At 70.0% G+C, this 57671-nt stretch carries 45 protein-coding genes (2 of these 45 running past the window's edge); 26 read left to right on the plus strand and 19 right to left on the minus strand.

What is annotated here, in order from left to right:
* The 4 genes from AC16DP_RS30860 to AC16DP_RS30875 form a co-directional block, all read left to right on the plus strand.
* Positions 1-275: the final stretch of a M1 family aminopeptidase gene (locus tag AC16DP_RS30860; protein WP_329729722.1), read on the plus strand. It extends 3298 nt beyond the left edge of the window; only the last 275 of its 3573 coding nucleotides appear in the window; its start codon lies beyond the left edge, outside the window; it ends in the stop codon at positions 273-275.
* 1 nt (position 276) lies between these two features.
* Complete coding sequence (locus tag AC16DP_RS30865; protein ID WP_329729721.1) at positions 277-1197, plus strand: MBL fold metallo-hydrolase; 921 nt, start codon at positions 277-279, stop codon at positions 1195-1197.
* Positions 1198-1352: 155 nt separating this feature from the next.
* A complete protein-coding gene (locus AC16DP_RS30870; protein ID WP_329729720.1) occupies positions 1353-1718 on the plus strand; it encodes a restriction endonuclease in 366 nt (121 codons plus the stop codon).
* Positions 1715-2272, plus strand: a complete 558-nt coding sequence (locus AC16DP_RS30875) for a hypothetical protein (protein ID WP_329729719.1) — start codon at positions 1715-1717, stop codon at positions 2270-2272. The genes AC16DP_RS30870 and AC16DP_RS30875 overlap by 4 nt, the downstream gene beginning before the upstream one ends.
* Positions 2273-2285: 13 nt before the next feature.
* On the opposite strand, the gene AC16DP_RS30880 is transcribed toward AC16DP_RS30875, so the two are convergent.
* Positions 2286-3065, minus strand: a complete 780-nt coding sequence (locus AC16DP_RS30880) for a M50 family metallopeptidase (protein ID WP_329729718.1) — start codon at positions 3063-3065, stop codon at positions 2286-2288.
* 77 nt (positions 3066-3142) lie between these two features.
* Positions 3143-4210 (minus strand): alpha/beta hydrolase family protein, encoded by a 1068-nt coding sequence (locus AC16DP_RS30885; protein WP_329729717.1) that lies wholly within the window; start codon positions 4208-4210, stop codon positions 3143-3145.
* 60 nt (positions 4211-4270) lie between these two features.
* Between AC16DP_RS30885 and AC16DP_RS30890 the strand changes: the two genes are divergently transcribed.
* The 3 genes from AC16DP_RS30890 (at position 4271) to AC16DP_RS30900 (ending at position 8792) form a co-directional block, all read left to right on the plus strand.
* Complete coding sequence (locus AC16DP_RS30890; RefSeq protein ID WP_329729716.1) at positions 4271-6484, plus strand: bifunctional class I SAM-dependent methyltransferase/NUDIX hydrolase; 2214 nt, start codon at positions 4271-4273, stop codon at positions 6482-6484.
* A gap of 332 nt (positions 6485-6816) precedes the next feature.
* The gene (locus AC16DP_RS30895) at positions 6817-8127 is read left to right on the plus strand and encodes a hypothetical protein (RefSeq protein ID WP_329729715.1); all 1311 of its coding nucleotides are present in this window, start codon (positions 6817-6819) and stop codon (positions 8125-8127) included.
* Positions 8128-8255: 128 nt separating this feature from the next.
* Positions 8256-8792 carry a hypothetical protein gene (locus AC16DP_RS30900; RefSeq protein ID WP_329729714.1) on the plus strand — a complete coding sequence of 179 codons (537 nt, stop codon included), beginning with the start codon at positions 8256-8258 and terminating at the stop codon, positions 8790-8792.
* 16 nt (positions 8793-8808) lie between these two features.
* On the opposite strand, the gene AC16DP_RS30905 is transcribed toward AC16DP_RS30900, so the two are convergent.
* Entirely contained in the window at positions 8809-11046 is a 2238-nt protein-coding gene (locus tag AC16DP_RS30905) for an ATP-binding protein (protein ID WP_329729713.1), read from the minus strand.
* 342 nt (positions 11047-11388) lie between these two features.
* Between AC16DP_RS30905 and AC16DP_RS30910 the strand changes: the two genes are divergently transcribed.
* Together AC16DP_RS30910 and agmC are read left to right on the plus strand one after the other, a co-directional pair.
* Positions 11389-13218 carry a thrombospondin type 3 repeat-containing protein gene (locus tag AC16DP_RS30910; protein WP_483956905.1) on the plus strand — a complete coding sequence of 610 codons (1830 nt, stop codon included), beginning with the start codon at positions 11389-11391 and terminating at the stop codon, positions 13216-13218.
* An 18-nt stretch (positions 13219-13236) separates the two neighbouring features.
* Positions 13237-16395, plus strand: a complete 3159-nt coding sequence (gene agmC / locus AC16DP_RS30915; protein ID WP_329729711.1) for an adventurous gliding motility protein AgmC — start codon at positions 13237-13239, stop codon at positions 16393-16395.
* A 72-nt stretch (positions 16396-16467) separates the two neighbouring features.
* Here agmC and AC16DP_RS30920 read toward each other — a convergent pair whose 3' ends face one another.
* Positions 16468-18036 (minus strand): sensor histidine kinase, encoded by a 1569-nt coding sequence (locus AC16DP_RS30920; protein WP_329729710.1) that lies wholly within the window; start codon positions 18034-18036, stop codon positions 16468-16470.
* 120 nt (positions 18037-18156) lie between these two features.
* Between AC16DP_RS30920 and AC16DP_RS30925 the strand changes: the two genes are divergently transcribed.
* A complete protein-coding gene (locus AC16DP_RS30925) occupies positions 18157-18291 on the plus strand; it encodes a YetF domain-containing protein (protein WP_329729709.1) in 135 nt (44 codons plus the stop codon).
* A gap of 1 nt (position 18292) precedes the next feature.
* Here AC16DP_RS30925 and AC16DP_RS30930 read toward each other — a convergent pair whose 3' ends face one another.
* A complete protein-coding gene (locus AC16DP_RS30930; protein ID WP_329729708.1) occupies positions 18293-19282 on the minus strand; it encodes an endonuclease/exonuclease/phosphatase family protein in 990 nt (329 codons plus the stop codon).
* A gap of 163 nt (positions 19283-19445) precedes the next feature.
* On the opposite strand from AC16DP_RS30930, the gene AC16DP_RS30935 reads away from it, so the two are divergent.
* The 5 genes from AC16DP_RS30935 (at position 19446) to AC16DP_RS30955 (ending at position 23590) form a co-directional block, all read left to right on the plus strand.
* A complete protein-coding gene (locus AC16DP_RS30935; protein ID WP_329729707.1) occupies positions 19446-19994 on the plus strand; it encodes a hypothetical protein in 549 nt (182 codons plus the stop codon).
* Positions 19995-20044: 50 nt separating this feature from the next.
* The gene (locus AC16DP_RS30940) at positions 20045-20887 is read left to right on the plus strand and encodes an AAA family ATPase (RefSeq protein WP_329729706.1); all 843 of its coding nucleotides are present in this window, start codon (positions 20045-20047) and stop codon (positions 20885-20887) included.
* A gap of 13 nt (positions 20888-20900) precedes the next feature.
* Positions 20901-22109, plus strand: a complete 1209-nt coding sequence (locus AC16DP_RS30945; protein ID WP_329729705.1) for a vWA domain-containing protein — start codon at positions 20901-20903, stop codon at positions 22107-22109.
* A gap of 69 nt (positions 22110-22178) precedes the next feature.
* A complete protein-coding gene (locus AC16DP_RS30950; RefSeq protein ID WP_329729704.1) occupies positions 22179-23039 on the plus strand; it encodes an SDR family oxidoreductase in 861 nt (286 codons plus the stop codon).
* Positions 23040-23149: 110 nt separating this feature from the next.
* Positions 23150-23590: an organic hydroperoxide resistance protein gene (locus tag AC16DP_RS30955; RefSeq protein WP_329729703.1), complete on the plus strand. Its 441-nt coding sequence runs from the start codon at positions 23150-23152 to the stop codon at positions 23588-23590.
* A 79-nt stretch (positions 23591-23669) separates the two neighbouring features.
* Here the strand turns inward: AC16DP_RS30955 and AC16DP_RS30960 are convergent, their stop codons facing one another.
* The 3 genes from AC16DP_RS30960 to AC16DP_RS30970 all read right to left on the minus strand — a co-directional run bounded on the left by AC16DP_RS30960 (position 23670) and on the right by AC16DP_RS30970 (position 25701).
* Complete coding sequence (locus AC16DP_RS30960; protein WP_329729702.1) at positions 23670-24083, minus strand: immunoglobulin-like domain-containing protein; 414 nt, start codon at positions 24081-24083, stop codon at positions 23670-23672.
* 113 nt (positions 24084-24196) lie between these two features.
* Entirely contained in the window at positions 24197-24520 is a 324-nt protein-coding gene (locus AC16DP_RS30965; protein WP_329729701.1) for a DUF4286 family protein, read from the minus strand.
* Positions 24517-25701 (minus strand): DUF6068 family protein, encoded by a 1185-nt coding sequence (locus AC16DP_RS30970; RefSeq protein ID WP_329729700.1) that lies wholly within the window; start codon positions 25699-25701, stop codon positions 24517-24519. Before AC16DP_RS30970 ends, AC16DP_RS30965 begins: the two co-directional genes overlap by 4 nt.
* On the opposite strand from AC16DP_RS30970, the gene AC16DP_RS30975 reads away from it, so the two are divergent.
* The 3 genes from AC16DP_RS30975 to AC16DP_RS30985 all read left to right on the plus strand — a co-directional run bounded on the left by AC16DP_RS30975 (position 25700) and on the right by AC16DP_RS30985 (position 28795).
* Positions 25700-26275: a hypothetical protein gene (locus AC16DP_RS30975; RefSeq protein ID WP_329729699.1), complete on the plus strand. Its 576-nt coding sequence runs from the start codon at positions 25700-25702 to the stop codon at positions 26273-26275. The genes AC16DP_RS30970 and AC16DP_RS30975 overlap by 2 nt on opposite strands.
* Positions 26276-26366: 91 nt before the next feature.
* On the plus strand, positions 26367-28004 hold the full coding sequence (locus tag AC16DP_RS30980) for a sigma-54 dependent transcriptional regulator (RefSeq protein WP_329729698.1): 1638 nt from the start codon (positions 26367-26369) through the stop codon (positions 28002-28004).
* Between the two features lie 269 nt (positions 28005-28273).
* Positions 28274-28795 (plus strand): hypothetical protein, encoded by a 522-nt coding sequence (locus tag AC16DP_RS30985; protein ID WP_329729697.1) that lies wholly within the window; start codon positions 28274-28276, stop codon positions 28793-28795.
* Between the two features lie 25 nt (positions 28796-28820).
* Here AC16DP_RS30985 and AC16DP_RS30990 read toward each other — a convergent pair whose 3' ends face one another.
* Both AC16DP_RS30990 and AC16DP_RS30995 read right to left on the minus strand, forming a co-directional pair.
* A complete protein-coding gene (locus AC16DP_RS30990; protein WP_414640730.1) occupies positions 28821-32477 on the minus strand; it encodes a protein kinase domain-containing protein in 3657 nt (1218 codons plus the stop codon).
* A 208-nt stretch (positions 32478-32685) separates the two neighbouring features.
* Complete coding sequence (locus AC16DP_RS30995; RefSeq protein WP_329729695.1) at positions 32686-34371, minus strand: amidohydrolase; 1686 nt, start codon at positions 34369-34371, stop codon at positions 32686-32688.
* A 293-nt stretch (positions 34372-34664) separates the two neighbouring features.
* Between AC16DP_RS30995 and AC16DP_RS31000 the strand changes: the two genes are divergently transcribed.
* Positions 34665-36707, plus strand: a complete 2043-nt coding sequence (locus tag AC16DP_RS31000) for a choice-of-anchor D domain-containing protein (protein WP_483956907.1) — start codon at positions 34665-34667, stop codon at positions 36705-36707.
* Positions 36708-36787: 80 nt separating this feature from the next.
* Here AC16DP_RS31000 and AC16DP_RS31005 read toward each other — a convergent pair whose 3' ends face one another.
* From AC16DP_RS31005 to AC16DP_RS31025, 5 genes are all read right to left on the minus strand, one after another.
* Positions 36788-40972 (minus strand): HYR domain-containing protein, encoded by a 4185-nt coding sequence (locus AC16DP_RS31005; protein WP_329729693.1) that lies wholly within the window; start codon positions 40970-40972, stop codon positions 36788-36790.
* Positions 40973-41366: 394 nt separating this feature from the next.
* Entirely contained in the window at positions 41367-43262 is a 1896-nt protein-coding gene (locus AC16DP_RS31010) for a M56 family metallopeptidase (RefSeq protein WP_329729692.1), read from the minus strand.
* Positions 43259-43645, minus strand: a complete 387-nt coding sequence (locus tag AC16DP_RS31015; protein ID WP_329729691.1) for a BlaI/MecI/CopY family transcriptional regulator — start codon at positions 43643-43645, stop codon at positions 43259-43261. The genes AC16DP_RS31010 and AC16DP_RS31015 overlap by 4 nt, the downstream gene beginning before the upstream one ends.
* A gap of 134 nt (positions 43646-43779) precedes the next feature.
* The gene (locus AC16DP_RS31020) at positions 43780-45510 is read right to left on the minus strand and encodes a hypothetical protein (RefSeq protein ID WP_329729690.1); all 1731 of its coding nucleotides are present in this window, start codon (positions 45508-45510) and stop codon (positions 43780-43782) included.
* 166 nt (positions 45511-45676) lie between these two features.
* Positions 45677-46432: a rhomboid family intramembrane serine protease gene (locus AC16DP_RS31025; RefSeq protein ID WP_329729689.1), complete on the minus strand. Its 756-nt coding sequence runs from the start codon at positions 46430-46432 to the stop codon at positions 45677-45679.
* Between the two features lie 127 nt (positions 46433-46559).
* Here AC16DP_RS31025 and AC16DP_RS31030 point away from each other — a divergent pair, with 127 nt between their 5' ends.
* The gene (locus tag AC16DP_RS31030; RefSeq protein ID WP_329729688.1) at positions 46560-47513 is read left to right on the plus strand and encodes an alpha/beta fold hydrolase; all 954 of its coding nucleotides are present in this window, start codon (positions 46560-46562) and stop codon (positions 47511-47513) included.
* Positions 47514-47525: 12 nt separating this feature from the next.
* Here the strand turns inward: AC16DP_RS31030 and AC16DP_RS31035 are convergent, their stop codons facing one another.
* Positions 47526-48047 carry a YkgJ family cysteine cluster protein gene (locus AC16DP_RS31035; RefSeq protein ID WP_329729687.1) on the minus strand — a complete coding sequence of 174 codons (522 nt, stop codon included), beginning with the start codon at positions 48045-48047 and terminating at the stop codon, positions 47526-47528.
* Positions 48048-48232: 185 nt separating this feature from the next.
* On the opposite strand from AC16DP_RS31035, the gene AC16DP_RS31040 reads away from it, so the two are divergent.
* Positions 48233-48748 (plus strand): hypothetical protein, encoded by a 516-nt coding sequence (locus tag AC16DP_RS31040; protein WP_329729686.1) that lies wholly within the window; start codon positions 48233-48235, stop codon positions 48746-48748.
* Positions 48749-48774: 26 nt separating this feature from the next.
* Here AC16DP_RS31040 and rnz read toward each other — a convergent pair whose 3' ends face one another.
* The gene (rnz, locus tag AC16DP_RS31045) at positions 48775-49698 is read right to left on the minus strand and encodes a ribonuclease Z (RefSeq protein WP_329729685.1); all 924 of its coding nucleotides are present in this window, start codon (positions 49696-49698) and stop codon (positions 48775-48777) included.
* Between the two features lie 133 nt (positions 49699-49831).
* Here rnz and AC16DP_RS31050 point away from each other — a divergent pair, with 133 nt between their 5' ends.
* Positions 49832-50524, plus strand: a complete 693-nt coding sequence (locus tag AC16DP_RS31050) for a DUF2293 domain-containing protein (protein WP_329729684.1) — start codon at positions 49832-49834, stop codon at positions 50522-50524.
* A gap of 6 nt (positions 50525-50530) precedes the next feature.
* Here the strand turns inward: AC16DP_RS31050 and AC16DP_RS31055 are convergent, their stop codons facing one another.
* A complete protein-coding gene (locus AC16DP_RS31055; protein ID WP_329729683.1) occupies positions 50531-51013 on the minus strand; it encodes a DUF6714 family protein in 483 nt (160 codons plus the stop codon).
* A 6-nt stretch (positions 51014-51019) separates the two neighbouring features.
* On the minus strand, positions 51020-51412 hold the full coding sequence (locus AC16DP_RS31060; protein WP_329729682.1) for a hypothetical protein: 393 nt from the start codon (positions 51410-51412) through the stop codon (positions 51020-51022).
* 156 nt (positions 51413-51568) lie between these two features.
* Between AC16DP_RS31060 and AC16DP_RS31065 the strand changes: the two genes are divergently transcribed.
* The 4 genes in view from AC16DP_RS31065 to AC16DP_RS31080 are tightly spaced (at most 50 nt apart) and all read left to right on the plus strand, a layout consistent with a single transcriptional unit that may run on beyond the window.
* Positions 51569-52303, plus strand: coding sequence for a TetR/AcrR family transcriptional regulator (locus tag AC16DP_RS31065; RefSeq protein WP_329729681.1), 735 nt, complete (start codon positions 51569-51571; stop codon positions 52301-52303).
* Positions 52300-53406, plus strand: a complete 1107-nt coding sequence (locus AC16DP_RS31070; protein ID WP_329729680.1) for an efflux RND transporter periplasmic adaptor subunit — start codon at positions 52300-52302, stop codon at positions 53404-53406. The genes AC16DP_RS31065 and AC16DP_RS31070 overlap by 4 nt, the downstream gene beginning before the upstream one ends.
* 31 nt (positions 53407-53437) lie before the next feature.
* A complete protein-coding gene (locus AC16DP_RS31075) occupies positions 53438-56554 on the plus strand; it encodes an efflux RND transporter permease subunit (RefSeq protein WP_329729679.1) in 3117 nt (1038 codons plus the stop codon).
* A gap of 50 nt (positions 56555-56604) precedes the next feature.
* A protein-coding gene (locus AC16DP_RS31080; RefSeq protein ID WP_329729678.1) for a TolC family protein crosses the window boundary here: on the plus strand, positions 56605-57671 show its 5' portion. It continues 403 nt past the right edge of the window; the window shows 1067 of its 1470 coding nt (coding positions 1-1067); its start codon is at positions 56605-56607; its stop codon lies beyond the right edge, outside the window.

The raw sequence follows: 57671 nt of genomic DNA on the forward strand, positions 1-57671 counted from the left end.
GGAAGTTCGAGGTGAAGGTGACGGCCAAGGCGCGCAAGCTGGAGGCCAACGGCACGGGCACCGAGTCGGAGCTGAAGCTGGCGGACTGGGTGGACGTGGGCGTGCTCGACAAGGACGGCAAGCCGCTCTACCTGCAGCGGGTGCAGGTGACGAAGGAGGACGTGGAGTTCACCGCGCTGGTGGACCAGCGTCCGGCGAGGGCGGGACTGGATCCGCTCAACAAGCTGATCGACCGCAAGCCGGACGACAACACGGTGGCGGTGGAGAAGCTGTGAAATGAAGAAGCCCGTGCGCCGGGTCTGGAAGGTGTTGCTCGGGGTGGTGGCGATGGTGGTGCTGTTCCTCGCCATCGCGCTCACCGCGGTGCCGGTCCCCGAGCGCACCGGTTTCGGTCCGTCCATCACGGAGCTGAGGGCGCTCGCCACGTCGACGGGCGAGCCGCTGCCCACGGAGTTCCGCCGCATCGTGGTGGGCGAGGGCTCCATGCCGGAGTTCGCCCTGGTGGCGGGGCGGTTCCTCGGGACACGTCAGGCCGTGTACCAGGCGCACCAGATTCTCTACGCCGATGGGCGGAGCGTCATCGTCGATGCCGGGAGTGATGCGGAGACGCTGGCGCGCAACATGCCCGGCTCCCGTGTCCTGGCGGACAACTACGCCCGGCTCCAGGAAGTGATGCGGCGCGCCGACGCCATCGTCCTCACGCACGAGCACTTCGACCACAGCGCGGGCATCGCGCACTCGCCGTTCCTCGATGAAGTGGCTCCACGGGCGATGTTGACGGAAGCCCAGCTCCACGGGAGCGATGCCGAGCGCGCCGGCTTCACCGCGGACGTCGTGGGCCGCTTGAAGCCGCTGCGTTACGAGGGGATGCACCTGTTGCGGCCGGGAGTCGTTCTCATCCGGGCGCCGGGCCACACGCCGGGGACGCAGCTGGTCTACGTGCGGCTGGCGGATGGCCGCGAGTTCCTGCTGGTGGGAGACATCGCGTGGCACCAGGACAACATCCTGCTGCCGCGCATGCACCCGAGGCTGGTGAACTGGCTGCTCGGCGAGGACGGCGAGGCGATGGCGAACCAGCTCCGCTACCTCCACGAGTTGCAGAAGGCCACGCCGGAGCTGAACCTCTTGGTGGCGCATGACGCGGCGCAGATGGCCGGGCTCCTCCAGCGCGGGCGGGTCCTGGACGGACTGCGGTAGGACGCCGCACGTCACCGGACAGGTAGATAAGCCAACTTGACGTGATGGGTTCTCACGGCGGATACTGCCGTGCGAGTCCTATGCACGGCGGGTGTGTGGGCAATGAATGGCGAGTGCGTTGGATCGCAACGCGTGTCAGAGGGGCTCGTTAGCCTTTGAGCAGGATCGGGCGGGGTTGGGGGTCGGGAGGTGGGGCGGTCTACGTCGATGGGCTCTCGTGTCTGGTCGAGTGCAAGCACTGGCGGGAGCCCGTCGACTTCAGCCCGATCGCGAAGTTCAAGGTCCGGGTGGATCGGCGGCCCCCGGCCGCTCTGGGTTTGATGTTCAGCGTGAAGGGGTTCACGGAGCCCGCGCTGCGGGAAGCCTACGCGCAACCCTTGCGCAATGTCCTGCTGTGGGACGGCAGGGATGTGTCTCTGGCTGTGAGGGGCGGCATGCGCGCGGCCCTCGGGGCCAAATGGCGAAAAGCCGTGGAGGAAGCCCAGGTGGATTACGAACTCAAGGCGGAGGACTTTCCATGATTCCGTGTCTCGTCGTGCGCGGGGAGGCGAATGCCCTGGTGCTTCGCAAGCTGCTCGAGCCCGAGTTCGGGCCCGAACTGCGCGTGCTCGGAACGGATGTCTTCTCGGAGAGTGTCTCCCTGGCGAGGTCCGTCCTCAGCAATCGCAAGGCCATCGTGGCCCTGGTCGCGGGGACGCGCTCGACCGAGCTCCAGAAGATTCGAGAGCTGCACCGCTTCCTCGTCTATGCGCTGGTCCAGATTGAGTGTCCGGACCTGTGGAAGGTGGTCCTGGTGGTACCGGACACGGAGGTGATGCTCTTCCAGGACCGGAACGTGCTGCGTCAGGTTCTCGGACGGGAGCCCACGGACGAGGAGCTCACACGCGGTCAGACCGAGCCCGTGCAGGTCCTGGAGGAGGTGTTGGGGCTCAAGAACAACATCCTGCGCGACGAGGAGCTGTGCCGGCGCCTGGAGTCCGTGGACGTGAGCTGTCTGGCCGAGCACCCCGTCGTTCAACAGGTGCGGCGCTTCTTCCGGGACCACCGCGAGGGCCGGTCCACCTTGAGTCTGTGAGCCGCCCCGCGCGCTAGCGCATGGACAGGCGTCCCGCCATCACGGGGCCGCGAGAAGCCGCCAGCCGCCGGCGCCGGACGATGGAGCGCAGTCCCAGCCACATGGCCGCGAGCGACACCGCCATCCACACCGCCGCCCAGAAGGGCGCGGGCAGGTACGTGAGCTGCGCCATGGCGTGCGCGTCGGAGACACCCACCTCCAGGCCGTAGCCGAACAAGCCCTTGATGTCCTGCAGTGCCAGGAGGCACGACAGCGCGGCGATCCACACGATGAGCCCCCGCCGCATCCACACCGGCCCCTTCCAGGCCACCAGTCCCAGCAGCGCTCCCATGCCGGCGATGAAGCCGAGCGTGAAGAGGCCGTCCGAGCGCGAGGAGCCGGTGGCGAGCGCGTGTGCGGCTCCCGGGTCCGGAGGCAGCAGCGGCACCCACAGCACGGCCACGCCCACCATCCAGACCACCAGTCCCCACAGCAGCGCACGTCCGCTGCGCATGCGCCCGGCGGCCACCAGCAGCAGGGCCCCGGCCAGCGAGGAGCCCACGTAACCGCCCGAGGCGATGAGCAGCTCCCTCCAGAGCGAGCCGGTGAGCGAGTGGTAGGTGAGCCCGCCCGTGGCCGGGCTGATGGTGACGCTGCTCACGTGGGAGCCCACCGCCCAGGCCGCCAGGGCGTGCCCGCTCTCGTGCATGAGGGTGACGAGCAGCCGGAAGGGGTACAACCACACCGTCTGCCAGAGGAAGAGGCTGGCCGCGGCGGCGAGCACCAGGCACGCCAGCAGCGCACGGGTGGACATCGGCGGCGGCTCGGGGACGGGACGCATACCCCTAGGACGCTAACACGGGGGGGTTCGTTCCGCCGGGGCGTCCTCTCTCAATGAAACTCCACGGGTCTGCCCCAGCTGTCCGAGAAGAACTGAATCACGTGGGCGTGCTCGAAGACGATTTCCCGGGGTTGCTCCGTGAGGTGGCCGTGCTCGGGGACGATCATCAGCGAGACCTCGCGCTGGTGCGCCCGGGCCTTCCGGACGAACGCGTCCGCGTCCGAGAGCGAGACCTTGGGGTCGCGCCCTCCGAGCATGAGCGCGAGCGGGCCCTGGAGCCTGTCCACGTAGGTGATGGGGGAGATGCTTCGGAGCAGGTCGGGCTCGGTGTCGGGGTCTCCGTACTCGCGTGCCCTGGCCTTGCGCAGGTCCTCCGGTGCGTTCTTGAAGAAGGAATAGAGGTCCGTCTTCGCGGCCAGGGCGAAGCCCGCGTCGTACGCTCCCGCGAACCGGGTCATTCCGACGAGCGCCTGGTTGCCGCCGTAACTCCAGCCGAGGATGCCCACCTTCGGCGTCCTGCCCTCCCGGCTGAACCGCGTCCGGACGTAGTGGCCGCAGGCCTCGATGTCCGTCTGCGCCTCGGGCTTCCGGGGGCCGTTGTCCGCGTCCGCCCACGCCTCGTCACAGCGGTCTCCCCGGATGTGGGGCTCGACGAAGATGAAGCCGGCCCGCAGGAAGAACTCCGGCCTCCAGTGGTAGCGCAGGGGGGCACAGGCTCCATTGAAGAAGACGATGACGGGGCAGAGGGTGTTCTCACAGGGCGGCGGAACGCGGATGACGAGCGGAATCGTCACCTCGCCATGCTGGAAGGACTCCACGCTCCCGGTGGCGCTCCAGCGCAGCGTCTTGCCTCCATCCGCGAGAATCTCCGCCAGCCGGGTGGCGAGCCGCGGGTCGGGCTCCCGCCGGGGGTAGGCCGCATAGAGTTCCTGGGGGGACCGGCTGCCCGTGACGAGCGGTGCCCCCACGTAGTCCGGACTGTTCGCATCGGGATGCGCCCCGAGCACCGGAGCCGGAATCTCCGCTGGCCGTTTCTCCGGATGCGCACAGTCCGTGAGCCACAGGGCCAGCAGGGCACCGAGCCAGGCTGGAATGGTGCGTGTCCTCGCCATCGTCATGAAGGCATCCTGCCATCCCCCCGTACCGCGGGGGTCGGGCCTCGTCATACAGTGGAGGGGATGGCGCCCAAGACGAGCACGGCCAAGACGTACGCCGCCCAGCACCGCGGCGATGCGGACCACTACGCCACCTACTTCGCGGGCATGGATGCGTCCATGCAGCAGAAGGTGGCCCTCACCACCGCGCACTTCCCCACGCGCGGCCGGGTGGCGGACATGGGCAGCGGCTCGGGCCGCGGCACCTATGACCTGGCCTGCCTCTACGGCGGCCTGGAACTGGTGGGCGTGGACATCAACCCCGTGTCCGTGGACATGGCCGCCACCACCTACCAGCGCCCCAACCTGCGCTTCGTGGCGGGCGACATCGCCGACCCCGTCTTCCCTCCCGAGTCCCTGGATGGGGTGCTCGACTCGTCCGTGCTCCACCACGTCACCAGCTTCAACGGCTTCTCGCTCGCCCGCCTGGAGACGTGTCTGGACAACCAGGTGCGCGCGCTGCGCACCGGTGGCGTCATCATCATCCGCGACTTCCTCGTGCCGGACGGGCCCGCGGAGGTGTGGTTGGAGCTGCCCACCACGAATGGCGCCGCCGAGGGTCCCGTCCAGGGCCTGTCCACCGCCGCGCTCTTCGAGCGCTTCGCGCGCGACTTCCGCTGCGGCGTCAACCGGGATGGGCCGGTGCCGTACACGCGGCTGGATTCGCCCCACCCGGGGCACGTGCGCTACCGGCTCGCGCTGCGCGCCGCCAACGAGTTCATCCTCCGCAAGGACTACCGCACCGACTGGGACGTGGAGCTGCTCGAGGAGTACACCTATTACTCGCAGTCCCAGTTCGAGGCCGCCTTCCGGCGCCGGGGGCTGCGCATCGTCAGCTCGATGCCCATCCGCAACCCGTGGATCATCGCCAACCGCTACGAGGGCCACTTCCACCTGTCGGGGCTGGATGGGCAGCCGCTGCCGTACCCGCCCACCAACTACCTCATCGTGGGCGAGAAGGTGCCTCCCGGGGCGGGCGTCGAGCTGCGCGAGGAGCACAGCGAGCCGCTCGCGACGCCGCGCTTCCTGTCGCTCGGTGCGTGGCGCCATGCGGAGACCGGCCGCGTCTGGGAGCTGGTGGAGCGCCCGGGGCGGACGGTGGATGTGCTGCCCTGGTTCCGGCAGGACGGCCAGGTGTTCGTGCTGGCCAAGAAGGGTTTCCCGCGGCCCATCGTCAATGCGTGCGCGGACCATCCGAACCTCGGGGGCGCGGAGCTGTCCGGCTACGTCACCGAGCCGCTGGCCGCCATCACCCATGCCGGTGAGGCCCCGGACAAGGCGATTGCCCGCATCCTCCAGGAGCGTGCCGGGATCGCCGCCGGCAGCATCCGTGGTCTGAGCGAGCCCGCGCACTACTTCACCTCGCCCGGCGGGGTGAGCGAGCGCGTGTCCGCTTACCTGGTGGAGGTGGCTCCCGCGGGCGGTGTGCCGGCGCCCGACTATGCCCCCTTCACGAGCTCGGGCTCGGTGCGGGAACTGGATGCGCGGCAGGTGCTGCGCGCGTGCCACGTGGGCGGCATGGTGGATGCCCGGTTGGAGCTCAACATCCACCGCCTGCTGCGTCACCTGGGCACCTCGCCCGGGCCGTGGATTGGCGCTCCCATCCAGCTCACCGAGCAGTCCGGTGGACCCCGGTGGGCCGACGACGCGCTGACGCCCGCGAAGCGCGCGGTGTTCTCCCTGCACGACGACGGGTCGGTGGGCTACCTGGACCTGCGCACCGGCACCTTCTCCGAGTACGACGCGGAAGGGAAGGTGCTGGCGAGCGTGCCGCGCGAGTACCTCGTGCCGCACGAGGCCAGCCGCAACACCGCGGTGGCGCTCCCGGTGGTGCGGACGAAGGAGGGCATCCGGGTGGGCATCGAGCACCGGGACCTGCCGGCGGTGCAGCACTTCACGGGCAGCGCCAGCCTCGCGGTGACACCGGCCTGGAGGCTGCCGCGGACGCTCGGCGATCTCAGTCAGGTGCCCGCCTTCCTCGCCGAGCGCCTGCGCGAGGAGTTCTCCGTCACGGTGCGACGCACCTGGGAGCTGGGCGGCTCGTATCATGCGACGCCGGGTGTCACCCCCGAGCTGGTCTGGCCGTTCGCCGTGGAGGTCGAGGCGGATGCGGCGTGCGACTCGCGCCTGCGCTGGATGCCGCTGGAGGTGCTGGTGGGCCAGCTGGACGCGGTGCAGGACGCACACCTGCGGGTGGTGGCCTGGCGGCTGGCGCACGCGCTGGGCGTGTTGAGGTGACGGTTCGGCCATCCGCGTGGGTTTGTCTTCTGGCCCTGCTGCTGCAGGCGTGTACGACGGCGGGATCGGCCGGAGGTCTGGGGCGCCAGGATGCGCTTCCAGACGAAGAGGTCGCGGGGGAGCGGCCTCCTCCGTGGGAGACGCGTGGTCGTGTGCAGGACGAAGAAGCACGCCGGGCCGAAGCGACAGCGGCTGCCGCGGGCATGCGAGGCGTGGCCAGTCTCGTGGATGAGGCGGAGGTGGAGCTGACCTTTCGCTTCTGGGCTCAGGATGGCGCGTTGACGCTGCTGTCGTGGAAGCGGGGGCCTGGAGGAACGGGTCGCTCGGAGGGCATGGACTCCTGGGTCCCGGGCCTCGATGCCAGCTTGCCTCTCTACGTGGGAACGCGCATGGGCGAGGTCGTCCTCACCGTGCGCGGCGAGAGACAGGGTTGGCGCCTGAATTCCTTCACCTGGGGGGATGGCGCTAGGCCCCTCGAGGCCAAGACGTTGCCGGTGCGGCGCACGGGCATGTCGGCGGAGACCCTCGCGCAGGCTCATGCAATGGCCTCCCAGTTGAGCCATGTGCGGGTACCCGAGGGCGGGAGGGCCGCTCTCCTGGTCGATGTGCGGCTGGACGACGATCGGCTCCTGGGTGCCGAGACCGTGCGTTACGAGTCCCAGGGTGACTCCTCCATCGGGGTTCCTTCGCCGAGCCTGACTGTCTCCATCACCCAGGCCCTCCTGCCGTTCACCCAGGGGATAGGTCCGCGCACGGTACGGCTTCGGTTGGAGGCGGAACATCGGAGGGCGGATGGCCATGCACGCTGGCGTGTGATGGAGGCCGAAACGCTGCGGCCAGAACTGCCGGGTTCGCCCTCGCTCATCGCCGAGCACTACGCGCTCTACGAGCGGATCCTCCGCGAGTGGCGGGAGGAGACGGCGGCGACCTTCCAACAGGCGGGGATGGCCAGTGCCGAGTTCCTCGCGACGTGGTTCATCGGCAGTCTCGCCCTACGGGGTGGCCTCGCGCTCTTCGAGGCGGTGGCACCCAGGTTGGCACCCATCCTGGCGCGTGGTGGTTCGGAAGCCGTGGCGTGGTTCCGTTCCTTTCTCGCCCGGATACGCCCGAAAGAACGGGAGACGTTCCAGCGCTTGTGGACGAAGGCCCAGACACAGGGGCTCTCGGCGGCGGAGAAGACCCAACTGCGCAAGCTCCTGGCGCGTTTCGAGGAACTCCTCGATACGAAGTTGGATGAGGAAGCGCGCAAGCTCCTGCGACGTCAGGCGAATACGGACTTCTACAAACTGCGTCCGGAGCTCGCGAAGACGTTGGTGGACGCAGCGGGGAGCAAATACCCGGTTCATCACCGGATTCCCCTGGAGCATGCGCACCGGTTTCCCGAGATGAACATCAACGGCTCGGCCAACCTCAATGCGCTGCACTCCACCGTTCATGAGCGGGTCAACAATGTCTGGACTGCATTCAGGCCGGCGAGCAGCAAGGCATCGGGTGGCGAGGTGAGGCAGGTGGCGGATATCGTCGACCGGCATTTCCAGCGTTGGTACGACACTGTCTACGAGCAGGCCTCCGAAACCGCGCTCGAGCAAGCCGAGAAGGCGGCCCTCCGGGAGGTGCGCATGCTGCTGGCTCGCCTTCCGTAACAGAGGTGTTCATGGTCTCCGAAATGCCGTTACCGGGATTCGAGCGGTTGCTGGACGTGTGTCGGAAGCACGATTTCTCCGTGGAATCGTTGCTGCCTGGGCGCTCCATCCCAGGCGCGGGGGAACTCGTGGCGGGCCATCCCCTCGACCCGGTTCTCGCCGCCCTCTACAAGCGGATGGGAGGGCTGCGCATCGCGGGGACGGACGGTGAATTCCTGCTGCATCGTCTGGATGACCAGGTGGATGGGCTCGCTGTCGCCACGAACTCCCGTCGACGGGGCACGCAGGAGCCTTTTCACTCCTCGGTGGCCTTTGGCTGCATCCCGGACCTCGCCTACTACTACGCCGTGGTTCCGGGTCTGGCCGACGAGCGGGGGCTCCAACCGGTCATCTACATCAACGCCTATGAGGAGCGGTACGTCCTGCCCGTGGCCTCGGACGTGGATCGTTTCTTCGACACCCTCTCGCACTACCTCGAAATCCTGGTGGTGGATGAGGGGTATCGTCGCGATGGGATGCGAGGGGTCGACTTCCCCACGGGCGTACCCGAGCTCATCGCTCGAGACCGGCGGCTCGTCGAGATGCTCGTCACCGGGCGCTTCGATTTCATCATGAACCCGGGCAACGAGTATCAGGACTGGCTCGCACGGGTGACGTCGGCCTGAGCGGGGAGGGCTGACCCTACTCCCGCCCCTCTTCCTGGTGCGCGGCGGAGTCCCGGTGGCCGTGCTCCGGTGCCACGGCCGCTGGGAGCCGCACCGTGGCCACCGCGCCACCTCCCTCGCGCGGGCGCAGCGAGATGCGGCCTCCGTGCCGGCGGATGATCTCCCGCGACACGTACAGCCCCACCCCAATCCCCGAGATGCCCGTCAGCTCTCGCCGGTCTCCCCGCTCGAAGCGTCCGAAGAGCTGCTCCTCGTCCTCCACGCGCAGGCCGATGCCCCGGTCCGCCACCACCAGCTCCGCCTCGCCCTCCGGCCCCCTCCGCGTCCACACCTGGATGGTGCCTCCCGCCGGGCTGTACTTGATGGCGTTGGACACCAGGTTGTGCACCACCTCGCTCAGGTCCATCCGCGTGCGCTGCAAGGGCAGCTGCTCCAGCCCCAGCCGCGAGGCGTCCAGCAGCTGGTTCACCAGCCGCGTCACCCGGTCCACCTGCCGGCTCACGTTGTCCAGCCGCTGCGCGTGCTCGTCCCCCAGCTTGCGCCGCAACAGCTGTACCTGCGCCTTGAGCGCCGTGAGCGGCGTCTTCAGCTCGTGCGAGGCGATGGAGAGGAAGGCGTCCTTCTCCCGGCTGGTGCGCTCGATGGCCTCCAGCTGCCGGGACAGCTGCCACGCCATCCGGTCGAACGTCTCCGCCAGCTGGTTCAGCTCGCGCGGTGCGTCCTGGGCCGCCTCGGCGGCGCGGGCCGTGCGCTCTCCCGCCGCCAGCCGCGCCGCCGCATGAGACACCCCCTGCACCGGGGCCACGATGGTGCGTGAGAACGTCACCGCCAGCAGCACCGCCGACACCGTGGCGAGCCCCAGCGTCCCGAGCAGGCCGAAGTAGGCGCGCTCCACGTCCCGCTGCAGCCGCGTGCCCGGCTGCTGCACCACCACCTTCCAGCCCAGCGGCGACACCTCCACCACGCCGAAGTGCTGGAGCGTGCCCATGCGCACCAGCGTCACCGCGTCCGGCTCGCCCTCGTAGGTGCCCGTGCCCCGGGGGCCCGTCCGCTCCAGGGCCCGCGCCAGGGACGTGCTGATGATGCTGCGCAGCTGCCCCGTGTCTTCCTCCGCCGAGTCGAAGACGAGCCCACCCCGCGTGTCGACGACGAGGATGCGCCGCTGCCCCTCTCCAATCTGCGCCTGGGCATGCCGGCGCAGCCGCGGCAGGTCCACCGCCGCCAGCACGTACCCCGCGTACTGCTCGTCCCGGCGGACGGGGGCCAGCGTCACCACCAGCGGCCCCGCAACCCCTCCGCGTCCGAGGAAGACGTCGCTCACCATCGGCCCGCGCGCCTGCCGCACCTCGTGCACATAGGTGCGATCCGAGAAGTCCGTGCCCACCAGCGGACGGCCCGCCGCGTCGGTCCTCGGGGAGAACGCGAGCGCCACCCCCTCCGGACTGCCCACGTAGGCGTTGAGGACCTCGGGCGAGTAGGTGACGAGCGCGTCCAGCTCCCCTTCCAGGAAGTGGCGGCCCGGCAGCGCTCCCTCCGCCGAGAGGCTCGAGGAGAGCGAGCGGGCCAGCCGCGACACGCCATGGCGGGTGTGCGTGAGGCTGCTCTCGATTTCATTGGCCACCACCCGCGCGGCATGCAGGTTGGCCTCGTCCAGCTGCCGCACCTCGGAGGTGTAGCGCTCGCGGCCCTCGGCGCCGCCCAGCACCAGCAGCGGGATGAGGGCCCCCAGCGTGAGCGCCGAGCCGAACACCCGGCCCAGCGACAGGTCCGCCAGCGGCAGCGGCAGCAGGGCTCGCAGGCGTCTGCGCACGGGCGGCAGCAGCAGCACCACCTGGAGGATGAGCGCCGCCAGCAGCCCGTTCACCGCCTGCTTCACTCCCGCCACCAGGATGGCCGAGGTGGGGATGTCCTCCAGCAGGAAGTAGGTGACGAGGAAGTACAGCGGGCTGAGCACCCAATACAGCGCGTCCGCCACCACCGGGGTGACGCGCCGGCGCAGCGCGCCCACCACGAGGCCCTCGAGCGTGAGGTTGAGCCAGCCCCACGGGTGGCCCCACAGCCAGACTGTCCTCACTCCGGACACGGCTCCCGCCAGCGCCCCCGCTACAGGCCCGCACAGCACCCCGGCGGTGAGCACCAGCAGCGTCCCCAGCAGCAGATGCACCCCGGGCAATACCTCGAGGGCCGCCAGGTTCAGCACCCACCCGGCCAGCCCGAGGCCCAGGCCGCGAACGATTCGCCCCAGGACGCTCATCCGTGCCCACGGTGCGCACCTGCTGCCGTCACGGCAACGTTTGTTTGCCCTCGGGACGTACCGGGAGTACGAACCACCGGTTCACTGAAGGACAAAGCAGGCGTGCGCGAGACTTCTCCACCGGGACTGGAAGCCGGAATCGCGGTTCCCCGAAGGACAGGCGGGCGTGCGCCAGACCCTGAACGATCTCTGGACACCCCGCGCCATCTCGGGTCTGTATGCGCCCGGCGTCATCCAGGAGTCGCACGGGGAGTCTTCCTCGCCTCGCTCTTCACCCGGGATGCAGTGCCAGGGGCGGTCCATCCGGAAACGGACTCGCAGGGGCCCCGACACGGAAAAATCATGAGCCACACCAAGCCGTTCCTCCTGTCCGCCATTGCCACCCTTCTGCTCGGCCCGGCCGCGCTCGCGCAGCCCTCGGGCCTGCCGTCCTTCGAGCTGGAGCGCCTGGAGCTCAACCCCAACGGCCGCGGCTCGCTGCTGATGGGCACCGGCGAGCTGCTGCCCAAGGGCGGCTTCCGCCTCTCGCTCGCGGGCCAGTACGAGAATGACCCGCTGGTGATGTACCGCAATGGCAACCGGTTGGGCTCGGTGGTGGGAAACCGGGTGACGGGACACCTGCTGGCCGCCTGGGCGCCCATGCAGTGGCTGGAGTTGGGCCTGCAGCTGCCGCTGGTGGTCTGGCAGAACGGGGATGACCTGAGCGGGCAGAACATTGCCTCCCCGGCCAGCACGGGCCTGTCCACGCCGACGGCGCACGTGCGGCTGGGACTGCTCGCGCAGCGGCGGGAGGCGCCGGTGGACCTGGCGCTCGAGCTGGGCGTGGGCCTGCCCGTGGGCAGCGTGGACACGCTCTCGCGCGACAGCATCGTCCGGCTCTCGCCCAAGCTGATGCTGGGCCGGAACTTCGGCGCGCTGCGCGCGGCCGTGGAGGCTGGTGCGCTGATCCGTCCCGCCGTCGTGCTGGGGGACGTGGGCGAGGTGCAGGACGAGCTGGGCAACGAGGTGCGGCTGGGCGCGGTGGTGGCCACCACGGGCGACGGGCTGCGCGGTGAGCTCAACGTGCGGGGCAGCGTGCCGCTCACCCGCGAGGCGAGCTCCCTGGAGGTGCTGGCGGGCCTGCGGCTGCCCCTGGGCGAGTCGCTCGAGGCCTACGCGCTGGGCGGCCCCGGTTTCGGCAATGCTCCGGGCACGCCCACCTTCCGCGTGCTGCTCGGCGTGGCGGTGGGCGGCGGCGAGCGGGGGGATGCCTCGCGCCGCGATGACGATGGCGATGGGGTGGTGAATGGCGAGGACACGTGCCCCGCCGAGGCGGGCCCGGCCGAGCGCCAGGGCTGCCCCGTGAAGGACACCGACAAGGACGGCATCGAGGACGCGGCGGACACGTGCCCCACGGAGGCGGGTCTGGCCGAGCGTCAGGGCTGCCCGGTGAAGGACGCGGACAAGGACGGCATCGAGGACGCGGCGGACACGTGCCCCACGGAGGCGGGTCTGGCCGAGCGTCAGGGCTGCCCGGTGCGGGACGCGGACCAGGACGGCATCGAGGACGCGGCGGACAAGTGCCCCACGGAGGCGGGCCCGGCCAATCGCCAGGGTTGCCCGGTGCGGGACGCGGACCAGGATGGCATCGAGGACGCGGCGGACAAGTGCCCCACGGAGGCGGGCCTGACGGAGCTGCGCGGCTGCCCGGCGAAGGACTCGGACGGTGACACCGTGGCGGACCACCTGGACAACTGCCCCGCCGAGAAGGGCGTGGTGACCAACGCGGGCTGCCCGGTGCAGCAGAAGCAGATGGTGGCCATCCAGAAGGGCAAGCTGGAGATCAAGGAGCAGGTGTTCTTCGCCACCGCCAAGGCGGTCATCCAGCCGCGGTCCTTCAAGATGCTGGACCAGGTGGCGCGCATCCTCCAGCAGCACCCCGAGGTGGACAAGATGGTCATCGAGGGCCACACCGACGACCGCGGCAACGCGGAGGCCAACCGCAAGCTGTCGCTGGCGCGGGCCGAGGCGGTGAAGGGCTACCTGGTGAGCAAGGGCGTGGAACCGGCGCGCCTGGAGGCGAAGGGCTTCGGTCCGGACCAGCCCATCGCGTCCAACAAGACGGACAAGGGCCGCGCGGCCAACCGGCGCGTGGAGTTCATCATCGTCACCCCCGAGCGCGAGCTGCCGTAACCGAAGGAATCGAAGAACATGAAGAACGGACTCTTCAAGAAGTGGCTCACGGCGGCACTGTGCGTGCTGGCCCTCGGCTCGACGGCGGCGCTGGCCGAGCCGGATACGTTCTACCTGGGCACCGGGCGGACCGGCACGTTCACGGTGGTGGGCTCCAACAACGTCATCAACAGCTACGGCCGGGTGACGAACGCGCCCGCCGCCAAGGAGGACTTCCTCCAGGTGGACTCCGTGTTCTGCTCGGCGCCTCCCTGCTTCGCCGTGGGCGATCTGGTCATGGTGCTGCAGACGACCGGCATCGTGCCCGAGCCGGATTCCGGTGACACGGGTGCCACGAACATCTCCGACAAGCCGGTGGGGCGCTGGGAGCTGGCCCGGTTGAAGACGGTGTCGGGCTCGGGCTCGACGGCGGATCTGACGCTGACCGCGCCGCTGGTCTACTCGTATACGAGCAACGTGACCCAGGTCATCCGGGTGCCGGAGTACATCGACCTCACCATCGATACCGGAGCGACCCTCAAGGCGCAGGCCTGGAATGGCCGTATCGGAGGCGTCCTGGCGTTCCTGGCCCAGGGGAAGGTCATCAACAATGGCACCATCACCGCCAGCGGCGCGGGGTTCCGGGGCGGAGTCTTCGTCAGGGACAGCAGCGGCAAGGCCGGATGCTTCGGCAATGACGAGCCGGCCCAGTCTGGAGCGCAGAGAGGTGAGGGCCTCGCCAGCCTGCGTTATGGCACCGCGCAGACGGGCCGGGGCAATGTCGCCAATGGCGGTGGCGGCGGCGTGTGCGTGCAGTCGGGTGGCGGTGGTGGTGGCAACGGCGGAGCCGGTGGGCAGGGTGGCTTCACCTCCGATATCGACAGCAGCCGGAACGTAGGCGGGCTGGGCGGAACGGTCGTCCTCCGCTCCACCCGTACGGCCGATAGCCTCGCCCTGATCGATCGCCTCATCTTGGGGGGGGGTGGCGGCGCGGGACATGGCACCGACCCTTCGGGCACCGCGGGTGGCTCGGGTGGCGCGGGCGGCGGCATCATCTTCATCCGGGCCGGTGAGCTCCAGAATGCCATCGGGTCCAGCTTCACGGCCGCCGGGGCGGCGGGTGGCGCGGCGACGACGGATGGTGCCGGCGGTGGTGGTGCGGGTGGAGACATCTACCTGCGGGTTGCTCGGAGCATCACGTGCGCGTCCACGACGACGAGGCTCTCCGTCAGTGGTGGCTCGGGTGGCAGCGTCTCGGTGGGTGACTACGTGGGGCCCGGTGGCGGCGGTGGTGCCGGGCGCATCCTGCTGCAGGCCGAGAGCGTCACTTGCGGCACCAGCACCCTGGGTGCTTCGCCTGGTTCCCAGCTGGATCCAGGTGCACCAGGAGGAGCGCCTTATGGTGCAACGGCAGGCGGAGCCAAGGCCGCTGAAATCATCTCCAGCTCCTTCGCACCTCCGGCTCCGCCCACGGTGGTTTCGCCGGCGAACAACTCCTTCACCAACAACGTTCGTCCTCCCATGACCGGCACGGGCGCGCCAGCCTCGTCCAGGGTCTACGTGTACGTCGACGGCATCGAGCTGGGGTGGACGACCTCCGATGCGTCGGGCAACTGGAGCTTCACCCCGACGGCGGACATCCCGGCCGGGGCGCACCAGGTGCGGGCGGTGGCGGAAGCCCTGGGCGTGCGGAGCAATCCGAGCGCCGCCAACACCTTCACGGTGGATCTCAAGGCGCCGGAGGCCGTCATCGTCTCGGGTCCGGCGTCGCTGGTCAACTCGCGCAACGCGACGTTCGACCTGGATGTGAAGGAGGCGGATACGGGCGTGGTGTACGAGTGCAAGCTGAGCCCGGCCACGGCTTTCACCACCTGCTCGGACCCGGCGGCCTTCACGGTGCCGGCGGATGGCCCGTACACGCTGGTGGTGCGCGCGCGTGACGCCGCGGGCAACGTGGGCCCGGAGACGACCCCCTACGCCTGGACGGTGGACACCGTGGCGCCGGAGGCTGAAATCCTCTCGGGACCGCCGAGCGTGAGCAACTCGCGAAACGCGACGTTCGACCTGGATGTGAAGGTCGCGGACACGGGCGTGGTGTACGAGTGCAAGCTGAGCCCGGCCACCACCTTCACCAGCTGCGCGGATCCGGCGAACTTCACGGTGCCGGCGGATGGCTCGTACACGCTGGTGGTGCGCGCGCGTGACGCCGCGGGCAACGTGGGCCCGGAGACGGCGCCCTACGCCTGGACGGTGGACACCAAGGCCCCGGACGCGCGCATCGTCTCGGGACCGTCGAGCCTGAGCACCTCGCGGAGCGCGACGTTCGACCTGGACGTGGTGGAGCCGGACACGGGCGTGACGTACGAGTGCAGGTTGCTCCCCATCGAGGCGACCTTCACCCCGTGCACGGACCCGGCGAACATCACGGTTCCGGCGGATGGCCTGTACACGCTCGAGGTGATCGCGCGTGACGCCGCGAACAACGTGGACGCCTCGCCGGCCACGTACACCTGGACCGTGGACACCGTGGCGCCCGCCGCGCCCGTCGTGGAGAGCCCGGCGCCGAACGGCACGGTGGACACCCTCACGCCGGTCATCCGCGGCACGGCGGAGCCCCACAGCACCGTCACCGTCATCATCGACGGCGTCGTGGTGGGCACCGTCCCGGCGGATGCGTCCGGCAACTGGAGCTACACGCCCACCTCGCCGCTGGAGCTGGGTGAGCATCGTGTCCAGGTCCGTGCCACGGACGAGGCGGGCAACACCGGCCCCACCACTCCCGATTCGCACACCTTCACCGTCGCTCAGGACACCTCGGCGCCGGAGACGGCCATCGACTCCGGTCCGTCGGACACCACCTCGGAGCGCACCGCGACGTTCGAGTTCAGCTCGAACGAGCCGGGCGTGACGTACGAGTGCAGCCTGGACGGCGCCCCCTTCACCCCGTGCACCTCGCCGGTGACCTTCACCAACCTGGCGGATGGCGAGCACACCTTCCGGGTGCGCGCTCGCGATGCCGCGGGCAACGTGGATGCCTCTCCGGCCGGCCGTACCTGGACCGTGGATCCCAACGCGGGTGGGGATGTCGCCTTCCTGGGCGATGGCATCGGCTGCTCGGCCTCGGGTGGTGACGCCTCGTGGCTGCTGATGGGCCTGGGCACGTTCCTCACGCTGTCCCGCCGCCGCCGCCGGAACTGAGCGCTCACGGCACATGACCCGGGCCGGGCTCCCCTCCCCACGTGGAGGCGGGGCCCGGCCTTTTTCATGGGCTCAGTGCACCGGGTGGGGCGAGTCCTCCGCGGGCCGAGGAGCCGGCGGCGTGGGGCTCGCGGCGGACAGCAACGGAAGGGCCACGTAGAAGGTGGCGCCCCGGCCCACCTCGCTCTCCACCCAGATGCGGCCGCCGTGGCGCTCGACGATGTCGCGGCTGATGTAGAGGCCCAGCCCCAGCCCTCCGTAGGAGGTGACGGAGACGTTCCGGGCGCGGAAGTAGCGCTCGAAGAGCTGCTCCTGCTGGTCCTGGGGAATGCCGATGCCCTCGTCCGCCACGGACAGCAGCGCGAAGTCCCCGCGCACGTCCAGCGTCACGCGCACGGTGCTGTCCGCGGGGCTGTACTTGAGCGCGTTCTCCAGCAGGTTGGCGATGACCTGCTCCAGCCGGTACGGGTCTCCCCGGATGCGCACCGCCTCCGCCGGGTGCGAGTAGTCGATGCGGTGCTGGCCACGCTCGGCGTCCATCGTGGTCAGCGCGCGCTCGATGATGGCATCCAGCCGCGTGGGCTCGAAGTGCAGCGCGAGCCGGCCCGCCTCGATGCGCGAGGCATCCAGCAAGTCATTGATGAGCGCGGCCAGCCGCACCAGGTGCTGGCGCGCGTGGCGCAGCAGGGTGGGGTCCACCGGCTCCTTGCGCTCCAGCCGCCGCTCCAGGCTGGCCAGCCGCAGCGACAGCGGGGTGAGCGGCGTCTTCAGCTCGTGCGAGGCGATGGTGAGGAAGTCGTCGCGCACGCGGATGGCCTCCTGGGCCTCGCGGAACAGGCGGTTGCGCTCAGCCTCCGCGATGCGCTGCCCGGTGATGTCCTCGACGATGGCCACGCCCCCCTCCACCTGGCCGTCCTCGCCGAAGCAGGGCGCGAAGTGGGCGCGCACGGGGGTGAGCTTGTTCGCGGTGATGGAGCGGTACTCCCCCTCGTAGTAGGCGTGGCGTCCGGCGAGCACGTCGCGCACGCAGGTCAGGATGGCCTCGTCCTGGAGGGTGAGCAGGTTGAGCCCGATGAGCATCCGCTTGGAGGAGCCCAGGATGCGCACGAAGTAGTCGTTGCACGCGACGATGGTGGGCGCGGTGTCGAAGTGGAAGAGGCCCAGCGGAGCGTTCTCGAAGACGAGCTGGTAGGCGCGCTCCCCGGCGGAGCCCGGCGGTTGCGGTGCGCGCGCGTGCACCTCGGAGGACACCCGCTCCAGGGGCTCGTCGGTGTAGTCGGGGAACTCGGGCGTGCGCCGCAGCACCACGGCGATGCGCTCGCCCTCCACGCCCATGGAGGTGCCCACCGTCACCTCCACCTCCAGCTCCGCGCCCCCGCGGCGCAGCAGGAAGACGCGCACGGGCCGTCCGCTCAGCGCACGCCGCCGGCCCAGCAGGTAGCGCAGGATGGAGTGCCCGGCGAAGGAGCGCAGGCGCTCGGGAACCAGGCGGCCGAAGGGCTCTCCCCGCAGCTCCTTCAGCGTCCAGCCAAGCAGGCGCTCGGCGGCGGGATTCAGGTAGAGGACGCACTCGCCGCCGTCGCAAGCCACGAGTGGATCCGCCATGGCGTCCATCAGTTCCCTGAAGTCGTCGCCGGCCATGTTTCCCTCGGGGAAAGAGGGTCACCTCCTAGAGCCTACAGGTTGGAGATGGCGGGGCCGACGGGCCGCAGCCCGCGGTTGCCCGGCCGCCGTGCCGAGGTGGGGGCGGGGGCAGGCCGCATGCCGCTTCCATGCCCAGCTTTCCTTCATGAACAGCTGCGCTCCCAGGGCCGGGATGACCTGGGCTCGGTGCGCGCGGCCTTCCTCGAGCCCAATGGCCGGGTGACGTTCCTCTTCCGCGAAGCCGGGCAGTGACTCACGCCCCGGCGGGCGCGGGAGGCTCGGCGTGCGCCGCGGGCGGCTCGAGCTGGAAGCGTGCGATGAGGGGCATGTGGTCCGACAGGCCGTGGAAGCGGCTGCGCATGTCTCCGAAGGGGCTCGTGTCGTCGGCGTCCAGCCAGCGCACCCCGCCTCCGGAGAAGATGTGGTCCAGGTGCATGCGCATGTGCATGAAGCCGGCGGTGGGGAAGCCGCGGGGCTGCCGCGGGTCGATCTGCCCCACCGCCGCCTGGGCGTCGATGAAGCAGGCCTCGTCACACAGGTAGTGGAAGACGGGCGAGGCCGGCGGCGAGTTGAAGTCCCCGCAGACGAGGAAGGGCTCGGCATTGGCGCGGGCCCGTACCAGCTGGGCCAGCGCGCGCGCCTCGTGGAGCTGGTTGATGCCGTTGCCCATCTTCTCGCGGGTGGCCCAGAAGGCGCGGGAGAAGGGGGTGGGCAGGCTCAGGTGGGTGTTGAAGATGTGGAAGGGAAGCCCGTCCTCCAGGCGCAGCAGCCGCATGTGGGCGCAGATGCGGCTCTGCTTGCGCTCGCGCAGGGCCCGCACGTGGTGGTGGGTGATGTGGTGGGGCGCGTCCACGTTGTGCGTGTCCACGGCGAGCCGCTGGGTGTTGACGAGGATGGCCAGCCCGGTGGTGTAGAGGGAGAACTCGCCCAGCTTGTAGTGGTGGGCGCGGAAGTAGAAGGCCTCGTAGGGCATGGGGCGGCGCAGGTGGGCGAACGTCTCCTCCATGCGCCCCATGAAGGCTTCCAGCTGCGTCTCGTCGGGGCGGGAGCGCCGGTGGGCCACGTTGCTGCGGAAGGACTGGGTCTCCACCTCTTGCAGGCAGACGATGTCCGGCAGGGGACTCAACGTGGCCAGGGCCGCGGCGACCCGACGCTTGGGTCCCAGCGTGCTGGCGAGCCCGCGCAGGGCGTGTCCGAAATAGCGGACGTTGTAGCTGACGATCCGGAGGGGCGTAGGGACCATGCTCGCTCGAAGTTACGGATGCTCCGCTCCCTGCGGGAGCACCCTGGACCTTGCGCATCCCCCCTGTCTCCGGATACTCCGCCGCTCCCGGGGTTGCTCGGCTCCCCCGGGAGCATGCGGACCGCCCACTGGCCGGCAGTGGGCCTGGAGAGGAAAGACGACCATGAAGCTGCGTTCGACGCTGTACGCCGTGGCGGCGGTGATGACGGTGGGCATGATGGGCTGTGGTGAGCAGCCGCGGTACTACCGGGTGTCCATCGACCGTTCGCCCCTGGGCAGCATGCCCTCCTCCTGTTACAGCTCCGGCACCGCGCCCACCCCCAACGACCGGACGAGCAACGTCGTCGACGTCGCGCAGTGGGTCCTCTGGGACGGCGTCGAGGGCCAGCAGTACCTGGCGGTGGGCGACATCAACTACTCGCTGGGCGATGCGCGGGTGGACATCGACGTGAGCGACGCCATCGTGAGCGTCGAGAAGGCGGACAAGCCGACCTTCACCGTCGAGCGGACGCAGACCGGCCCCAACCGCGTCTCGCGCGCCACCTATACCCTCAACAAGGTGGGGGACACCCTGGAGGGGACGATCGCGCTGAGCTACGAGTGCAGCGGGAGTACCGGGTGCGCGCCCAACTGCAACGCCTCGCTGAACTTCGTGGGCCGCCGCCTGAGCGCCGAGCCGATGGTCTTGGTAGGCAGCGACGCCGCGAGATAGCGGGCAGGCAGGCGGAGCGGGCGGGTCGGTGTTAAAGGAGGGGACACGCCATGACGTCCTCTCCTTCTCGATTCCGCGGAACCGATTCCTACCTCTCCAGCGAGGGCCTCCAGGCCGCCGTCAACTGCGCGCTGACGCTCCAGCGTCCGCTGCTGGTGCGCGGCGAGCCGGGGACGGGCAAGACGCTGTTGGCCGAGGCCGTTGCCGAGAGCCTGGGCCAGCGCCTGCTCACCTGGCACGTGAAGAGCACCACGCGCGCCCAGGACGGCCTGTACGTCTACGACACCGTGCAGCGCCTGTACGACTCGCGCTTCGGTGAAGGGGACGTGCGCGACATCCGCCGCTACATCCGCATGGGGCCGCTGGGCGAGTCCTTCGCCTCGAAGGAGCGCGTGGTGCTGCTCATCGACGAGGTGGACAAGGCGGACGTGGAGTTCCCCAACGACCTGCTCCACGAGCTGGACCGGATGCGCTTCCGCATCGCGGAGACCAACGAGGACGTGGTGGCCGCGCACCGCCCGGTGGTCATCATCACCAGCAACAACGAGAAGGAGCTGCCGGACGCCTTCCTGCGCCGGTGCGTCTTCCACTTCATCGACTTCCCGGACCAGGAGCTGATGCGGCGGATTGTCGCGGTGCACCACCCGGGGCTGGACGAGTCGCTGACGGAGCAGGCCCTCAAGGTCTTCTACGAGCTGCGCAACTTCACGCGGCTGCGCAAGCGCCCGTCCACGAGCGAGCTGGTGGATTGGATCGCCGTGCTCAAGGCCAACGGCGTGACGAACGTGAAGCTGGACGACAACCTGCCCTTCCTGGGCGCGCTGCTGAAGCGTGAGCAGGACCTGATGGCGGTGGCGGAGGCCTTCGGGCGGGGCCGCCGGACGAAGGCCTGAGCGGAGGCGAGCCATGTTCCTGCCCTTCCTCTACGAGTTGCGGCGGCGCGGAGTCCCGGTGGGCGCGCAGGAGGCGGTCGCGCTGGCGGGAGCGCTGAAGGCGGGGCTGCACGACAGCTCGCTGGATGGCTTCTACCACGTGGCGCGCGCGCTGCTGGTGCACTCGGAGACGCACCTGGACGCCTTCGATCAGGCCTTCCTGGCGCACTTCAAGGGCATGGAGGGCGCGGGGCAGAAGCTGAAGGACGAGCTGCTGGAGTGGTTGAAGGAGGCGCGCGAGCGGCGCGAGCTCACTCCAGAGGAGCGGGCGCTGCTGGAGCACTTCAGCGTGGAGGAGCTGGAGAAGCTCTTCCAGCAGCGGTTGGACGAGCAGGACGAGCGGCACGACGGCGGGACGAAGTGGATTGGGACGGGAGGCGCGTCGCCCTTCGGGCACTCGGGGAACCCGCGCGAGGGCTTCCGGGTGGGAGGCGAGGGGGCCGAGGGCGGTGGCGGCCGCATGGCGATGAAGATCGCCGGGGCGCGCCGCTACCAGGGCTACCGGGGCGACGTGGTGCTGGACACGCGGCAGATGGCGGTGGCGCTGCGCAAGCTGCGGGCCTTCGCGCGCGAGGGCGTGGCGGACGAGCTGGACGTGGAGGGCTCCATCGCGGCCACGGCGAAGAACGCGGGCGAGCTGGAGGTGGTGGTACGCCCGCCGCGCCGGCCGAACACGCGCGTGGTGCTGCTGATGGACGTGGGCGGCTCCATGGACCCGTACGCGCACCTGGTGAGCCGGCTCTTCTCGGTGGCGAAGCAGGCCACGCACTTCAAGGAGCTGCGCACGTACTACTTCCACAACTGCGTCTACGGGCGCGTGTTCGACACGCCGTACCTGGTGGGCGGCATCAGCGTGCCGGACCTGCTGGGGCAGGTGGGGCGGCACCACAAGCTGGTGATGGTGGGAGACGCGTTGATGGCGCCGTACGAGCTGACGATGCGGACCAACGCCGAGGGCCGGTACGACCCCACGGAGGGGAAGGAGGGCCTGGTGTGGCTGATGGAGCTGGCGCGGCACTTCGAGCGCAGCGCCTGGCTCAACCCGGAGCCTCCGCAGACGTGGCGGGGCAACACCATCCAGGCGGTGAAGAACGTGTTCGACATGTTCCCGCTGACGCTGGAGGGCCTGGGTGAGGCGGTGGCGCACCTGACGAAGGGGCGGATGGTGCGCGGGCGCCGGTAGGGGGCCCCTTGAGTCGCGCGACGTTTTCGGGCCAACGTCCCCCCGTTTCCACGCAACAGGGGAGCAGCGATGACGACGATTCTGGTGACGGGTGCCACGGGCACCATTGGTTCGCAGGTGGTGTCCGCGCTCAAGGGGCGCGATGGCGTGACGGTGCGCGCGGCGGTGCGCAGCGCGGCCAAGGCCAAGGCGCTCGAGGGCGGCAACGTGACGCCCGTGGACTTCGAGTACACGAAGCCGGAGCTGGTGCAGAAGGCCGTGGCGGGCGTGGAGCGGCTCTTCCTCGTGACGCCCTTCACCCCGGACCAGGTGGACCTGGGCGCGCGGCTCGTGGATGCCGCCAAGGCCGCGGGCGTGAAGCACATCGTGAAGCTGTCCGCCATGGGCGCGGACTTCGAGGGCGGCATCCTGCTCGGACGCTGGCACCGCACCCTGGAGCGCTACATCCAGGGCTCGGGCCTGACGTACACCTTCGTGCGGCCCAACAACTTCATGGAGAACTTCATCAACTTCTACCCGCCGGGCAAGGACGGGAACATCTACCTGCCCTGGGGCCAGGGGGCGTGCAGCTTCATCGCGGGCTCGGACGTCGCCGCGGTGGCCGCCGCCGCGCTGACCTCGAGCGGCCATGAGAACAAGGCCTATACGCTCACCGGTCCCGAGGCCTTCACCATCGCCCAGGCCGCCGCCACCCTCGGCGAGGTGTCCGGCAAGAAGGCCAGCTACGTGGACGTGCCCGAGGCGGCCGCGAACAAGGCCATGCTCGACATGGGCATGCCCGCGTGGATGGTGGACGCGATGATGGAGCTGCACGGCATCGACAAGGCGGGCTACGCCGCCGAGGTGACGGACGCGGTGCGGAAGGTGACGGGCCGCGCGCCCGTGAGCTTCGCGCAGTTCGCCAGGCAGCACGCCGCTTCCTGGAAGTGAAGCACTCGCGACACTGAGGCGCCGGGGCTCCTCCGGAACACCATGCGGGCAAGAGGAGAGCGGGTTAGAAGGGCCGCTCACTTCGCAGTCCACTCCGGAGGAGTCTCCCCATGGCCCCCATCGCCATCCAGCCGCTCTACACCGCCACCGCCACCTCGCACGGGGGCCGCAACGGCCGCGTCCGCTCGGACAACGGCACCATCGACATGCCGCTCACGATGCCCAAGGCGCTGGGCGGCGCGGAGGCCGCGGGCTCCACCAACCCCGAGCAGCTCTTCGCGGCGGGCTATTCCGCGTGCTTCGAGGGCGCGCTGCGGCTGGTGGCCGGCAAGATGAAGAAGCAGATCAAGGACGCGCACATCACGGCGAAGGTGACCATCGGCAAGACGCAGGAGGGTGGCTTCGGTCTGTCGGTGGCGCTGCACGGCAAGCTCGAGGGCGTCTCGCAGGCCGAGGCGGACGAGCTGATGCACGCCGCGCACAAGGTGTGCCCGTACTCGCTGGCCACCCAGGGCAACATCGACGTGAAGCTCTCGTCCGAGGTGGCCTGAGTCCACACTCCTCTCCCTCTCCCACCGGGAGAGGGGCCGGGGGGGAGGGTGCCACGCCTCCCGGGTTGAATCCCGTGGTTCAGGGCGCTTCCGCGGGTTGGAGGTGGAAGGCGTTGGATGCCACCTCCTGGCGCTCCCCGTCCCAGTCCACGCCCGTGACGAAGCGGTACGTCCCTTCCGGGAGCGTCTCGGGAAGGGGGCGGAGGGACTCGCCGCTCTCTCCTGGCCAGATGTTGTACTGGGGGGCCGCGCAGATTTGCCGGCCGGGCGGAGGAACCACCGTCCACGTCCCTCCCTCGTCGCGTTGCAGCGAGGACATGCAGAGGTTGTAACCGAGCACCTGGAGCGAGTCGTTCCGCAGCAACAGCTTCACCTGCGAGCCGGGTGCGTAGGTCTCCTGGTCCGTCTTCAGGACGGCCTCTCCCACCCGAGGCACACCACAGGCCGTCAGCCAGAGCACCGCACCGCCAAGAAGCACATTCCGATGAAACATGTCGCTCACCCCCATCGACGCTCGCCGGTCCGAGCGTCGAGGCGGGGATGATACGGCTTCTCGGGAGTCCGGGGGGACTGCTCACTTCGGCCGCGGCAGGAAGATCGCCGACACTACCCGAAGCTGGCCACCTCGGTGAGCACGGCGCGCGAGGGCCGTGTCACGTAGCCGAAGTGCTTGTCCGACTCGGCGCGCAGGTGCTTCGCGGCGTCGCTGGCCACGTAGCGCTCCACGGCCTCCAGGCTCGTCAGCTCGTAGTGGCACACGTAGCGCGCCCAGCCATCCGAGGCATTCACGGTGTCCTTCCACTTGCGGCAGCGCAGGAAGCCGGGCTGGCGCAGCACCTCGGGGACGTGGATGTCCTCGTGCCAGCGGTTCCACGCCTCCTCGGAGCCGGGCGCGACCTCGATGGTGACGATGTAGAGGGCCGTTTTCACTTGGACACCTCCGGCAGCCAGGTGCCCCAGCGGACCAGCCGCGTGCTGCCCTCGGACTCGCGCTTGCCGCCCGCGCCCACGCGTTCGGTGCCCTCGGTGAGCGTCTGGAAGCGCGCCTCGTAGGGCAGGCCCGACAGCGTGGGCGCCCACGGGTCGGCCGCGTAGGTCTCCGAGGTGATGCGTTGCGTGCCCTCCTCGTTCGCGGTGCGCTGCACGGTGAGCGCGGGCACGTCACGGCCCTCCACGGTGAAGGTGCCACGGGTGGCCGTCGTGGCGGCTCCGGCCGGAGGCCACTCCCCAGAGTTCAGCACCTCGACGGGCAGGTTCAGCAGGGCCTCTTCCAGGGGCTGCGGCTCGGCCTGGGAGAAGTCGGAGCAGGGAAGGGCGTTGGCGTCCACGGGGCCCTCGGCGCGCAGGAGGAAGCCGCGCTCGGCGGCGAAGCACACGCGCTGCACCGTGGGCGAGGGGCCCACTTCCACGCGCCGGTCGTAGTACGCGCCGGGGCCCAGGGGCCGCTCCAGCGCGGGCGGCGTGGCGGTGGCTCCGGACGAGCCCTCGCGCACCTCGAGCACCCGGAGTTGATGGTTGCCCGGGATGCGGAAGCCGGACAGCGTGGTGTTCGCCTCGAGCAGGCCGCGCGTGAGGTAGAGCGGGCCCGGCTGGACGGCGTACACGCGGGTGCGCAGGGGGCCGTCCACGGGGCGCTGATCGCTCACGTAGCGCAGGGCGTCCCATTCGCGGCCGACAGCTGAAGTGCGCTCGGCGGTGGCCTGTCCCTGTTGCGGTGCCTCGAGCGTGCGCGTGGTGTCCGCGCGCACGGGGACGAGCAGGTCCTTCGCCAGCCGCGTCTGGGCCAGGGGCTTGCCAGCCTCGTCGGTGAAGGACACGCGCAGCCACACCCAGGGCTGCTGCACGGCCACCACCTCCACGGCCACCTGGCCCGCCAGGGTGCGTGCGTTGCCGTCGGCGCCCCGGCTGGCGGAGAAGGCGTAGGAGACGCGGTCACCCACCCGGGCGCGCTGCCAGGAGTCGGTGCCGGTCCGCACGGGGGAGGGATTCGGGGCCTGCGTGTCGGAAGGAGAAGGGCCGCTCGACTTCGTGCTCTCGCAGCCGGGGAGGAAGCTCAGGGCCGCGCCCAGCAGCGCGGTGGCCAGGGGAAGGGCAGGGTGGCGCATTCGCATGCGGGACTTGATACACCGGGAGTGGATTCCGGGGAGGCACCATGAGGTCGGAACAGGAAGGGGCTCCCACCTTCCACGGTTGGGGGGTGGCGCTCGGACTGGTGGGGGTGGTGGGGGTGCTGGCCCTGACGGTGCTGTGGCCCGAGGTCCTGCGTCCCCGGGCGGCCCGGCAGCTGTCCCTGGCCGTGAGCCGGGGAGACGTCGCGGCCGCTGGCCTGTGGCTGCGGCTCGTGGACCCGGATCGCATGGCCTCCTCCGTCCTGGGCGAGGCCGCGAGGCAGGGGAACAGGGACATGGTCCGCCTGCTCCTGGTCCCACCCCCTTCCAGGAGGCCGCCCGGTACGGGCACCTGGACGTCATGCGTCAACTCATCACCGCCGGTGCGGATGAGGAGGACGGCGAGGCGCTGGAGGGGGCCAGCCGGGACTGCCGGCCGGAGGCGGTGAAGCTGCTGCTCGGGCAGGGGGGCTGGAGGCGCAAGACGCCCCTCCTCCCCGAGACGGTGGCGCGGGCGCGGCGGCTGGCCGGGGCGGCGGGGTGCGAGGCCGTGCTCCGGCTGCTCCCCTCCCCGTAGCGCTCGCCGCCGGACGCCTGTCGCACGGCTCCGGACGTTCGCCCACCGGGGGCACTCGGCGGAAAGCAGCGGCGGTGTACATTTGCAGGCCATGCGTGAAGCAAAGCTGGATGATGTCAGTACGGTCTCCCTGCCGAAACGGGGCGTTGGCGCGCAGGCCCTTCCGCTCGTTCCGACGCTGACCATCGTCTCCCATCCCTTCACCCGGCGGGTGGGAGAGCGGCTCCTGCTGGGAGAGTTGCTCGCCGGCAAGAACGTCGAGCTCTCCCGGAGGGCCCCCGACTTCGTGCGGCCCGGCCAGACGCAGGGCGCGTCCCTGGCGGACCCCCACCTGAGCCGCAAGCCCATCATCTTCGCCCCCGGCGAAGGGGGACGGGTGCGGTTGTTAGTCGAGGATGGCGGCACCCAGGTGGTGGCGGGTGAGCTCATCCGGGGCGGCCGGGAATTCAGCCCCGAGGAGCTGGCCGCGGGCATTCCCCTCGAGCTCGCCGAGCGCGTGGTGCTGCTGCTGCACCAGACGGAGCCCGACACGGGGGAGGTCCAGGACTCGCTGGGGATGGTGGGGCAGAGCCCGGCCATCCGGCGGGTGCGCCGGCACATCTCCCAGGTGGCGGACCTGAAGGTGTCGGTGCTCATCCGCGGCGAGACGGGCACGGGCAAGGAGTTGGTGGCGCGGGCCATCCACCAGCACAGCCGCCGCCGGGACGCGCGCTTCATCAGTGTGAACCTGGGGGCCATCAACAAGGAGCTGGCGGAGGCGGATTTCTTCGGCACGAAGAGGGGGGCCTTCACGGGTGCCCAGGAGCGCGAGGGCCTCTTCCGCAGGGCCCATGGCGGCACCCTGTTCCTCGACGAGGTGGGCGAGGCGCTCCCGGATCTGCAAGTGAAGCTGCTCCGCGCGCTGGAGGAGGAGGTGGTGTCTCCCGTGGGGTCGGACACCATCGTCCCCACGGACGTGCGCGTCGTGGCCGCGACGGATGCCAACCTCGAGGAGCAGATCAGCAATGGGCGCTTCAAGGAGCCGCTGAAGCACCGGCTGGCCGGCTATGAGATCCGCCTGCCGCCGCTGCGCGAGCGCCGCGAGGACATTGGCCTGATCTTCTTTCACTTCGCTCGCGAGGCGCTGGCGGAACTCGGTGAGGCCTGGCGCCTGGATCCCGAGGATCCCTACGCCGAGCCGTGGCTGCCCGCGCCGCTGGCGGCCCGGCTCGTGCGCCACTCCTGGTCCGGCAACATCCGCCAGCTGCGCAACGTGACTCGTCAGCTCGTCATCGCCAACCGCGGCCAGAAGCAACTGAGCGTGGATTCCCAACTCGACAAGGAACTGGGCCCGGTGACTCCTCTCGGGCGGCCCTTGCGTATGTCGGTGGCGGTGGATCCCCAGGCCACGCCCGCGCCGAAGGCCGCGGCCGAACTGAAGGAGGTGCCCCGCCGCAAGCCCGCGGACATCCCCGAGCAGGAGCTGCGCGCGGCGCTGCGCGCGAACTCCTGGGACTTGAAGAAGGCCGCGGACCAGCTGGGCATCCCCCGGCCCTCCATCTACGACCTCCTGCGCAAGTACGACATCCGCACGGCGGGAGACCTCTCGACGCAGGAGATCACCCGCTGCTACCACGAGTGCAAGGGCAACCTGGATGCCATGGTGCCGCGCCTGGAGGTCTCCAAGCAGGCGCTGCGCCGCCGCATCAAGGAGATCAAGGAGCTCAAGGACCTGGAGCTCGGCGCCTAGCGCAGGCCGGTCACTCGTCGACATGTCGAAGCGCTCGGGGTGCCTCTCCACCCGACGCCGCTCGACATGTCGAAACCTCCTCCCACGTTCCCATTTCGCGAGAGCCCGGCCGGGAAAACCGGCCTTGGGGTTTCCATGGGGCGGCACGCCCGTTGCTCTAGCCTGTTGGCATCCGAGGCCGGGAGGAGCCGGGCAGCAAGGGGGGCGGCTCCTTCCGGTCCTTGGGGGTTTCGAGTCTCAGCTCGGTTTGACTCCTGGAGGGGGAAACCATGTCGCAGGACAAGGTGATGAAGAGTGGTCGCGGCAATTGGCGCAACGCCAGGAAGGAGGTGGCCTTCAAGGTTCCGGAGAACTGCCCGTGCCTCAAGCGGTTCAAGATGCGCGTGGTGTTCAAGGCGCAGGACTCCAGCGAGTCGATGGGCGCCCTGTGCGTGGACAAGGACGGCAAGGAGGTGGAGTGCCCGACCCTCGTGCCGGTCTTCTCCGTGGAGGGCTCGGCCTCCCAGGCTCCGGGCCAATGCCCCTGCCTCGAGCGCCTCCATGTGCGCGTGCGGCTCGAGCAGGAGCCGTCCACCGGGGCGATGGGCCTGCTGTGCGTGGACAAGGACGGCAAGGAGGTGGAGTGCCCGACGGGGATCGTTCCGGTGCTCCCCGTGGAGGGGGCGGCTTCCCTGACGGGCTCCGTGTGGTGCCCCTGCCTCACGCATGCCCTGGGACTGGCGCCGAAGCAGGAGGCGCCCGGCATGAAGGGCCTGCGCTCCAGGCCCGTGGCGTTCTTCCCCAAGCTGTGAGCGCGGATGCGTGCCGGTCCCGGCGTCACCCACGCCAGGACGCGGGCACGCGTTTGCGCATGTCCTGGAGGTGATGCTCCCACTTGCGCTGGAGGTAGGGATTGCTCTTCAGCGTCTGGTTGAGCTCCTCCCAGACCTGGAGCGCGCGCGCTTGCTGCTCGGGCGAGGCGGGGTCCTTCGCCGCGAGCAGGAAGAACGCACGCATCACCCTGGCTTCCTGCCACTCGGGGCGTTCGAGCACCAGATGCTCGGCCAACGCGAGTCCCTCGGCCTGGAGCTGACTGGGCTCTCCACCCTGTTGCCGCGTCCAGGAGGCCCACTCCCAATAGAGGTGGCCAAGGGCCCGCCGCAGCTCCTGGTTCTCGGGCTCGGAGTCGAGGGCCGTGCGCAAGACGTCTCGCGCGAGCTGGAAGTCCTTGTCCGGCTCCTGTCCCCGCCGTGCCTTGGTGAGGGCCTGGACCTCCAGGAGCCTGCCGTGCTGCAACGCGATGTAGGCGTCATGGGCGTTGAGCTCGCGGGCCTTGCCGATCTCCTTCAAGCCCTGCGCCAGGCTCTGAGCCGGGTCGCCCTCATGCTCCAACTCGAACAGGGCCTGGTTGTAATGGAGCCAGGCCAGGTTGGCCCAGGGGAGGTGGCGCCGCTTCCCCATGCCGGAGACTTCCCTCAGGACCGGCTCGGCCGCGCGCACGCTCGGTTCCGGGTCTTTCCCCTGGAGCCTCAGGTACTCGGCATGCAGGGCCCGGAGGAAGCCCAGGCTACTGCGGGAGAAGTAGTGCTGCGGAGAGGCGATGATGGCCTGTCCGAGAAGCTTCTCGGCCTCTTCGAACAGGGCGTGGGGATCTCCTCCACGCTCCATCTCTTCCCGGGCCAGCTCGGCCAGGTCGTACGCCTCATTGTAGCGGTAGAGCGGGGACTCGGGGTTGATGTCGCCCCCCAACCGGAACAGCGCGCGGGACTCGAGATACTCGGGCCGGGGATCTCCACCCCTCACCTTGAGCCTCCACGCCAGCTCCCGGTGGACGAGCGCCTCATGGTAGTAGAGCACCGCGTAGTGGGGATTCACGGTCCGTGCTTCCTCGAGGAGCCGCCTGGCCTGCTCCAGGTCTCTGCGTGGATCATTGCCGTGGCGGCTCACGGCTCGCCTGTAATACGCGGTGGCGAGACTGACCCGCGCGATCATCTGGCTCGGGTCCATCATGAGGGCCGTGTGAAAGGCCTCGATGGCCTTGCTCGCGGGGGTCAGGTCGTCCGCGCCCGGTGAAGTCTGGGACTCGTGGTCCGCCCAGGTCTTGTAGATACGGCCGCGCAGCATGTGGAACGCGGGGCCCTGGTGCTTGGGGGCAATGCGCTCGATGGCCGTGATGGCTTCGCGGAGTTTCTCGCGCGGATCCTCCCTGTGGTCGTAGAGGTTCTTGGACGCCTGCCACAGGACCCACCCCAGCTCGAGCCTCGCCTCTGGCCGCTCGGGCTCGAGCATGCTGGCGGCCTTGATGGTCCCGAGTGCCTGGTCCAGGAGCCGCTGCGCTTGCTCCGGTGGGAGGTTCGGGTCGCCGGCGAGCAGGAGGTGGAAGCGGGCCTCCAGGAGCCTGGCCTCGTAGGCACGGTCGGGCGCGACCGCGATGGCGCGTGACACCGCCTGGAGTCCCTGCTCGTACAGGGACTGGATGTCCTTGCCATGGCTGGAGGTCTCCATCTCCAGCCAGTCGCGCTCGAGCTGCGCCCTGGCCAGATGGAGGTCGGGATCTCCGCGGCCGATCTCCGCGGCCTGGGCATAGGCGAGGCGGCCTTTGCCGAAGGCGGTCCGGGCCTGCGCGTATTCGCCCAGCTTCCAGTGACGGGAGGCCCACGTCAGGTAGATGTCTCCGCGAAGCCGGGGGGCCGCGTAGAACCCGGGAGGGCCTTCGCTCAGCGCATCCAGGCGGCCCAGGGCGTCCTCGAGACGCCCTTCATGCCAGGCGATGAGCGCCTGCACGTATTCATGCGGCACGGAGTCATCCAGGCCTTCCAGGTTCTGGAGCTTCTCGAGCAACGGTTTGCGCAAGCGCAGCTCGAGCTCCTGTCTGCGTTCCTGGAGCCATTCGTCCGCGGGGAGCTCACCGGGTTCCGGGTCCTTGCCGAGGCGCTGCCGGTATTGGCGCTCCATCTCCAGGCTTTGTTCCTGGTGGAACTGCCCCAGCACCAGGGCGAGGGAATAAGCCACCTCGGGCTCGCGGTAGCCCTGGCTCCACGCGTTCTCCAGGTGCTCGCGGGCCTTCACCCTGTCCCCGAGCGCGAGGTGGCCCCGCCCCAGGGCGTAGTGGCCCGGTCCCTGGCCCCGGGGGCCGGCCTCGCGCATCCAGGACTCCAGCTCGTGCATCCACTCGCGGAGCTGCTCCCGGTCACGGATGGGGTCTCGCGGCGGCGAGAGATGGGCGTGGAGCATGAAGTTCTCGATGTCCTTCACCCTCGCGGTGTAGCGGCTGAGCAGCTGCTCGAGCTGGGCGAACTCGCGGCGGAGCAGGAAGCCATAGCCCCCGGCGAGCGCCATCAGGGTGAGCGCCATCGAGCCCAGGGTCACGGCGGCCCGCCGGTGCCTGCGGGCCTTCTTGCGCAGGCGGTACCAGAATCCTGCGGGCCGAGCGTGCACCGGCTCGCCATTGAGGAAGCGCTCCAGGTCCTCGGCCAGGGCGCGTGCCGAGTCGTAGCGGGCCGAGCGCTCCTTCTCCAGGCACTTGAGGACGATGGCCTCCAGGTCCACCGGGATGTCCTTGTCGAGCGCGCGCGGCGGCCGGGGCTCCACGGAGGGGATGTTGCTGAGCACCTCCAGGTGGTTGCTGCCCTGGACGGGATAGGTACCGGTCAGCAGGTGGTAGAGCGTGGCGCCCAGGCTGTACACGTCCGCGCGCCGGTCCAGCCGCGTCACCTCGCCGCGGGCCTGCTCGGGCGCCATGTAGTGGGGCGTGCCCAGCACCGAGCCCGAGGCCGTCATCCCCTCCTTCCAGTCGCGCGCCAGCCCGAAGTCCATGACGTAGCACTTGAGGCTCCCGTCCTGGGTGCGCTCCACCATGATGTTGGAAGGCTTGAGGTCCCGGTGGATGAGGCCCACGCGGTGGGCCGCGTGCACGCCCTCGGCGGCGTCCCGGAGCACCATCGCCTTCTGCTCGGAGGAGAGCTCCCCGGCGAGCTGGTTCAACGGTTGCCCGTCGATGTACTGCATGGCGATGAAGGGTTTCCCCTGGACCTCGCCGACCTCGTACACCTGACACACGCGCTCGTGCACCACGCGCGCCTGGGCCCGGGCCTCGAAGACGAAGCGGCGCGCGGCGTCGGGGTCGTCGCCGCGGACGAACTTCAGGGCGACGTCGCGGCGCAGCCGGGGATCATGGGCGAGGAAGACCTGGCCCATGCCTCCCTGGCCGAGCAGGCGCATGAACTGGTAGCGCTCCCAGCCGGGCACCGGAAAGTCCGCGGCCTGCAGGACGGGGACCTCGCGCGAGGGACGGTGCACCGTGACGGTGTCGTCCGACGGCTTCTGCGTGGTCCGGGTCTGCTCCTGGGACTCCTTGCGCAGCGAGACGAGGGAGTCCTCGGACAGCCGCCCCCGCTCCACGAGCAGCTCCAGCGGAGCTCGTCCCAGGCGGAGCGCTTCCTCGCGCAGGGCCTCCGCCTCCTCCCGGGACAGAAGGCCCTCGGCCACGGCCATGCGCAGCTCCGAGTCGAACGCGTTGCTCACGAAAGTCCCCCTGATGGTGAGCGGCATCTTACGACTCCCTTCGCGCGGGTGAAGAGCCCAGGCTCCAGCAAGGGGTAGGCCAGCGCCCGGTTCGCCGGGGGTGGTGCTCCACGGGGAGGGTTTCGACATGTCGAAGCGGGTGTTCGACATGTCGAAACGGGGACGTCGACACCGTGGCTCAGCGGGCCGAGTAGACCTCGGCGCCGGCCACCACGGTGAGCTTCACCCGGGCGGTGAGCAACTGCGAGGGGGGCGCGTCCACCGGGTCCACCGAGAGCGCGACGAAGTCCGCGTCCATGCCCGGTTTCAGCCGGCCCCGCTCGTTCTCCGCGAACGCCGCCTGGGCCGCACCCACCGTGAAGCCCTCCAGGGCCTCCTCGCCGCTCAGCCGCTGCGCGGGGTACCAGCCGTTGAGGGGCTGGCCCTCGGCGTCCTGCCGCGTGCGCGCCGCGTACAGCCCCAGCAGCACGTCCGGGCGCTCCACCGGGAAGTCACTGCCGAACGCCAGCAGCGTCCCCGCCTCCTTCAGCTCGCGCCACGCGTACGCGCCCTGGATGCGCTCGGGCCCCACGCGCGTCTCCGCCCACGGCATGTCGCTCGTCGCGTGCGTGGGCTGCATGCTCGCCACGAAGCCGCTCTTGCCCAGCCGGAGGATGTCCTCCCGCCTCATCACCTGCGCGTGCTCCACCCGGTGCCGCAGGTGGCGCGTCCCCGTGGCCTCCGCCTGGCGCAGCAGCGTCTCCAGCACCAGCGTGTTGGCCCGGTCTCCAATCGCGTGCGTGGCCACCTGGAAGCCGCGCTCCATGAAGTCCTTCACCCGCGCCTCGTACTCCTCGGGCGAGAGCAGCAGCAGCCCCCGGTGGGACGGCTCGTCGCTGTACGGCGCGTGCAGCGCCGCGCCCCGGCTCCCCAGCGCTCCGTCCAGGCTCAGCTTCACCGCGCGCAGCGTCAGCATCCGGCCCTGGAAGGGGCCCTCGCGCAGGTACGTCTCGCGGTCCGCGCCCTGGCCATCCGCCATCACGTAGAGGCGCAGCGGCAGCCGGCCCTCCTTGTCCCAGCGCTGCATCAGCCGGAAGGTGCGCAGGTCCATGCCCGCGTCGTGCACGCCCGTCAGCCCCACCTCGGCACAGCGCGCGAGCGCCGCGGCGAGCCGTGCCTCGTGCTGCTCGGCCGTGGCCGGCGGCAGCACCGCGCTCACCAGGTCCATCGCGTTGTCCACGAGGATGCCCGTGGGCTCCCCGTTCGCGTCGCGCAGGATGCGGCCTCCCGCCGGGTCCGGCGTGTCCTTGGTAATCTTCGCGCGCCGCAGGGCCTCGCCATTCACCCAGAGGGCGTGGCCGTCGATGCGCTCGAGCGCCACGGGCGTCCCGGGCAGCTTCGCGTCCAGCTCCGCGCGGCCGGGGAAGCTCTTCTCCGGCCAGTCGTTCTGATCCCACCCGCGGCCGATCAGCCAGTCCCCCTGCCAAGCGGTGGCGGGAGCGGAGGCCACGCGCGACAGCACCTCGTCACGCGAGGCCGTGCCCTCCAGCCGCACCCCGGCCAGGCCCGCGCCGAGGCCCGCGAGGTGCCCGTGCGCGTCCGTCAGGCCGGGCACCACCGTGGCCTCTCCCAGGTCCACCACGCGCGCGCCCGCTCCCGCCGCGGCGAGCACCTCGTCCCGGGTGCCCACCGCGAGCACCTTCCCCGCGCGCACGGAGAGTGCCTCGGCCATGGGCCGCTCCGCATCGAGCGTCCGCACGCGCCGCGCCACATAGACGGTGGTGGAAGAGGTGGCGGGTTGCTGCACCTCGGACGCATGCCGGGCACAACCGGCCGCGCACACGACGAGGAGCACCGCGCCGAGAAGAGACTTCATTCCGTGCATTGCACACCTTTCGGACTGCCCCGGTTGCCGGGGTCGGTGGCGGCGCACTCTGGCGCACTCACGTGCGCGTGGGAATGCGTGGGCGGGTCTTTGGTGGATCCTACGTACCCCCCTTAATGTTCCGACCGGACGCTCTGATTCACACACAAGGGGGATGGCTCGTGCTTCGGCTCCATTCATTGTCAATTCTCGTGGCTCTCGGTCTGCTGACCGCCTGTACTTCTGGTGCTCCGGCGGCGGAGGACGTGCCGTCGCAACCTTCGTCACACGTGTTGCAGCGGGCGCCGCTCCGGATGCCGCCCACCCTCCAGCTCTTTCCCAGCAGCCTCGACTTCGGTGCTCAGGAGGTGGGTACCACCAGCGCACCGCAAATGGCGACGGTGCGAAACACCGGCTCCGATCCCCTGTACCTCGGCGATGGCTCCATCACCGGGCCCTTCCTGGTTTCACCATCCGGTCCTCTCACCGTGCCGCCGGGTGCCACCCAGGAGCTCTCGGTGACGTTCAAACCCACCACCGAGGGGTCCAGTAGCGGCACCCTCGTCTATTCCAGCAACGACCCGTTCAATTCCCGCGTGACGCTCTTCCTCGCCGGCCAGGGGGTCCCGCCCATCGAGGTGAGCCCCACCAGCCTCGACTTCGGAGAGCAACGCGTGGGCACCACCAGTGCGTCCAGGTCGGTGACGATCCGCAACGCCAGCAGCGCGAGCTTCACCGTCACCGGCATTTCCACCACCGCGCCCTTCGCCGTGTCGGCCGCTTCCACGCCCTTCACCCTGGCCCCGGGTGCGTCGCGAGTGGTTTCCGCGACGTTCAACCCCACCACGGCGGGCAGCGTCTCGGGCACGCTCACCCTGAGCACCGATGCCCCTTCCTCGCCGAGCGTCTCCATTCCCCTGGCTGGCAGGGGCGTGAAGCCCACCCTCTCGGTGAGTCCCTCCTCGCTCGACTTCGGAGAGCAGCGCGTGGGCACCACCAGTGCGTCCAGGTCGGTGACGGTCCGCAATACCGGCACCAGCGCCCTCGCCCTCTCCGCCCTCACCCTCTCCAGCGGGGCCTTCTCCCTCTCACCGACGACGATTCCCCTCACCCTGGAGCCGGGGACTTCCCGGGAGTTCGCGCTGACGTTCAGCCCCACCTCCGTGGGCGCTTTCACGGGGACGCTCGGCCTGACCTCCGATGACCCGGACGCACCGAGCGCCTCCGTTCCCCTGGCCGGCGTTGGCGTCGAGGCAAAGCCCGAACTGGAGGTGTCCTCGTCCCGTCTCGACTTCGGTGCGTCCAACGTGGGCTCGAGCGACGTCCTCCGGGAGCTCCGCTTCCGCAATCCGGGCGACACGGCGGTGACCCTCGCCTCGGCCACCATCGATGGCACGGCCGCGCTCGACTTCACCCTGGGCGCGTCGGTCTCCTTCCCGTTGACGATCTCCGCTGGCGCCACGGTCACCCTCTCCCCGAGCTTCTCCCCGCGGGCGGTGGGTTCACGCGAGGCCCGGGCCACCTTCGGCCTCGAGGGGGCCGCCCAGGACTCCGTGGAGGTGGTGCTCGTGGGTGAAGGCACCTCGCCGCTGGTGGCGGTGACTCCCGGCCGGCTGGACTTCGGCACCTGGCGGGTGGGGGACACCGTCGCGCCGCTCTCCCTCCGGTTGCAGAACACGGGGACGGGTCCGCTCACCGTGCCCACCGTGGCGCTGGGTGGCGCGGATGGAGCCCGGTTCACGCTGTCGCTCCCCTCCCTCCCCCTTACCCTGGCACCGGGGGCGTTCCTGGACGTTCCGGTGACGCTGACGCCGGATGCGGTGCGGACCTTCTCGGCCACGCTGGGGGTGGAGTCGGATGACGCGTCCCAGCCCCGCGTGGAGGTGCCCCTCGTGGGCAAGGCGGTGGCCAGTGCCCTGTCCCTCGAGTCGACGAGCTGGGACTTCGGTTCGGTGGCGGTGGGGACGCGCAGCGAGCCGAGGACCCTCACCGTCACCAATGTGTCCTCGACTCCCAGGACGGTGGCGCGCGTACAGTCGACGAGCGCCGCCTTCGAGGTGGAGGGGCTCCAGGGAAACACGCTCGAGCCGGGCGCGAGCGCCACCTTCCGCGTCCTCTTCCATCCGGAGGCCGCGGGCGTGGTCAGCGGCGAGGTGCGCCTGACGCTCCAGGGTGAGAGCACCGCCGATGCGGTGCTGGCGGTGAATGGCACGGGCACCACCACCTCCTCGGTGCCCGTGTCCGGGTGCTCGTGCAACAGCGGTGGCGGTACCGGCATGGCGGCGAGTCTCGCCCTGCTGGCCCTGCTGGCCCTGAGCGGACGCCGCACCCGCGGGGCGGCACGCTCCACGCGGTAGAAAAGGAGAGGGGCCCCGGACCCGGCGAGTGGCTCGCCAGCCCGGGGCCCCTGTTCATCGAGGCCCTTCAGCCTTCCACGTCACCAACCGCCGAAGCTGTACACCTCGGACGTGTACTGGCTGGAGGTGCTGAAGCCCGCGGTGATGAGCACCTTGCCTCCCGGCAGCAGCGAGGCCGTGTGCTCGTAGCGGTTCTGGCCCATGGTGCCCGTGGTGCACCAGGTGCCCGTCAGCGGGTTGTACAGCTCCGCGGAGGCGTGGATGCCCGTGGAGGCGTCGTAGCCGCCCACCGCCAGCACCAGCCCGTTGGGCAGCGGCGTCAGCGAGTGGCGCCGCCGGGGAGAGAGCATCTCGCCGGTGCTCATCCACGCGCCCGTGGCCGGGTCGTACAGCTCGGCGGCGTTGCTCTGCGCGCCGTCCTTGCCGCCACCGGACACCAGCACCTTGCCGTTGGCCAACAGCGCGGCCGCGTGGAAGCCACGCGCCAGGTTCAGGGTGCCAGCGCTCGTCCAGGTGCCCGTGGCCGGGTCATACAGCTCCGCGCCCACCAGGCAGTTGGTGCCCGTGCACTCGTCGCCGTCGTCGGTGAGGCCACCGGCCACCAGCACCCGGCCATCCCGCAGCAGGGTGGCGGTGAAGGCCCGGCGCGCCGTGGCCATGCTGCCCGTGGCGCTCCACGCGCCGGTGAACGGGTCGTACACCTCGGCCGAGGCGAGCAGCGTGCCGGAGGAGGTGGTGCCGCCCATCACCAGCACGCGGCCGTCCGCCAGTGCCACCGCCTGGTGCTCGCGGCGGTACGTCACCATGTTGCCCGTGGCGCTCCAGGTGCCCGTGGCCGGGTTGTACAGCTCCGCCGAGGTGCTCGCGCTGGCCCCGTCACCGCCCGCCACCAGCACGGAGCCATCCGCCAGCAGGGTGGCCGTGTGGAGGCGGTGGTTGGTGTGGGGGCTGCCCGTGGGAGTCCAGGTGCCCGTGGCCGGCGAGTACAGCTCCGCCGAGGGTGCCCAGTTCCAGCCGCCGAGCGTCAGCACCCGGCCGTCCGCCAGCACGGTGGACGTGTGCTGCAGGTGCAGGGTGTTGGTGCCTCCGGTGGGCAGGAAGTGGCCCGAGTTGGGCCTGCAGCAGTTGGTGGGGCCCTTCACCACTTCCACCACGCGCGTGGCCGTGGCTTCCAGGCCCGCCGCGTCCTTCACCGAGTAGGCGAGGGTGTAGCTGCCCGGGATGTTCGGGTTCACGCTGCCGGACACGGTCACCTGGGAGCTCAGGTCCCCGGCGCACACGTCCGTGGCGGTGGCGCCCGGGTCGGTATAGGTGTCCATGCCGCACACGAGGGAGACGGAGTCACCGCCGCGGAGCGTCAGCAGGGGAGGCCGGGTGTCCGTCACGGTGACGGTGGTGGAGCAGGTGGCCTGGAGGCCCGCCATGTCCGTGGCCGTGTAGGTGACGGTCGAGGTGCCCAGCGGGAAGGACGTGGCCGAGGGCGTCACGCTCTTGAGCTGGCAGACATCCGTGGCGGTGGCCGTGGGCGCACCCGCCGGGTTGCTGGCATCGCACTCGAAGGTGGAGGGCTCGGGGCACGTCACCTCGGGAGGCACCTCGTCGCGCACCGTGACGCCGAAGGTGCAGCTGGCCCGGTTGCCCGCCTCGTCGAAGGCGGTGCACACCGTGGCCGTCCTGCCCACGGGGAACGTGGTGCCGGAGGCCGGCGAGCACGCGGTGGTGACACGTCCGCACTGGTCGCTGGCCGTGGGCGTGAAGCTGCCCTTCGCGCCGCCCGCGGTGCACGCGAGCACCTGCTCGTCCGGGCAGGTGATGGTGGGCGCCACCATGTCCTTCACCGTGACGGTGGCCTCGCAGGAGGAGGCGTTGCCCGCCTTGTCCGTACAGGTGAGCGTCACCCGCTTCGTGCCCATGCCGAACGGGCAGTCCGGCGTCTGCGTGCAGGTGATGCTGTCCCCCGTGTCCGGGTCGTACGAGCCGTCGTTCACCGAGCCGCATCCGCCCGTGCACTCCTCGTCGGCGGCCACCGTGACGCTCTTGCAGCGCGCCACCGGCGGGCGGTTGAGGCAGTAGGTGCCCGGGCAGCTCGGGCCGTCCACCGGGTCATCCCACACCACCTGCTGCGAGCCCGTGGCCGGCTCCGGCAGACCCGCGCTGTAGGCGAACACCTTCACCGTGTTCTCGCAGGACTGCAGCGCCGCGTTGAAGGAGAAGGCCGGGTCCTTGCCGCAGTTGGTGCACAGCTCCACCTGGGGCCCGTCGTTGATCTGATACCAGATGCGATCCACCTCGGCCGGGGCGCTCTTCACCACGCCGGTGACGGGCGTCTTGTTCCCCGAGGAGCAGCGGTTGATGGGGTTGATGATCACCGACAGCGGAGGAACGAGCTTCAGCCGCTGCCCGCATCCCAGGGTCACGCCGATGGGAGCGAAGTTGGCGGTGTTCACCTCGCCCGCGGCGTTCACCATCTGGGCGCTCGGGCTCACCGTGAAGGTGCCCTGCGGGAGCGTCATGGACAGCAGGCCCGTGGTCTTCGCGTAGCTCTGGGGCGAGCCGTAGCCATTGATGTATGGGTCGCCGTAGAAGGCGCCGCTGGCCGAGTAGGAGGTGTTCCTGCCCTGCCAGTCGGTGCCGGTGAAGGAGCCCGACACGGAGGCCGTGGGGTTGTAGAAGCGTCCCAGGTCCGTCCGGTAGAAGAGCTGCACCTCGTTGAAGCAGTACTCGTGGTCGATGCGGAATCGGTCCTCCGGGGCCATCAGCCTCGTGCGGGTCACGTTGGGCGCCAGCTCGAGCGCGCCGCTGCGGAACCGGTTGGCGTCATACAGGCCGGGCCGGGTGGAGAAGGAGGCTCCCTCGGACCAGAAGCGCAGCCGCATCGAGCTCTGGGTCCACGAATGGGGAATGTCATACGGGTTGGGCAGCACCTGCTCGTAGTTGGAGGCGAACTCGCCGGTGCTCGGCAGGAACGAGCCCGGGAAGCCGCTCATCGAATAGCCACTGCCCGCGGACGCGTACATGCGCGACTCGTCCACCCAGGTGTCGTTCGGGATGCCATCCCCGTTGCTGTCGTAGTTGCCCTCGAAGTAGAGCGTCTGCAGCGTGCTGGTGGAGCCGGGATGGAGTGGCACGTAGGGGTCCGCCAGGCGCACCGAGCCATAGAAATAGGCCGGTCGCATGGCGAAGGCATGGCGGGTCTCCCCATCGATGACCCGCGTCAACGGAGTCGTCTGATTGCCCACCACTTTGACGCCGCCTGCCGGGTTCCAGGAGGCGAGATAGGGCATGTGGACGATGGTGAAGTCGCGTCCCTTTCGCAGGTAGCTATACGCGTACATGGTGTAGCTGCCCTCGAGCATGTTGGACATCTTCCACCACTTGGAGGGGTCGCCGAGCGGCGCCGTCACGTCCAGACCGGAGAAGGAATGGCCATAGGAGGAGGGCCCATAGGCGTAGAGGTAGCGGTTGTAGGTGAAGGGCTCGCCAGAGATCTCGAAGGGCCCGGTGATGTTGCCGTAGACAGGCGGAGGCGGCGGGGGCGGCGGTTCGGGAACGTGGGGCACCTTGCAGACGCGGACGACCTCGTCACACTTGACGTTGCTCCAGGAGACCGGCACCCACGTCTGCACCGGTCCGCCGGTGGTGTTGACGGTGTAGTAGAGGTTCGCCGAGCCGCTCGAGCCCGGCGGCACGAGGATGGTGATGCGTCCCTCATGCGTGAAGTTGTAGTAGTAGTTGAGGAAGACACTCTTCGCCCAGTCCGGGCTCGTCGCGCAGGTCTCGTCCGTGCCGAGCTGGAACTGCACGGCGCCCATACAGCCCGTGAGCTCCACGTCCGTGGGTCCCGGCTGCACGTTGCGGGGCTTGACTCGTGCACCCGTGGTGGTCGGGAATTGGTAGTGCCAGAGCCCCCGGTAGGCCGAGACGTTGTAGACGACGCCGTCCTCACCTCCCGCCGCGGCCTCCACCAGCATCTCGAAGGTCAGCTCGGTGGGGCTGGTGTAGGTGACATTGTAGGTGCTGGCGCTGTAGCCCCCGGGAACGGTGCTGGAGGCACTCGCGTAGCCATTGAAGTGCCACGGGTCCGCGGCCAGCAGCTTCAGGATGTCGGGGTTCGTGTTCGTCAGCCGGGCCTTTCCCCGGAGGACGTTGGGTCTCAGGTCGACGCTGCCCCCGCCCGCGGTGGCGGAGGCCAGTCCCATCACATCCCCGCCGGCCCATTCCCCGGCGGGGGCGAGTCCCTGTTGCGTGGGCAGCAGGCTCTGCACTCCCCCCTCTGGGATGGCCGTTTCCCAGGGTTGCGGAGGATTGAGCCTGTCTTGCCAGGGGCTTCCGCCCGGAGGAGAGAGCACGGATGGCTTCGCATCTGGCTCAATCTCTTTCATCCCTTCCTGTTCGGAGACACCGCAAGAAGTCAGACAAACACCCACGAGCACGGTCAGGAACCGTGCGTTTCTTTCATACATCGAGCCCCCTGTGTGTGTTTTCACCTGGAGTGTGAAAACGCTACGTATTGTGAGGGGGCTGTCGATTGTCTTTCAAGGGGTTTGTAGAGTTCTTCCGCGGTTTGAGCCGCGAGAAGAAGCGGATTACGCGTACGTGTGGGAATTCATGCCAGCGTTTGAAATGTGAATCAATGGGCAGGAATTCCTGGCGAACCGCTCAGCGCTTCACGGGCTCGGCGGTGCCCTTCCGCACCGCGTCATCGAGCAGGGTGCGCGCCTTCTGCATGGCCTCCAGGTGGGCCTTCTCCATCTGCTCGCCGAGCGCGTCCATCTGCCGGCCGTACTCCTCCATGGGCGCGCTCAGCTTCTCCATCTCGCGGCCAATCTCATCCATCGGCTCGCTGGCCTTCTCCATCTCGCGGCCGAGCGCGTCCATCTGCTCGCCAATCTCGTCCATCTGCTTGTCGAGGGCCTCCTCCTCGCGCTCCAGTTGCTCCATCTGCTTCGCGAGCTCCGGGGACTCCTTGCCGTGCTCCTGCTCGTAACGGTCCTGCGCGCGGGAGAGCTCCGCCTGCTTCAGGGTGAGTTCCCCCATCTTCGCGCCGATTTCGCCCTGCTTGCCGCCGAGCGCTCCCATCTTTTCGCCGAGCTCGCCCATCTTCCCGCCGGCGTCGCCCTGCCTGCCGCCGAGCTCGCCCATCTTCTCGCCCAGCTCGGACATCTTCTCGCCCATCGCGCTCTGCTTCTTGCCGATCTCCTCCACGGGAGCGAAGGTGCTCTCGAAGGCCTTCAGCGTGGCCGCGTCGCGGATGAGGTACTCCTGCTCATCCCGGCGCAGGTAGAGGACGGGCAGGGGCCCGTTGCCCACGAGGGCGCGCGCCCTTCTCACGTCCCGCCGCGAGCCGGCCATCGACGCGTCGTTGTTCGGGCGCAGGAGGACATAGGCGAACATGTCGTCCTCGTCCTCGTTGTCCACGATGATGGGCGCGCTCGGGGGCACGGGCGGCTTCGGCGGGACCGGAGGCGCCGCGACGGCGAGCAGGGGCGTGGCGGTGGGCGTCTCGCGGGCCACCACCTGGAAGGGCACGAGTGCCACCAGGGCGAGGCCTCCCAGGGTCCAGCGAACCCAACGAGCGCGGTGCTTCGAATCGGTCCCAGCGTGTTCCAGCATGGCGATCCTCCGTTTCAGGGCTGCGAGGTGTGACGAGGCACCAGGCACCGCCGCGGCAGCCGGAGCGCGGGCGACACCAAAGACGAGGAGAAGACGTCCGTACTCACGGGGCCCGGCCCCGGTGGCCTGGAGCGCGGCGGCATCACAGGCTTCCTCACGGGCGAGCGCGTACTCGCGGCACGCGCGCCGCACGAGCGGGTGGAAGAAGAGCGCCACCTGCGCGAGCGCCGGCACCCAGCCGAGCCACAGGTCTCCGCGCCGCACGTGGGCGAGCTCGTGCGCCAGCGCCATGCGCTGCTCCAGCGGGGACAGGGTCTCCAGCGCGCGGCGCGGGAGGATGATCTCGGGGCGCAGCAGGCCGAGCGCGAGCGGGCTCGGCGCATGCTCGGAGACGAGCAGTGGGGGGACGCGCGTGAGGCCCAGCTCGCGCCCGAGCACCTCCGCCGCCTGCTGCAGCGAGGCGTCCTCCAGGGGCCGGGCCTCGCGCCGGATGCGGCGCAGCTGCACGAGCCCCCGGAGCAGCTCGCGGCCCTGCCAGGCGATGCCTCCGAGCCATACACACAACGCGCCCAGCAACAGGGGCCGCCAGTCCGTGTGCGTCTCCGGGGGCTTCGGGGCGCGCATCTCCAGGGCATGCACCTCCGGGGTGGTTTCGCCCACGATGGGCATGGCGGGGGCCACCGTGCGCACGACGGCCACGGGCGCCTCGGGGGCGGGCAGCAGGGGCAGGCGCACCGGGCCGGGCGCGCCCAGGCCCACCAGGCACTTGAGGGCCACGAACCACCACAGCATGGTGCGCACGGACGCGGGCAGCCTCGGCAGCAGCCGCGTGAGCGCCCACACGGCCAGCGCGCAGAGCGCTCCCTGCCACGTCACCTGCCACAGCGTGCGCAGCACTCCCAGCCCGTGCTCCATCACCGCGTGCATGTCCACGGCGCTCATTCCTCCCCCTCCTTCTTCGACTTGAGACGGGCGACGGCCTCCTCCAATTGCCGCAGCTCCTCGTCACTCACCTCGTCGGCCTGGGACAGCCACGTGGCGAAGGGCGACAGCGAGCCCGCAAGCGACTTCTTCACGAAGTCCCCCACCACGCCCCGCAGCAGCTCCGCCAGCGGCACGCTCGAGCTGTACTGGTAGACGCCCTCCACCTTGTGCCGGGTGAGGTGCCCCTTGGTGCGCAGCCGCTCCATCACCGTGAGGACGGTGGAGCGCGCCAGCCCCTGCGGCTCGCCGAACTTCTCCGCCACCTCGCCCACGGTCACGGGTCCGTGCTCCGCCACCCAGCGCAGCACCACCAGCTCCTGGTCTCCCACTGGCTTCTTCATGCCCCTCACCTGCGTGACTACAAGTGTCGTCACGAAGCAAGGTAGCGGTGACTACGGTTGTAGTCAAGCCGGCTGGGGCAGGGGTGTTCTTGCGGGGTGGGGCCCGTGGCGTGCTGGAGCCGAGATGAAGCCGCTCAGGTGCGCTCGAGCACCAGCTGCGTCCAGTCCGCGCCCAGGCGCAGGCGGGGCACGGTGACGGATCCGTCCGAGGCGGCGGTGACGGTGCCGCTGGCGGTGCCGAAGGTCCAGCGGATGCGCTCGCCGGGCAGACACCGGAAGCGCTGCATGCGCCGGGGCGTCACGTCCACCACGGGCGAGTCGGTGACGCCCGGGCCAATGACGGCACGCAGCGGCATCACGAAGCGCCCGTGCGTGTCCACGAGCTGGCGGGTGTCCCAGCGCAGCGAGCGGTTGAGCATGCCCGCCACGTCTCCATCCCAGCCCGTGTCGCCGGCCACCTTCGGGTCTCCCGCGTAGCCGGAGTCGTTGCGCCAGGGCTGGCGGCCGTTGCCGCCGGTGCCCGGGTTTCCATCCCACGTGGAGTGGCTGAAGGCCGGGAAGGCCAGGTCACGCCGCAGCAGCGTCTGCGCATCCGCGCGCGGGTTCCAGCCGCGGTCCCACCAGCGCGGGCCCAGCCACGGGTCCGTCTCCACGTGTCCGCCCTCGTCCCAGACGGCGACGTGGCCGATGTGCTGGGACTGGAGCATCCCGTAGAAGGACGCACCGGTGAGGCTGCTGGGCCCCACCACGGAGCCGAAGTGGATGATGGGATCGTCCTTGCCGTGCTCCAGGAAGAGGAACTGCGAGCGGGCGCCGGGCTCGTCCCGCAGGGCGCGCGTCAAATCCAGACGGCTCCAGACGCCGAGGCCATCCGCGCCCGGTACCTCCTCCTCGGGCATGCCCCACAGCGAGGAGAGCTGCGCCAGCCGCCAGGGCCGGTGGGCCCGCGCCACCGGCTGCGCGTGTTTGGCGAACACCCCCGCGAAGTGCCGCGAATCCAGCAGGCCGAGCGCCAGCGCACCCGCACCGCCCATGGAGTCGCCCTCCACGAAGACGCGCTCGGGGTCCGCGCCCGGGTAGCTGCGCAGCACCCACTCCAGCAACGCCAGCACCCGGCGCGCGGTGTACGGCGGCACGGCGCCCGCCAGCGTCTGGCTGCGCGGCAGGCTCTCGGAGTAGCCCCACCAGTACGTGAGGTTCGGGTCGCTCGGCTCGATGACGAAGCGGTCCGGGGACACCTGCGTCCGCGGAGGCCAGTTGCCCACGCCGTGCAGGCGCACCGTCACCGGCATGGGGTAGCCGGCCGAGGCCGCCAGCGGCACCGACACCACCGCGGGGAAGGTGCGCCCGGCGTACCCGGGGCTGTCCAGCCACGCGTCCGTGGGCTGCTCCAGCGTCAGGCGCAGCGTGCCGTGCAGCTCCTCGCGCTCGAGGATGCGCGGCTCGGGCGGGCGCACGGTGTCGCGCACGGCGATGGTCATCTGCGTGTGCGCCGTGGCCCGGCTGTCCTGGGCGGTGAACCTCACCTCATGGCGCCACCCGCCCTGGATGAAGTCCGGCTGGAAGGTGAGCGTGCGAGCGGCCTCGTCCCACTGCGCTCCCGGCGGCAGCCCGTCCACGAAGACGCGGGTGGGACCCTGGGCGCCTTCCACCTGGACGGTGACGCGCAGCACCTCCTCCTCGTTCACCGTCTCGAGGGGCGGCACCCGCAACGTGAGGGCCTGAGGTCCGTTGAGCGTCAATGGATCCGTCTCGGACTGCGCGGACGCGCCTCGCGGCGAGTCCACCAGCAACAGGGCCAGCAGCCCCAGCGCGAGTGCCGGGTGCCGCGGAATGCAAGACCGGAACTGCCTCCCCCAACGCATGGTGCCACACCCTCACGAGCGGTGTCCGAGGGAGGCGAGTCCCCCGGGCCGCGGTTCGAAGCCCTACTGAGTTACTGAGCAAACCGCGTGCCCCTGACGCGCACGCGAACCGACGTCCTGGCGCCGCTCTTCCCGACGCCGCTGCTCCCCGCGACGCCTCCTTGCTTCACGGATGGTCCGGATGCAGCCGATGCCTCCACCGGGTGCGCTGGTGGGTGAGCGCATGGTTCTCGAAGAACTTCACCAGCACCACCCCCGCGAGGAAGCCACCCACGTGGGCCCACACGGCGACCCCGCCCTCGGCCTGGAGCTGGTTGAGCTGGGGCAGTCCGGTGAGGACCTGCACGCCGAACCACCACAGCAGCACCACCCAGGCGGGCAGGGGGATGACGAAGAAGAAGAAGAGCATGTTCACCCGCACGCGCGGGTAGAGGATGAGGTAGGCGCCCATGATGCCGGAGATGGCGCCCGAGGCCCCCACCACGGGCACGGGCGAGGCGGGGTCCACCAGCACCTGCGCCGCCGCCGCCGCCAGGCCGCAGACCACGTAGAAGACGAGGAAGCGCAGCCGGCCCATGCTGTCCTCGACGTTGTTGCCGAACACCCAGAAGAAGAGGCAGTTGCCCAGCAGGTGGCCCCAGCTCCCGTGGAGGAACATGGAGGTGAGGGGGGTGAAGCGGTTGATGGGCGCGTTGTCCACCACGCATGACAGCCCCTGGCCGAGCGGCACCGCGAGTCCCACCGGCGCCTGGTGGGTGAGCTCCCCCGGGACGAGCCCGAGGTTGCACACGCTGGCGACCAGGGCCACGAAGTTCAAGCCGGCCCCCTGGACGTAGAACCAGGTGAAGCCGATGACCGCGAGCAGCAGGTAGGTGACCACCGGCCTGCGGAGTGTGGGGTTGTCGTCGCTGAGGGGAATCATCGGGCGGCTCCAAGATGTCCACGGCACGGCGGTGGGGGAGGGGGAGTGCTGCATTCCTGTACGGCGCCTGACGTCCCGCCCCGAGGCCGCTTCCTCACGATAGGGGACGACCCTAGCTCTGTGCCCCATGAATCCCATCACCCCTCGCTCCGTTTCGTTGCCGGGTCTGCGCATGCAGGTGTTGGAGGCGGGCCCCGCCGAGGGTCCGCTGGTGCTCCTGCTGCACGGTTTTCCCGAGCTGTCCGAGAGCTGGCGCGAGGTGCTGCCCCGGCTGGCCGAGGCGGGCTTCCGGGCGGTGGCGCCGGACCTGCGCGGCTATGGCGGCACGGACCGGCCCGCGGAGGGGTATGACCTGGACACGCTGGCGGGAGATGTCGTCCAGCTGGCGAGGCACCTGCGGCCGGACCGTCCCGTGTACCTCGTGGGCCATGACTGGGGCGGGGTCATCGCCTACCACGTGGCGGCCATGCACCCGGAGGTGGTGGAGCGGCTGGCCGTCATCAACGCCCCGCATCCGGAACGGATGGCGCGGGAGATCTGGAAGCCCGCGCAGCTGGTGCGCTCCTGGTACATCTTCTTCTTCCAGTTGCCCCTCCTGCCCGAGCTCCTGCTCTCCGCACGGGGCGGCGCCCTGGTGCCGCGCATGTTGCGGCGGGCGATGGTGGACCCCTCGCGCGTGCCTCCGGGAAGGCTGGCGGAGTACGAGGCGAACTTCTCCAGCCGCGAGGCGGCGCGCGCGGCCATCGACTACTACCGCGTGGCGTTCCGCCGCACCGTGGACCCGCGCCGCCTGCGCGAATCGAGGCCCTACCCGCGCATCCGCGCGCCCTTCCTGCTCATCTGGGGCGAGCAGGACACGGCCCTGCGCAAGCAGCTCACGCGGGGACTGGAGCCGTACTTCGAGCAGAAGCCCGCGGTGCAGTACCTGCCCGAGGAGGGCCACTTCGTGCCGCTGGAGGCCCCGGAGAAGGTGGCGGCGCTCCTCATCGAGCACTTCTCCGCGGGGCGGGCCCTGACGGAGGAGGAGGCGCGCTGGCCGCGGCAGACGGAGTCCCTCGAGGGACAGCAGCCCCCGGCGTGAGTCGGCCCCGGTTCACTCGTCGAGGTGGAGCTTGCGCACCAGCTCCGCGTACTTCTCCGGCGGGAGGTGGGCCTTCAACAGCGCCTGCCTCATCTGCTCGCCCTTCTTGTAGGAGGCCGAGTAGCCGCACTCGGGGAAGAACTCCGGCAGCGCCTCGTAGACGAGGTTGCGCGGGTAGTCCCGGCACATCCCCGGCCGGCTGTCGTAGGAGTCACACTGCTTCGTCACCGGATCGTAGTGCGTGCAGCGGAAGACGAAGAGCTTGAGGCGCCGGTCGTCGCCGACGAATTCGAAGCCGTTGACGACGCGGTGCCACGTCAGCGTGAGCCAGCGCAGCGAGCGCAGGAAGAACACGGGCCGGCTCACGGGGATGACGGGCGTCTCGCAGCACCGGCCGCAGCCGTTGCAGGAGCCCTTGAGCCGGTAGCGTGGCTCTCCCCGGGCCCGCAGCACCAGGCGGGTGAACCCCAGGTCCAGGGTGTAGCGCACCAGCGCGATCCGTTTGATGGCACGGCGGAGGAGCCCGTCCTTCATGGGCGGGCAGTGTACCCGGGTGCCGGGCCTTCACGACTCCCCGGGTGGGTTCCAGGCGAGCTGCTGTGTTTCAGGCCCTTTGCATGGTTGGCTCGGAAGCGGGTTGTCCCCGGGTCGTCTTGGCGCGGGGAAGGGGCCGTGCTTCAAATCGACTCCTCATCTTCAATCCGTGGGGGAGGAACCGAATGACACCGCCGATGCGCTCGCCGTGGTCCCTGTCGTTGGTGCTGCTCGCCGTTGCCACGCTCGCCACCGGATGCGCGGCCAGCCGCCGCGAGGCCTACATCCAGGACAAGGCGGCCCAGTACGTGTACCGCAAGCCCATCGCCGAGGTGTGGCCGCAGGTGCGGATGCTGTTGAAGGAGAAGGACCTGCCGCTGCGCGAGGCCCCGGGTGCCTTCGAGATCAGCACCGACTGGCACATGGTGGGCGCGCCCTCGACGCTGGGCACCAACTACGTGCGCTACCTGGTGCGCGGCAAGCAGCCGAGCCCGGCCATGTGCAAGGTGGAGATCTTCAAGCAGAACCGCGTCGAGTCCGGCCCGGGCCCGGTGGACTCGCGCAGCGGCCAGCGCCAGAACCTCGGCACGGACACCACCAACCTGGTGCGGGACATGGAGATGGAGTGGGAGCTGATGCAGCGCATCGACCCCGACGCGGCCAAGGCGCTGCGGGCCGAGGCCGAGAGCACCATCAAGTAGGTGCCAGGCAGGGCAGGGCCCCGCGCTCAGTCGCGCAGGGGCAGCTCCACGGTGAGCCCGTCGTAGGCGACCTCGACGGGCCCCTTGTACTCCTCGCGCGCCTGGGTGAGCAGCCGCGAGGGGTCGGTGTCATGGCGGCTGGACAGGTGCGTGAGGATGAGCCGCTTCGCGCCGGCCTCGCGCGCCACCTGGGCCGCCTCGCGGGCCGTCGAGTGCCGCGTCTCCTGGGCGCGCGCCTGCTCGTCGTCGGAGAAGGTGGACTCGTGGATGAGCAGGTCCGCGTCCTTCGCCGCGCGCACCAGGGACTGGCACGGCCGGGTGTCGCCGGAGATGACCAGGCGCCGTCCGGGCCGCGCGTCGCCCACCACCTCGTCGGGACGGATGGTGCGGCCGTCCGGCAGCATCACCGTCTCGCCGCGCTGGAGCTGGCCGTAGACGGGCCCCGAGGGAATCCCCATGGCCCGGGCCTTCTCCAGGTTGAACTTGCCCGGGCGCTCGTCCTCCTGCAGCACGTAACCGAGCGCGTTGATGCGATGGTCCACCGCCACGGCCTGCACGCTGTAGCCACGCCGCTCCACCTTGTCGCCGTCGCGCAGCTCGTGGAACTCCACGCTGAAGGACAGCTGCTCCACGCCCAGGTGCACGGCTTGGTGCAGCAGCCGCCGCGCCGGGGGAGGCCCGTAGAGCTGCACGGGAGTCTCCCGCCCCATCATCCCGAGGGTGCGCAGGAAGCCGATGATTCCCAGGTAGTGGTCGGCGTGGAAGTGGGTGAAGAAGACGGCATCCACGGTGAAGCCGGTGCCGTAGCGCACCATCTGCCGCTGGCTGCCCTCGCCACAATCGAAGAGGAGCAGGTCCGCGTCCGCCTTCACCGCGAGCCCGGACAGGTTGCGATGCAACGTCGGCTGTGCGGCCGAGGTGCCGAGGAAGGTAAGCCTGAGAATGGACATGCCGGCGCTGCCCATGAGTGAAAGACCCTCCCGCCCGCGACCGAGCGCTGGCGACATGCCCCATCTAGCAGAGGTTGACGCGGGGGCGCTTCCCCCTCTGACTCGGCATGCGGTATAGGCGCCAGCGGCCGACATGAGCGACTCCCTCACCGTCTCCCCCACGAGCGACCCGCGCCGCGTGCGCGCGGCCGATGGCGCCCTCCTCTCCATCCCCCCGGGCTGGGCCCTGTTGCCCCCGGGTGATGCCGGACTCACCCGCCGGGTGAAGGCCGCCGGTCCCAGCTGGACGGTGGTGGAGAAGAAGGGCCGCAAAATCTTCTCCCAGGGGGTGTGGGCGCCCGAGGCCCACATCACCGCCGCCCGGGCGGCCCTGGAGACGGAGCGCGCCACCCCGGCCTATGCGAAGAAGCGGGAGGCGGACGTGCGCCGCCGCGAGCGCGAGCAGGCCGAGTACGAGGTGGACTTCGCCAACGCGGTGCTGCGTTTCCTGGCCTTCGCGCCCGTCTTCACGGCCCAGGCGAAGAAGCTGGCGGTGGCGGTGTCGGCCCATGCGACGCCGGTGGGCAGTGGCACGGTGGCGCGGACCGAGCGCATCCCCCTCGAGCGCCGCGCCGAGGCGGCGGTCATCGCGTGGATGCGTCACCAGACGACGGCGTACGACAACCTGCAGATTGCCCGGGTGAAGGGCGCCCGCCGCGAGGTGCGCCGCGAGCTGGCCGAGGTGTCCCGCGCGGTGCTGGACCTGCACCGCCGCGACGTGCCCCACGCTCCGGCCGCGTGCCCCCTGTGCACCGCCCTGGGGCGGCTCGGCGCGCCTGCACCGTAGCCCTCGCTACTGCCGCTCCCAGTACCTCTCGAGCGCGAGACGGGGCTCCTGTCCCTGCGAGAAGTAGTGCGAAGCCTCGTCCCTGGCGTACTCCAGGAATGCCCGGACGGCCCGCTTCTGCTCAGGGGAGAGCCCTTCGAACCGGTCGAGCTGCCAGTCGCGAAGGCGCTGCTCCTCGGGGGTGGACCCCTGGGGAAGGGTCAGACCATAGACGGTATGGGGCATCAGATTGCCGTGGTCCTCCAACGCGGCCAGCAGGTAGGCGGGGAGGTAGTACCTGAAGCCCTCCGAGCTCAGGAAGGAGCTGGAGTGGTACTGAAGCTCGGCGGGGGATAGCTCCCTCCAGTGCCGCCCCTTGAAGGCGTGGGCCAGCTCCGCGCTCTCCCAGTCGTCGGCGTCATAGCCGATGCGGTCATCCCCGGGATGGGGGGCGTCGGCGAAGGCGGCTTCGATCCGCCGCTGGAGGGCTTCACGTCTGGAGCCTGGCATGACGGCTCACCGGCACTGCTTTGGGCAGCGCTGCAGGTCCATGAGCCGTGAGCACTCAGCGGCGCCGCTCCGGTAGTTCTCCACTTCCCTGCGGTGATTCTCGTCTCCCCCTCGGAAGCACTTGTCCATGATGGCCACCCTGGCGCTGATGCATCGCTGATACTTCAGTAGGTTCGCGAGCAGCTCGGCACAGCTTTGGTACTCGTGGCACCGCATGCTCGTCGCCTTGCAGGCGCGCCCGACCTCTTCCTTCAACAGCTTGTGTTCCTCCTCGGAGCAGTCACCGGGGGCACGGAGTGGCTGCCCGGCGCTGAGCGGACCAGGAAAAACGCAGACGGTCCCAAGTAGCAGGAGGGCGCATGAACCCTGAATGCGTCGGGCAATGAGCGCGGGCAGCATGGGCGGGCACGCTAGACCCGGGGCTTGGAAAACGCTCCTTCATGATTGATTAGTGGGGATGATTGTTTTGATGAGTTTATATGTCGGTGTTTCTGACCCGAGATTCAGTAATCCCCTGGCGGAGTTTCTGACCGGCGGGTTAGTCATGCGGGCGTCATGGCGCGTCCCGCGGATCCACATGCCCGTGCAGCACTCATCGCCGCCGCGCGAGCGGAGTTCGTGAAGAAGGGTCTGCGCGGCGCGCGCATCGAGGACATCACCGCCGCCTGCGGCCTCTCCAAGGGCGCCTTCTACCTGCACGCCGCCTCCAAGGAGGCCCTCTTCGGCGAGGTGGTGGCCGAGTTCACCTCCGCGATGAACCTGCTCATCGAGCGGCGCATCCAGGAGATGGAGCGCTTCCACGCCGAGCACGGCTCGCTGGAGGCACGCGACGTGGCCGAGCGCTCCGAGCGCTACGAGCTCCTGGTGCGGATGAGCACCGAGTCGGACCTGGGCACGCTGGAGCTGATGTGGGCCTACCGCGACGTGGTGCACGTGCTCATGCGCGGCAGCCAGGGCACCGAGTTCGAGTCGCTCATGTGGGGCATGGTGGACCGCGAGGTGTCTCGGGTGACGCAGGAGTTCCAGCGCCTGCAGAAGGACTGCGTGAGCCGCGCGGACGTGCCCCCCACCGTCATCGGCTCGCTCATCGTCGGCACGTACGTGCTGCTGGCCCAGCAGATGAGCCAGATGGAGCAGAAGCCGGACCTGGCCGCGTGGGCCCGCTCCATCCACCGGCTCATCCGCGAGGGCAGCCTGCCTCCGAAAGCCGCCACCGCGCCCAAGAAGACTTCCCCGCGCAGGCCGAAGGCCCGCGCCGTTTCCCGTCCCCGTAGCACCTCGAGGTCATGACCGTGAAACTCTCCAGGACGCCGCTCGTCGCCGGGCTCGCCGCCGTGGGCCTGGCCGCCACCGCGCTTCCCCTCTCGGGCTGCAAGGCCGACGCCGCTCCGGCCACCACCCCCAAGGCCGCCGTGCCGGAGCTTCCCGCCGTGACGGTGCTCTCGCCGCGCTCGGTGAAGACGGCGCTGCGCGAGGAGGTGACGGGCACGCTCTTCCCCGCCCAGGCCCTGCAGGTGGGCTTCGAGGTGGGCGGCCGTCTGGACAAGGTGCGCGTGAAGAAGGGCCAGACGGTGCAGGAGGGCCAGGTGCTCGCGCAGCTCAACCCGGAGATTTCGGACGCGCAGCTCGCCCAGGCCCAGGCCGCCGTGGCCGCCGCCGAGGTGAGCGCCGCCATGGCCGCCGACGTGGCCGGCCGCAACGCGAAGCTGCAGGAGCAGGGCAACGTGAGCGACCTGCAGAACCTCACCTCCAGCACCCAGGCGAAGCAGGCCGAGGCGCAGCTGCTCGCCGCGAAGGCGCAGCTCGCGCAGGCGCAGGCGGGCCGGCGCAAGCACGACCTCAAGGCGCCCTTCACCGGCACCGTCGTGGACGCACCCGAGCAGGTGGGTGCCATCGTGGGCCCGGGCGTGCCGATGTTCTCGGTGGAGAACCTGGGCACCCTGCTGCTGAAGACGACGGTGACCGATTCCGTCCGCGCCCGCCTCAAGCCGGGCACGAAGGTTCGCGTCGAGGTTGTCGGGGGCGGCGCCTCCACGGACGAGGCCGTCATCCGCACTGTCATCGCCTCGGCGGACCCGGCCACCCGCCGCATCCCGGTGGACATCCTGGTGCCCAACAAGGATGGCCGCTTCGTGGCCAACACCCTGGCGCGCGTCCTCCTCCCGCTGAGCGAGGAGCAGGAGGCGCAGGCCGTGCCCGCCTCCGCGCTGTCCTCCTCGGGCGGTGACCATGTCTTCGTGGTGGGCGCCTCGGGCGAGGTGCGCCGCGTGGACGTCCAGGTCATCGAGCGCGGCATGCGCGAGGTGGTGGTGAAGGCCGCCGCTCCGCTGGACAAGGTCGTCGAGTACCCCACGCCGTCCCTCACCGAGGGTACGCGCGTCTCCGTGAAGTAATCCCCACCGCACGATTCCAGGGCGTCCCCCCATGCTCCTCAGCGACGTCTCCATTCGCCGGCCGGTCTTCACGGCCATGATGTCCCTCTGCCTCATCGTCCTCGGAGTGATGGGGTACACCCGGCTGGGTACCGATCTCTTCCCGGACATCTCCATCCCCGTGGTGGTGGTCAACACCCTCTACAAGGGCGCGGGCCCGGGAGAGATCGAGACCCAGATCATCAAGCCCGTCGAGGATGCCGTCGCCGGCATCAGCGGCGTGGATAAAATCCACTCCTTCAGCCGCGAGAACGTGGGCACGGTCATCGTCCAGTTCAAGCTGTCGGCCAACCTGGACCGCTCGGTGCAGGAGGTGCGCGACAAGGTCTCGGGCATCACCTACAAGCTGCCGCAGGAGGCGGATGTACCGGTGGTGGGCCGCGTGGACATCTCCGCGGTTCCCGTCCTCACCTACGCGGCGAGCGCCGAGGTGGACTCGCGCGCGGTGCGCAAGATCATCGAGGACAAGCTCAAGCCGTCGCTGGCGCAGCTGGAGGGCGTTGCGGACGTGCGCATCAACGGCGGTGACCTGCGGGAAATCCAGGTGGACGTGGACCTGGACAAGGCGCGCGCGGTGGGCGTGTCCGCGATGGACATCGCCCAGCGCATCGGCCAGGAGAACCTGGACCTGCCGGCGGGCCGGTTGCAGCTGGGTCCCACCGAGCTGACGGTGCGCTCGCTGGGTCAGTTCAAGAGCGTGGACGAGCTGCGCCAGCTCCCGGTGGCCCAGAGCCGCACGGGCGCGCAGGTGCGGCTGGAGGAGATCGCCACCGTCACCGACGGCGCGGCCGAGCGCCGCACCACGGCGCGCCTCAACGGCAATGACGCCGTCATCCTCGAGGTCATCAAGCAGCCCGGCTCCAACACCGTGGCGGTGAGCGACGCGGTGAAGAAGGCCATGGACAAGGTGGTGCCCACCCTGGGTTACGGCTTCCAGACGCGGCTGCTCATCGACCAGTCGGTGGACATCCGCGAGAACGCCCACGAGGTGTGGGTCGCGCTCCTCTTCGGTGGCGCGATGGCGGTGCTCATCATCCTGATGTTCCTGTTGGATCCGCGCGGCACCTTCATCTCCTCGCTGGCGCTGCCCACCTCCGTGATCGGCACGTTCTTCGTGATGTACGGGCTGGGCTACTCGCTCAACCAGATGACGCTGCTGGCGCTGTCGCTGGCCATCGGTCTGCTCATCGACGACGCGGTGGTGGTGCGCGAGGCCATCACCCACCGCCTGGAGCAGGGTGAAGACCCCGTGAGCGCGGCCTCCAACGGAACGAAGGACGTGGGTCTGGCGGTGCTCGCCACCACGTTCGCCCTGGTGGCGGTGTTCGTCCCGGTGGCCTTCATGCCCGGCATGGTGGGCCAGTTCCTCCAGCAGTTCGGCATCACCATCTCGGTGGCCGTGCTCATCTCGCTCTTCATCTCCTTCACGTTGGACCCGATGCTGTCCGCGCGCCTGGCCAGGCAGCGCAAGCCGGGCGAGCACCACCAGGAGAACGCGGTGGCCAGCGCCATCCGCCGCTTCCTGGATGGCAGCGAGCGCGTCTACTCGAACATCCTGCGCTGGGTGCTCGACCACAAGTGGCTCACCACGGGCATCACCGTGGGGGTGATGGTGGTGTCCTTCGGGGCCGCCAGCCGCCTGGGCATGGAGTTCATCTCGGCCGAGGACCGCTCGCAGTTCATCGTGCAGCTCATCCTGCCCGACGCCTCCAGCCTGGAGCAGACGGCCACGCGCGTGGCGCAGGCCGAGAAGGTCCTCAAGGGCATGCCCGAGGTGACGGACATCTACGCCATCGTGGGTGACAACGGCGACGTGAACAAGGCGCGCCTCCGGGTCATCGTCACCAACAAGCAGTCGCGCGCGCGCGGCATCCAGGCCATCAAGGAGGAGGCGCGCACGCTGCTCACCGAGGCCCTGCCCGCCACCCGCGTCAACCTGCAGGACCTGCCCATCATCGACGGCCTCGGTGGCGACTTCTATCCCATCATGATTCGCGTCACCGGCCCGGAGCTGGCCAGAATCCACGAGGAGTCCGAGCGCATCGCCCAGATTCTCCGGGACATCCCGGGCACGGCGGACGTGCGCGTGGACTACAACCCGCCCAAGCCGGAGCTGGCCATCGAGGTGGACCGGGCGCGCGCCAAGGACCTGGGCGTGAGCGCCGCGGCCATCGCCCTGCAGATGCGCATGGCCATCGGTGGTGACGTGGCCGCCAAGCTGCGCGAGGGCGTGGACGAGACGGACATCCGCGTGCGCCTGAGCGAGCGCGACCGCGCCACCCCCGAGCGCGTGCGGCAGCTGATGATCGGCACGCCCAAGGGGCTCGTCCCGGTGACGGACGTGGCGAAGGTGGAGCTGCGCGACGGACCGAGCGTCATCGAGCACGAGAACCGTCAGCGCCAGCTCGCCATCTACTCGCAGCTCAATGGCGCGGCCCTGGGTGACGTGGCGGCGGAGCTCAAGAAGAAGATCGCCGAGAAGCCGCTGGCCCCGGGCTACTCGCTCATCTACGACGGGCAGATCAAGATGATGTCCGAGCAGAACGACGCCTTCGCCACCGCGTTCCTGCTGGCCTTCGTCTTCATCTACATGGTGCTCGCCAGCCAGTTCGAGTCCTTCAAGCACCCCTTCACCATCATGGTGTCGCTGCCGCTGGCGCTCGTGGGCGCGCTGCTGGGCCTCGTCTTCGGCGGCTACCACGTGTCCATGGGCGCGATGATCGGCATCATCCTGCTGATGGGCCTGGTGACGAAGAACGCCATCCTCCTGGTGGACGGCGCGCTGCAGTACCTGCGCGAGGGTGCCACGGTGGACGAGGCGCTCATGAAGGCGGGTCCGCGCCGGCTGCGGCCCATCCTCATGACGAGCGCCGCCATGGCCATCGGCATGGTGCCCACCGCCATCGGCAAGGGCGTGGGCTCCGAGTTCCGCGCCCCCATGGCCATCGCCGTCATCGGCGGCGTCATCACCTCCACCTTCCTCACGCTGCTGGTGGTGCCGGTGGTGTTCGCGGCCATGGAGCGCCTCGGCTTCTCCAAGCGTCCCCAGAAGAAGGACGAGGGCCTGCCCATCCCCGTCCCGGAGTCCCAGGAGCAGCGCGCCGCCTGAGCGGTCCGGGCGCTGCCCCTCCCCCCATCCTCCTTCGCTTGCTCCTGCCCATGTTCATCCGAATCGCCGCCGGGTCCGCCCGGCGCCCCCTGTCGCTCGTCCTCCTCGCCGCCCTCTCCCCGCTCGGTGCGCTCGCCCAGGCGCCCGCGGACGCCCCGCGCGCCGTGGGGCAGGCTCCCGCCGCTCGGCCCGCGACGGTGGGGGCTCCCGCTCCCGGCACGCTGCGCACGGTGACGCTGCGCGAGGCGCTCTCCCTGGCCTCGGTGCAGAGCCCGGACGTGGCCGCCGCCCGCGCCCAGGCCGCCGTGGCCGCCGCCGGTGTCCGCCGCGCCTGGACGGCCTGGCAGCCCGAGCTGACGGTCGGCGCCCAGTACGTCCACGCCAGCGCCGAGGCCCAGCTCGACCTCGGCAGCTTCGTCGGGCTGGTGGCCGGCGTGTTCCAGCTCATGCCCGTCAATCCGCAGCTCGTCCCGGAGCCCGTCGTCATCACGGCGCGCAACTCGCAGTACGCGTCGGCGCAGATCTCCCAGCCCCTCTTCACCCCGGCGGGCGTCTTCCTGCTCGGCCCGGCGAAGGCGGGCGCGGAGGCGGCGGAGCTGGGCGCCCTGGAAGCGCGCGAGCAGGTGCTGCTGGGCGTGGCGCGCACCTACCTGGGGCTGCAGGGCATCCAGCAGATGATGGACGCGGCGCGGGAGGCCGAGTCGGTGGCCCTCCAGCGCGAGGGCGAGGCGAAGGCGCAGCTCGGCGCGGGCATGACGGTGGAGGCGGCGCTGCTGCGCGCCCAGTCGGAGACGGCCCATGCCCGCGTGCAGCTGGCGCAGCTCTCCGGCCAGTACGCGCAGCTGGTGGCGCTCCTGGGCGCGCTGGTGGGCGAGCCGGTGCAGCCCGCCCCCTTCGAGGCCACGGGGGGGCCCCAGTGGCTCACCCCCTCGGAGGACCAGAGCCCCTGGGAGGACACGTACGCGGTGCGCTCGGCCTCGCTGGCGGTGAAGGCCAACGAGGGCAAGGTGACGTACGACCTCTTCTCGTGGCTGCCGAGCGTGGTGGCCCAGGCCCGCGGTCTCTACAACTCCAACGCCGGTTTCACCGGGCAGAACACCACCTACGAGGTGTCCGT

Source organism: Archangium sp. (genome assembly GCF_057119385.1).

Coding starts and splice junctions, on each gene's coding strand:
- AC16DP_RS30865 (WP_329729721.1), top strand. CDS start 277: ATGAAGAAGCCCGTGCGCCGGGTCTGGAAGGTGTTGCTCGGGGTGGTG.
- AC16DP_RS30875 (WP_329729719.1), top strand. CDS start 1,715: ATGATTCCGTGTCTCGTCGTGCGCGGGGAGGCGAATGCCCTGGTGCTT.
- AC16DP_RS30880 (WP_329729718.1), bottom strand. CDS start 3,065: ATGTCCACCCGTGCGCTGCTGGCGTGCCTGGTGCTCGCCGCCGCGGCC.
- AC16DP_RS30885 (WP_329729717.1), bottom strand. CDS start 4,210: ATGACGATGGCGAGGACACGCACCATTCCAGCCTGGCTCGGTGCCCTG.
- AC16DP_RS30890 (WP_329729716.1), top strand. CDS start 4,271: ATGGCGCCCAAGACGAGCACGGCCAAGACGTACGCCGCCCAGCACCGC.
- AC16DP_RS30895 (WP_329729715.1), top strand. CDS start 6,817: ATGGACTCCTGGGTCCCGGGCCTCGATGCCAGCTTGCCTCTCTACGTG.
- AC16DP_RS30905 (WP_329729713.1), bottom strand. CDS start 11,046: ATGAGCGTCCTGGGGCGAATCGTTCGCGGCCTGGGCCTCGGGCTGGCC.
- AC16DP_RS30910 (WP_483956905.1), top strand. CDS start 11,389: ATGAGCCACACCAAGCCGTTCCTCCTGTCCGCCATTGCCACCCTTCTG.
- agmC (WP_329729711.1), top strand. CDS start 13,237: ATGAAGAACGGACTCTTCAAGAAGTGGCTCACGGCGGCACTGTGCGTG.
- AC16DP_RS30920 (WP_329729710.1), bottom strand. CDS start 18,036: ATGGCCGGCGACGACTTCAGGGAACTGATGGACGCCATGGCGGATCCA.
- AC16DP_RS30925 (WP_329729709.1), top strand. CDS start 18,157: ATGCCGCTTCCATGCCCAGCTTTCCTTCATGAACAGCTGCGCTCCCAG.
- AC16DP_RS30930 (WP_329729708.1), bottom strand. CDS start 19,282: ATGGTCCCTACGCCCCTCCGGATCGTCAGCTACAACGTCCGCTATTTC.
- AC16DP_RS30935 (WP_329729707.1), top strand. CDS start 19,446: ATGAAGCTGCGTTCGACGCTGTACGCCGTGGCGGCGGTGATGACGGTG.
- AC16DP_RS30940 (WP_329729706.1), top strand. CDS start 20,045: ATGACGTCCTCTCCTTCTCGATTCCGCGGAACCGATTCCTACCTCTCC.
- AC16DP_RS30945 (WP_329729705.1), top strand. CDS start 20,901: ATGTTCCTGCCCTTCCTCTACGAGTTGCGGCGGCGCGGAGTCCCGGTG.
- AC16DP_RS30950 (WP_329729704.1), top strand. CDS start 22,179: ATGACGACGATTCTGGTGACGGGTGCCACGGGCACCATTGGTTCGCAG.
- AC16DP_RS30955 (WP_329729703.1), top strand. CDS start 23,150: ATGGCCCCCATCGCCATCCAGCCGCTCTACACCGCCACCGCCACCTCG.
- AC16DP_RS30960 (WP_329729702.1), bottom strand. CDS start 24,083: ATGTTTCATCGGAATGTGCTTCTTGGCGGTGCGGTGCTCTGGCTGACG.
- AC16DP_RS30975 (WP_329729699.1), top strand. CDS start 25,700: ATGCGGGACTTGATACACCGGGAGTGGATTCCGGGGAGGCACCATGAG.
- AC16DP_RS30970 (WP_329729700.1), bottom strand. CDS start 25,701: ATGCGAATGCGCCACCCTGCCCTTCCCCTGGCCACCGCGCTGCTGGGC.
- AC16DP_RS30980 (WP_329729698.1), top strand. CDS start 26,367: ATGCGTGAAGCAAAGCTGGATGATGTCAGTACGGTCTCCCTGCCGAAA.
- AC16DP_RS30985 (WP_329729697.1), top strand. CDS start 28,274: ATGTCGCAGGACAAGGTGATGAAGAGTGGTCGCGGCAATTGGCGCAAC.
- AC16DP_RS30990 (WP_414640730.1), bottom strand. CDS start 32,477: ATGGCCGTGGCCGAGGGCCTTCTGTCCCGGGAGGAGGCGGAGGCCCTG.
- AC16DP_RS30995 (WP_329729695.1), bottom strand. CDS start 34,371: ATGCACGGAATGAAGTCTCTTCTCGGCGCGGTGCTCCTCGTCGTGTGC.
- AC16DP_RS31000 (WP_483956907.1), top strand. CDS start 34,665: ATGCCGCCCACCCTCCAGCTCTTTCCCAGCAGCCTCGACTTCGGTGCT.
- AC16DP_RS31010 (WP_329729692.1), bottom strand. CDS start 43,262: ATGAGCGCCGTGGACATGCACGCGGTGATGGAGCACGGGCTGGGAGTG.
- AC16DP_RS31015 (WP_329729691.1), bottom strand. CDS start 43,645: ATGAAGAAGCCAGTGGGAGACCAGGAGCTGGTGGTGCTGCGCTGGGTG.
- AC16DP_RS31020 (WP_329729690.1), bottom strand. CDS start 45,510: ATGCGTTGGGGGAGGCAGTTCCGGTCTTGCATTCCGCGGCACCCGGCA.
- AC16DP_RS31025 (WP_329729689.1), bottom strand. CDS start 46,432: ATGATTCCCCTCAGCGACGACAACCCCACACTCCGCAGGCCGGTGGTC.
- AC16DP_RS31030 (WP_329729688.1), top strand. CDS start 46,560: ATGAATCCCATCACCCCTCGCTCCGTTTCGTTGCCGGGTCTGCGCATG.
- AC16DP_RS31035 (WP_329729687.1), bottom strand. CDS start 48,047: ATGAAGGACGGGCTCCTCCGCCGTGCCATCAAACGGATCGCGCTGGTG.
- AC16DP_RS31040 (WP_329729686.1), top strand. CDS start 48,233: ATGACACCGCCGATGCGCTCGCCGTGGTCCCTGTCGTTGGTGCTGCTC.
- rnz (WP_329729685.1), bottom strand. CDS start 49,698: ATGTCCATTCTCAGGCTTACCTTCCTCGGCACCTCGGCCGCACAGCCG.
- AC16DP_RS31050 (WP_329729684.1), top strand. CDS start 49,832: ATGAGCGACTCCCTCACCGTCTCCCCCACGAGCGACCCGCGCCGCGTG.
- AC16DP_RS31055 (WP_329729683.1), bottom strand. CDS start 51,013: ATGCCAGGCTCCAGACGTGAAGCCCTCCAGCGGCGGATCGAAGCCGCC.
- AC16DP_RS31060 (WP_329729682.1), bottom strand. CDS start 51,412: ATGCTGCCCGCGCTCATTGCCCGACGCATTCAGGGTTCATGCGCCCTC.
- AC16DP_RS31065 (WP_329729681.1), top strand. CDS start 51,569: ATGGCGCGTCCCGCGGATCCACATGCCCGTGCAGCACTCATCGCCGCC.
- AC16DP_RS31070 (WP_329729680.1), top strand. CDS start 52,300: ATGACCGTGAAACTCTCCAGGACGCCGCTCGTCGCCGGGCTCGCCGCC.
- AC16DP_RS31075 (WP_329729679.1), top strand. CDS start 53,438: ATGCTCCTCAGCGACGTCTCCATTCGCCGGCCGGTCTTCACGGCCATG.